The organism is Pseudoalteromonas sp. T1lg22 (genome assembly GCF_002964645.1).
GTDB lineage: Bacteria > Pseudomonadota > Gammaproteobacteria > Enterobacterales > Alteromonadaceae > Pseudoalteromonas.
The window spans coordinates 115343-173013 of sequence record NZ_PQBY01000006.1; the positions used below are offsets into that span (position 1 = coordinate 115343).

The window sequence follows — 57671 nt, forward strand, 5'->3', positions numbered from 1 at the left end:
CGTCCAGACGATCACCAAAATCGTCAATGGAGAGAGCCAGAGCTTCTGGGCGTGAGCCGGTTTTGTTCTGTTTGAATTGCAACATATCCAACTGGCCTTTTAGGCTGACTAGCGACTGCGAAAAGTCGAGCGTCCATTCAAGCTCAATCTCTGCTGATTTTTCGGGCGAGCAAATCACTTCGGGTTCGAGCGATGCCAGCTGCAGGCTGTAATGCTTAGGCTCAGTCTTGTTACGATCGACAAAGGACTCTTCCAGAACGTTCAGCTGTACAGGCTGCTTTACTTGGAATTCTGACCGAGCTGCGTCCGCTCCTTTTTTCCAGCCTTTCATATTGGGAGCAAAGAACGCCGTATCTCGCTGCATCAAGACCGGACGAGTTCTCAGCAACGGATCATTATCTGTGTACCAGATATGATAAAGACCTCGCTCTTTAGCTTCGAACAAGCCGCTATCAATAACTTGCTGACCTTTATCCGTGATTCCGGATTCATCCCACAGCGTTTCTCGCTTGAGATATGCCTTCAGTCGAGGCGGCATATCAGCAGAATTGTTTTGCATGCCCTTTAACAGGGACACCAGATCAGGTCGATCACGCAAGAATGTAACCTTGGCGATAATGGGAAAACGCTTTAGCTGAACATTTCGACTGACCGTTAAGGCTAGTGAGCCTTTTTTGTTTACATTCTCTTTGACAGGCGTGGAGTGGTTTTTAGCCTCACCTGCCGGTTCATTAGCGTCAGCGATTCCTTTCAAGTCTGAAAAGGAACTCATCTGGTGTTTTTTATGGTTACTCATGATCGAGACTTCCCTTTCTTACCTGCATTGTGGTGCGGTTGTTTTTGGCTATTTTCAGTCAAAACATGGCAGGATTCTGCGAGTTTCTTTAGCTCCAGCGTACCGGAGCCCTGAGAGAAATATTCATGATGCCCGACAATCACCAACTGGTAACGGGCACGGGTAATGGAAACGTTAAGACGGTTGGGCGAGTCCATAAACCCATCACGATGGGTATTCACCATCGACAAGAACACCACATCCGCTTCCTGACCCTGGAAGTAATCCACCGTCGCCAACTTGATCGATATGCCTTTGAAATTAAACCGTGCATAACGATAGGCATTACCCGGCAGCTTTTGAAGGGCTTCCCGCAGGGCTTTTTCCTGACCTTTGTAGAAGGTCAAAATCGCAACGTCGAAGGCTTCGCCTTTTTTGTTTTTGCTTTTGCCTTCTGCCCAATCACAAAACGCTTTCAGCTCAGTCATCAGAGCCTGTGTTTCCTGCTTGTTACTATTGCCCCGTAATGTGGTTCCCCGAATGTCCAACCAGATATTTCGGGAGTTATATCGCGGATAGTTCCAGGTTCGGTCGGAAGTCGTTTTGCCTCCATCGGCCAAAACACCTTTGGGGTAAAATTGCTGTCGAGGGAATGCCGATATATTCGGATGCATCCGATGTTGATAGGTCAGCGTCGTATAGCGTTTGGACTTCTCAGAAGCATCAAACCCCTGATTCAAGGTCGTTGGTTCGTCGCTCTTACGTTTGACCAGTCCATCCCCCGATAACGCCTCAAGAATCGATGGGAAGGCAATATTTTTGAGTACATGAATTCGGCCATCAGCTGATACTGACTTGGGGAGAAGCCGATCCAGAGTGTCCTCCAGATAGCCGGTTTTTCGCTTCTGGTTGGCAGATAATCGCAGCCAGTACTCACGCTCCAGACGCCAGCACACTTCTTCCGACCATTTAGTGCTGTCGATACGGTCGAGCAATTCTTTATGAACATGAACGGTATCCGTGTATTCAGAGGTCTTAACCTTGAATGGCTTCCAACCGGTATCTGTGGTTCTATGTTGCGCCGCCTGGGAAGTGCGAGGCCAATCGGGATGTAGCACCAGCATATCCTCAGGAACCCATCGAGCCAGCTCTCCCAGACATCCTTCTTCGACAAAACATAGATTGTGACGATACAGTTGAGCCGGCTTCTGCTGAATTTGTTTAACCCCAACCTGATGGCGATCAACATTACGTCCCTCATTTACCATCACGACCAACAGGTTATCGAAACCCTTGGCAAGTTTTGGCAGCGAAGTACGTGTTCGAATTTCTTCAACCAATGCGTTTGCAACATCACGGGTAACAGGCACCAACATTGGCTGTGAATAAGGAGATTGATGATTGCCTCGCAGCTCTTCCAGCAGGAAACAGGCCTGCTGGACTGCTGCAGAAAGGTTCTGACCCGGTGTTTTGCCTTTGGGCGGAACCAGCATCAGATTTTCGAGGTTGGCAACGATCTGTTCACGATCAGTAAACGGTGATAGCTGACGCACATCGCCTACCAATACCCAGCGTTTGGCGAAGCGGGCGGGCACCAGGAATTCCTGAAAGGTGGTTTTACTGCACTCGTCGATGATCATCACATCAAACGGCGGTTCGCCGGTATCCAGTGACACCTCGCGATCATTGAACAGTCTCAGGATACCTATGGTGGTGCCGCAAACAAGATTGGAAGAATCCACCATTAGCTGTTTGCTGAGATTCTCGCAGCCGTTCCCTTTTTTCAAATCATCAAACAGCTTATCAAACTGGAACCCTTCGACGCCGATGGCATTGTTTTCATCACCGATACGCAGCGGAAAGATCTGTGCCGACAGTGCTGGATTTTCCTTGATACGTTCCAGAACGTTGTTGATCGCGGCATGGGTCGAAGCTGACAACAGAACACGCTTGCCCTGCAACACCAGCTGCATGATCAGTTCAAGAATGGTGGTGGTTTTACCTGTGCCTGGCGGGCCATCCAGAATGGTGAAATCTTCGGTCGCCAAGGCTTTGGTAACAAAGTCACGTTGACGGTCACAGCCATCGAAGTTGGGATCTGTCAATACTGTCCATCCGGACTCCGGGATTTGAAACGGTTGCACATCAGGCCAACGAGTTTGCTCACGTTTTTGCAGCATATGAATCAGCGGCCAATGGCCTGCTGAAGGGCGATTCATCAGTTGGTTGATGGCGTCTTTCTGGCGCTTGAGCTGGCTGGTATCTACGCTGACGCGAATCTCAGATGTTTTTCCCTGTTGGGATGGATAGTCGCTGTTCCAGTTTTTCTTGCCTTTGATATTTCTAGCCAACAGGATCTGGCGCTCTTCCTGGCGTGCTTTAAGCACACGAAAACCATCATCAAATTTGCCTTGAGTCGAGTCCAGAATTTTGATGTTTTGGTTATCACCAAAAAAATAATCCAGATCGGATTTACCGGTGTCGTCGCCACCTTCTTTTTCGAACAGCTGAATCCATTTTTCTTCGACCCTGGCAGACTCCACCGCCCAAGACAGCAGAGGAAAAGCGGAGCATTTCAGAACATCTGAATCCTTTAGCTGTTCATTACCACGACTTTCCAATATCAGAACCGTGTCGCCTTTTTTGCCGGTACTTTCAACCTTCAAATCCCAGTGATCACTTTGTAGGGGGTGGCTCTGACACTGAAAGTGAGCACAACCCAGTTTCGCCAGTTCTTTATTGGTGACATCTTCCAACTTATGCCCATCCAGTTGTGGCCGCGATTCTGAAAACAGCAGCCAACTATTACCTTTGGATTTGGCTTGCCATTGCTTAAGCCAGGATTCTCCCAGCCCCTTGATCAGGGTGAAAGGCGTATCTTGTCCGCCAATCGACAATTTGCTGTTGGCTTTCACATGGCCTTGCAGAGTCAGACGAGCGCCATTCTGCTGCGTCACCTTGCATAGCTGACCATCGATATAAACCGACTCCAGCTGGTCAATCTGAACGGCCAAGGGGCGTAGTTCCAGCTTGTAATTGCTCCATGAGATCGGGTCATCATCTAATTCAAGGTCAGGCAAATACAGCTGGTAATCCGAGGCGTTATAACCACCGTCGGGTATCTCAGTCTCTCGCCGTCCTTTGCCTTTGCCCTGTTGAATTGGATCGTTCTCATCCGGGTCGAAATCAGCATCGGGCAACTCATCATCAACAGTGAGGATCTCAAACCAGCCTTCCTTCCCAGCCACTACTTCAATTTCACTCACCGGTAACAGCTGCCAGATCTTGTTGTCAGGCTTGAGTTGATAACGCTTGTTTGCGACCGGCTTCCATTCACAACTGACTTCCTTGTTCTCCAGCGCTTTGATGCTGTTGTTCAGGTAATGCATAAACGGCATCAGAACATTGTTGGTCTGATTGGCCAGTGTTGCAGCCTTGAATCCTTGCTGTTCAAGGGCAGTAAAAAACGGGTTTTCCATAACAAGCTGTCCTGATTATTTTCTGACGAACGGGTTTTCGCCTTCCTGTTTGAGACGGGGCTTTTTGCTGTTGGAAAGCTCCAGTGCTTCTGGCTCGGCAGAGCTGGCAGCCACTGCACGTCCCTTCGCCCATTCACGAGAGTCCTTAATCATTTCAGCCATGGTCAAAGACAGTGGAGAGGTGGCCTTAATGGCCTTGAGGATATCGTCCTTGTTTAACTGGTGGCCTTCGTCGAAGGCCAGAAACATGGCTTCCTTGACGGCTTCTTCCAGTTCAGCCCCGGTAAAGCCTTTGCTGACAATCGCCAACTCATCCAATTCGTTTTGAGTAAAATCATCTAGGCGATTTCGGCGCTTCAAGTGAATCGAGAGAATGTCTTTGCGGTCTTGCTGCACCGGTAGATCCATAAAGAAAATTTCATCGACCCGGCCTTTCCGCAGTAACTCAGGCGGCAATTGTGCAATATGGTTGGCAGTCGCCACCACGAACACCGGTTTTTCTTTTTCCTGCATCCAGGTCAGAAAAGTCCCCAGTACCCGCGAGGTGGTTCCACCATCGGTTGCACCAGAACTTTGCATGCCCGACAGGCCTTTTTCGATTTCATCGACCCAGAGAATACTGGGTGCCAGCGCTTCGGTAGTTTGTAGTGCAGAACGGATGTTAGCCTCAGACTGACCCACAATACCGCCGTAGATTTTGCCCATATCCAGACGCAACAGAGGCAGTTGCCAGGCATTCGCCACTGCTTTGGCGGCCAGGCTTTTACCTGTGCCCGGCAAACCGAGCAGCAACACACCTCTGGGAGTTTCCAGGCCAAAATCACGGGCGTCTTTGGTGAAAGACTGACGACGGCGATTCAGCCAGGATTTGAGGTTATCGAGGCCGCCGATATCGTCAAGCGTGGCTTTCGGATGAAAGTATTCCAGATGTCCGATCTTGCGAATCACCTGCTCTTTTTCTTTAACGATAAAAGGGATTTCAGATTCGGTAAGACGTCTGAACTGGCAAGCTGCCTTTGAGAAAGCCAGTTGGGCTTCGCTGGTTGAGAGACCTAGTGCAGACTCGATCAGAGCGGATGACTCTTGATAGTCCCTGTCGCTCAGTTCATATCGCTGCTTGGCCTGTCGCATCAGAGTTTTGAGGTCATCTGTATCCGGTAATGGCATTTCCATCACCTGTACCTCTTTCTCCAATTCTGGAGGCAGCAAAGGAGTAGGCTGGGATAACACAACAGTGACGTTATTGATTTCACGGCTGGCAACGGCGATCGCAAATGCACGCAAGCGGCTGATCAGGGTGTGCTCATTCAGGAAATGATGGAAGTCTTCCAGAAGCAAGATGAATCCAGATTGGTCTTGCGAAGATTCAATCAGCCACTCCAGGACTTCATGAGGCTGTTCACCTTCATCCTCGGATTCCCAGGAATTGTCATCGAAATCATATTTCCTCAAGCCCTGCGGCATATTCCATTTGTAGAGGTCTCTGTTCAGGTCTGTGGCAGTTTGAATGCAACAGGCGCGAATCCTCAGGGTTTCGTGACTGATGATTTGAATAACCGGTGCCGCTGTTTCCGTATTTAGCTTGAACAAATCCCTAAATACCACTGTCTAACCTCCTTGTTGAATTGCCAGTAACTATAACTCATGGCAGATGTAGTAAACATTAGAAATATCAAGACTCCGCCAACACCCAGGCGGAGCTTCTGGCCCTGACCCACTGTAAATAATCCGCACAGACTGATCCCGCTGCAATAATCGGCCCCTGTTCATCCAGCACTGGGATACCCTCCAGATGATCGAGAAACGGCGTCAGCATACTGGCTGCCATGCTGTAGTACTCACCGGCCAGCCACTGGCTCTGGCTCAGCTGCTGTTCAACAATCGCAATAAAGCCACGAGCCGAAAGTCGATAAAGGAGGGTACGCTCCGGGCGATGGCGCACATGCAGCGGTGCGCCGACACTCGGGCTGGCTTCCCTGCCAACCGGCAACGGCAACATGTTTACATCCTTACGAAGTTATTACAGGCTCAGGTTAGCACGTTAAGCAGGGCACCCTGTAATTCCATCTACCAAGCAGCATAATGCCAGACGTTTCCGGCCTAACAATTATTCCCACTCGATAGTCGCAGGTGGCTTACCTGAGATATCGTAAACTACGCGAGAAATACCGTCGATTTCGTTGATGATACGGTTTGAAACCTTACCTAGGAAGTCATACGGTAAGTGTGACCAACGCGCGGTCATAAAGTCGATGGTTTCAACGCAACGTAGGCTCACAACCCAGTCGTATTTACGGGCATCACCCATTACGCCTACCGACTTAACTGGTAGGAATACAGTAAATGCTTGCGACACTTTATGGTAAAGATCTGCTTTATGCAGCTCTTCGATGAAAATCGCATCGGCACGACGAAGCAGGTCGCAGTACTCTTTCTTGATTTCACCCAGTACACGTACACCTAGACCAGGACCAGGGAACGGATGACGGTAAAGCATGTCGTAAGGCAGACCTAGCTCTAGACCTATCTTGCGTACTTCGTCTTTGAATAGCTCACGTAGTGGCTCAACAAGGCCCAGTTCCATATCTTCAGGAAGACCGCCCACGTTGTGGTGTGACTTGATCACGTGCGCTTTACCTGTAGCTGAGGCCGCTGACTCGATTACGTCTGGGTAGATAGTCCCCTGAGCAAGCCATTTCGCGTTTACGCGCTTGCCAGCTTCTTCGTCGAATACTTCGATAAAGGTGTGACCGATGGCCTTACGCTTGGCTTCTGGCTCGTCAATGCCTTCAAGGGCTTTCAAGAAGCGCTCTTCTGCATCAATCTTAACTATGTTCAGACCGAAGTGGTCGCCGAACATGTCCATTACCTGTTGGCCTTCGTTTAAACGCAGTAGACCGTTGTCAACGAATACACAGGTCAGCTTGTCGCCAATGGCTTTATTGATAAGCATGGCTACAACCGATGAATCAACACCACCAGAAAGACCTAGAATAACTTCGTCGTCACCTACTTTTTCTTTGATACGGGCAATTGCATCTTCGATGATTTGCGCCGGAGTCCATAGTTTTTCACAACCACAGATATCAACGACAAAGCGCTCAAGTAAACGCTGACCTTGTAGTGTGTGCGTTACTTCCGGGTGGAACTGAACGCCGTAGAAGCGCTTTTCTTCCCATGACATGGCCGCATGCGGACAAGTATCTGTTTTAGCGGTAGTCGCGAACTGAGGTGGAATTGACTCAACCTTGTCACCGTGGCTCATCCACACATCCAGCAGACCCGCGCCGTTTTCACCCAGGTGATCTTCAATGGCGTCGAATAATGGACAGTTACCCACTTTTTCAACTTGCGCGTAACCGAACTCTTTCTTATCAGAGCCGTGTACCTTACCGCCCAGCTGCATGGCCATGGTTTGCATGCCGTAACATACACCAAGAACCGGCACACCCGCTTCAAATACGTACTCAGGCGCGCGAGGGCTGCCTTGCTCTACCGTTGACTCTGGGCCACCAGATAGAATGATACCTTGTGGGTTAAATTCACGGATTTGCTCTTCCGTTACATCCCAAGCCCACAGCTCACAATAAACACCAATTTCACGCACACGACGGGCGATTAATTGCGTGTACTGTGAACCAAAGTCTAGGATCAATATACGGGAGTCATGGATATCTTTGCTCATTGCGATCTCATCTAAATTAAATGAAATTGGATTAACGCTAATGCTTTTTCGTTAATCAGAAATTAGTAAGGGCTAGCAACTTGCTAGCCCTGTTTTCGTCTAAAGTGGCAATTAGCCTAGACGATAGTTTGGCGCTTCTTTGGTGATTTGCACATCATGTACGTGTGATTCACCCATACCTGCGGCAGTAACACGTACAAAGTGCGGCTTAGTATTTAGTTCTGCAATCGTTGCACAGCCAGTTAGACCCATGGCACTGCGAATACCGCCCACTTGCTGGTGAATAATATTAGCGATTGGGCCTTTATATGCTACACGACCTTCAATACCTTCTGGTACAAGCTTTTCTTCTGATTTAGCATCTTGGAAGTAACGGTCTGATGAACCTTCTTTTTGGTTCATTGCGCCTAAGCTACCCATACCACGGTATGACTTATAGTAACGGCCTTGATAAAGTTCAACTTCACCTGGTGCTTCTTCTGTACCGGCTAGCATTGAACCAACCATTACCAGTGACGCGCCAGCAACAAGTGCTTTAGCAATATCACCAGAGAAACGGATACCACCGTCGGCGATTACCGGAATATCACGGCCTTGTAAGCCTTCAACAGCATCTGAAATCGCGGTAATTTGTGGTACACCACAACCAGTTACGATACGAGTCGTACAGATAGAGCCTGGGCCAATACCTACTTTAACGGCATTTGCACCGGCATCAGCTAATGCAACCGCACCTTCAGCCGTTGCTACGTTACCGGCAACGATTTGTAAATCAGGGAAAGCTTCGCGTGTTGCTTTAACGCGGTCGATAACGCCTTGTGAATGGCCATGCGAGGTATCGATAAGTAAAATATCAACGCCCGCTTCAACCAATGCAGCGATACGCTCATCGGTACCTGCGCCAACACCAACAGCAGCACCCACACGTAAACGGCCTTGCTCGTCTTTACATGCGTTTGGCTTATCTTGTGCTTTTTGGTAATCCTTAACCGTGATCATGCCTTTGAGTTTAAAGTCATCATTAACAACTAAGATTTTTTCGATACGGTGCTCGTGCATAAGACCTAGAATGGTTTCGCGGTCCGCACCTTCTTTTACCGTTACTAGCTGGTCTTTTTTCGTCATTACTGTCGAAATTGGCTGGTCTAGTTTGGTTTCAAAACGCATATCACGGCTTGTTACGATACCAACTAGGTTGTTATCGGTATCAACAACAGGGAAACCTGAGAAACCTTTATCGTGTGCTAACTCTAAGGCACCTGCGATAGTCAGATCAGCAGTGACAGTAACAGGGTGAGAAACTATGCCCGCTTCGTAAGTTTTTACCTTACGAACATTCGCTGCTTGCTCAGCGATGGTCATATTTTTGTGGATAAAGCCAAGACCACCTTCTTGTGCTAACGCAATCGCTAAACGCGCTTCGGTAACTGTGTCCATAGACGCAGAAACGATTGGCAAATTCAGTTCGATTGTTTTGGTTAGACGAGTTTTAAGGTTTGCTGTATGTGGTAATACAGTTGAATGACCTGGTACTAATAGTACGTCATCAAAGGTTAAAGCTTCTTTAGCGATCCTAAGCATTGGCAACTTCTCACGAATTGGTGATTGGGTGGAGTTGCGGCGGCATTTTATCAGCGATGTACGCACGAGTAAAATAAAATTTGCGCTTTATTTATGATAAACTGCCTCAAGTTTCCCCCAGGCGCTTTATCACTATGTATTCACAATCAAATTCTGCCGCTAACCAGGGCGTTTATACTGTGTCTCGACTCAATCGCGAGATCCGTACCATTTTGGAACGTGGCTTTGCCTCGATTGTGCTTAGTGGTGAAATTTCCAACTTTGTCGCCCCCGCCTCAGGGCATTGGTACTTCTCGCTAAAAGACGATAAATCTCAGGTGCGCGCGGCCATGTGGCGCGGTAATAATCGCTACGCCAAATTCCGCCCCAAAGACGGCGACCAGGTGCAGGTACAAGCCAGAGTATCCCTGTACGAACCCCGTGGCGACTATCAGGTTATTGTCGAACAGATGGAAGCCGCCGGCGAAGGCGCCTTAAAACAAGAATTCGAGGCACTGAAAATGCGCCTTGCGGCACAAGGTCTGTTTAGCTCGGCACATAAAAAACCTTTACCCAGCACGATTAACAAGGTCGGGGTGATCACCTCCTCGACCGGTGCCGCCATCAAAGACATCTTAACCGTGTTACAACGTCGGGCACCGCAATTAGAGGTGGTGATTTATCCCTGTCAGGTGCAAGGCGACACCGCCCATCAGGGGATAATCGACAAGCTGCAACTGGCCAATGCCCGTAATGAAGTGGATGTACTGATCGTCGGTCGCGGCGGCGGCAGCCTGGAAGATCTCTGGTGCTTTAATAACGAGCAGCTCGCCCATGCCATCTTTAACAGCCAGTTACCGGTAATCAGCGCCGTCGGCCATGAAATCGACACCACCATCAGCGACTTTGTTGCCGATATTCGCGCCGCCACGCCTTCGGCAGCGGCGGAGCTGGTGAGCCCAGACAGCAATCAGCTCAAGCAAGCCATACAGCATCAAAAGCAGCACCTTTACAGCGCCTGGCGTCATCAGTTGCATGAGCGCTCACAGCTATTGCAACGACTGCAAAGCCGCTTGGCGCAGCAGCACCCAGCCAATCAATTAATGCAACAGCAGCAACGCTTGGATGAACTGCAAATGCGCCTGCACCATGCCATGGAAGGACGCTTAAGCCACCAGCAACGTAATTTAAATCAGCTTAATATGCGTATGCAACGCGCCAACCCGGGTACTCAGGTGGCGGCGGCGAAATACCAGTTGCAGCAGTTGTCTACGCGTTTGGTGGCGGTGCAAAAAGAGCAGCTCTATCAGGCTCAGTCTCAGCTTGCGCAATTGGCGGCCCGACTCGATAGCATCAGCCCGCTGGCGGTATTGGCCCGGGGCTATAGCATAACCAAAAGTGAACAAGGAATTGTGAAGTCGGTGCATCAGGTGCAACCACAGCAGCAATTAACGACCGTGGTTGCCGACGGGGAAATTATGACTCAGGTGGTTTGCGTTCAACCCAAAAGCTGAGGGAGCCATCTGAACTCACCGCACTGGTGCGCTGAAATTGGCGCCACCATGGCTGCTTATCTAGGCGTGATTGAATCTGTCGCCAATCGGTACGCGGATCATGCTCGGCGCCATCCAAAACGGAAAACTCAATACGACACACGGTACTTTTACACTGCACCTTGTCTAGGGCGATCTTATCGCCAAAACCTTCACTGTAAACAAAATCACTGGTTTGGGTTTCCGTCAGATAGGCCCAGCTTTCATCACGGACTTCCTGAGCAAACAACTCTTGTAGCTGAGATTCCATTTTCTCCGGCCCTTTTAAGGCGCGCTGTAACATTTTTATTTCCTGGCGCGCCTGAGCCAGTTGTTGTTCCAACTGCTCGCTCTCTTCCGGGATTTTGCTCGCATTTTCCGGCTCTGTGCTTGCAGCTTCGCCAGTAGGCGGCTCACCGAGAAACAGATCTTCCTGAACTGGTTCTTCAGCACTCATCTCGGCCTTGTTTATCATCTCACTTTGACCCTGTTGAATTACAGGCGCTGGAGCAGGAAGCAAGCCAGCCTGAGCTACTAGGCTATTGTGGGTTGTTGCGGTGAGCTGTTGTTCGGTGTCGGAAAACAGCATATAGCCGCATCCCAGACCCACAAAAAAGGCCGCTGAAACGGCCATAACCAATTGATTCTTTGCCATACTTTCCCTGCTGTTCAGTTTTAGAGCATGGCACTAGTATGGGATTTATTTTCCGGTTCGTCATCCAAAAAGTTTTGGTTCATGGACTCGGCCGGACAAGGACAATCCGGACGACCCACCACTTTAGCAGGTACGCCAACCGCTGTAGTGTGCGCAGGCACTGGGCTAAGCACCACAGAACCGGCACCGATACGGGCACCCTCGCCCACTTCGATATTACCCAGCACCTTGGCCCCGGCACCAATTAATACCCCGGCGCGGATTTTCGGGTGACGGTCGCCAGACTCATTGCCCGTACCACCTAAGGTCACAGACTGCAAAATAGACACATTGTCTTCAATCACAGCGGTTTCACCCACCACAATACCTGTGGCATGGTCAAACATGATGCCATGACCTACCTTACAGGCCGGGTGAATATCCACGCCAAACACTTCCGAGCTGCGGCTTTGAATAAAGCGCGCCAACTCTTTGCGGCCTTGGCGCCATAAGCAATGAGCTAAACGGTGCGCCTGAATGGCATGAAAGCCCTTTAGGTTTAAAATCACCATCAGGTAGGTGTCCACCGCCGGGTCGCGATCGCGCACCGCTTTAATGTCGTGGGCCACATGGGTCAACATGGCATCGCATTCAACAAAGGCCTGATCGAACAGCTCGCGGATGGTAAAGGCAGAGACCACGGCATCGGCCAGCTTGTTGGCAACAATAAAACTGAGCGCCGAGCCCAAACAATCATGATTAAGCACGCAAGAATAAACGTGGGATGCCAACAAGGGCTCTTTGGTAACGACTTGATTCGCTTCTTCTCTTAATTGCTGCCAGATCTCATGACGCATGGCGGTTTCCTAGTATTGACTAACTACTTAATTCTATAAGTGTAACGGATCTGGCGGCAAACGCGCTATCCCCGAAATCGGCGGGCTGGTTATTAGATATAACTAAATTATTCATTCAGTGCTTCCTCGCCGTAGATTACTTCCTCTTTGGGGGCATACAAAAAACGTTTTTCACTACGATACTCACTCGGTGAGACGGCAAACCAGCGCTTAAAGGCATGATGAAAGGCACTAAGCTCGCTGTAACCGCACAGGTAGGCTATTTCACTGAGGCTAAGGTTTGACTCCCGTAGCAGAGCACAGCTTTTTTCTTGGCGCAGGGCATCGAGCAAGGTGCGATAGCTGGTACCTTCTGCGCTCAGGCGCCGCTGCAGCGTTTTCTCACTCATGTTCAACATCTGCGCCATGCTTCTACAGCTCAACTCGCCACTGGCCAGTTGCTGCTCTAATAGGAGTATCAGCACCTGGCTGATGGCCTTGTGTTTTTCGGCCACTATGCCTTGTTGCAGCTGGACGTGTACTACTTGGGCATTGGCCTGAAAATGTATCTCATGGTGAGGCGCACCGTATTCGATGGCACAATTAAAATACTGCTTGAGCTCCTCACAGGGTTCGCGGCGCTGCACGCAGACGAGGTTCGGCCGCCACTGCTTACCGGCCACGGTACGGGCTATTTTGACACAAAACGCCATTGCTGCCTCATAACTCTGCGTGCCGATAGCACAGGTATTGGAGGCAAAGTGAAAGCGTAGCAGAGCCTGCCCCGTTTGCTGCTCGATAAGCTGGGCATTAGTGGTGTCGCCTATCAGCTTTTGATAACGCAGGATCAGTTTATAAGCGCTTAAAACACAGTCTTGTTTTAATAAGGCCAAACCGATCACAGGAATTGCCCGCACATTCATGCCTCCACCGACGGCGATGCCGAGATTCAGCTGCTCACCGCGCTGCTCAATGGCCATTTGCGCCGCATGCCACAAGATGCTGACATTACTTTGGGGATAGCGACTCTCCTTTACCGTAAGCGAGTCAAGGGCAATATTGGCCTCATTAAACAAGGGGGTTATGGGCAAGCCATGCCACTTGAAGGTTTCGGCCATGGCACTGACCCACCAGGATGAAATTGTTCGCATCGCCTGACCTAAAAAATCAAATATAAGACCCACAATAGCAAGCGCAGAGCGAAATTCCAGCATATTGTTAATGGGCGTGCTTAATTAGGTGCAACCCTCTTAGCGGTTAACTATAAAAATAATGACTAAGGCACGCCGGTTATTAACTCAACAGGAGGACACCCATGGGTCATGTCTCTGATAAAGAAGGCTTTAGCAGCTTTAAGGAGTTTTATCCTTATTATCTGCAAGAGCATAAAAACAAGGTATGCCGACGCCTGCATGTGCTTGGCAGCACCTTAGTACTGGCGGTCTTGGCGGCAGCCATCATTAGCGGCCAGTATGTGTGGCTGTGGTCCTTGCCGATTATCGGCTATGGCTTTGCCTGGGTTGGCCATTTCTTTTTTGAAAAAAATAAACCGGCCACCTTCACCTACCCGTTTTACAGCTTTCTCGGCGACTGGGTTATGTTTAAAGACATCATCACCCGCAAGGTTCCTTGGTAAAGGTCCCTGGTAATAAGGAATAACAATGAAAGAACAGGTTTCACCACAAGAATGGCAAGCGCGAGTTGAACTCGCCGCGGCCTATAGATTGATCGCCCACTTTGGCTGGGACGATTTAATTTTCACCCATATATCCATGCGCGTGCCCGGTACCGAGGATCAATTCTTAATTAATCCCTATGGCATGATGTTTCATGAGATCACCGCCTCATCGCTGATCCGCGTCGATCAGCAGTGCAACAAGTTGCATCACAGTGACTACCCAGTGAACCCCGCTGGCTTTACCATCCACAGCTGCATCCATGAAGCCCGCGATGACGCCCACTGTATTATTCACACCCATACCGCCAATGGCGTGGCAGTGTCGGCCAGCAAGCACGGACTCTTACCCATTTCGCAGCAGGCGGTGGTGGTGCACAGCGGCCTGAGCTATCACGACTATGAGGGTATCGCCCTAAACCCGGAGGAAAAAGAGCGCCTGGTTGCAGACTTGCAAGGCAATAACTTTCTGATCCTACGTAACCATGGTCTGCTAACGACGGGTAGCACTGTGGCGGACGCCTTCTTGTTTATGTATGCACTGGAGTCGGCTTGTGCCATACAGGCGCGCACCAACCAAGACCCTGAGCAGCTGATCCATGTACCTCAGCCGATTATCGATGGGATCCAGGGACAGACCCAGGCGGTCACTAAAGGCCTGGGCGGCGCCCTGGCCTGGCCGGCACTGCTGCGCCTGCTCGATGCCAATAACCCAGGCTATGATAGTTAGCCATTAGCTAGGCCTTAAATAATCGTTAATAAAAAAGCCCCATTGTTTGGGGCTTTTTTATGGGCTTGGGTGACTATTAAGCCTCGTCTCTTAACTCCCGACGGAGGATTTTGCCCACGGTGGATTTAGGCAGCTCTTCGAGAATATGTATATGCTTGGGTACCTTGTAGTTGGTAAGCTGCTCGCGACAAAACGCTTGCAACTCCTGCTCGTCGACATCTTGCTTTATGGTGATAAAGGCATGCACCGCTTCGCCGGTGCGCTCATCGGCCTTGCCGATCACCGCCGCCTCAAACACCGCCGGGTGACTTACCAGCACATCTTCGACCTCATTCGGGTAGACATTAAAGCCAGAGACAATGATCATGTCTTTGAGACGATCAACCACCTTTATGGCGCCGTTAGCCAGACGAATACCGACATCACCGGTTTTAAAGTAACCGTCGGCGGTTAGCGCCTTGGCTGTTTCTTCGGGGCGATTCCAGTAGCCCTTCATAACCTGAGGGCCACGCACCACAATTTGCCCGCTTTCGCCGTCGGCCACCGCCTTGTCATTCTCATCCCAAAGCTCCACCTCGGTATCACGCAGCGGCAAACCGACAGTGCCGATTTGCTCCTTGCCTGGTTGATTCAGGGTGACCACGGGAGAGGTTTCCGAAAGGCCATAACCCTCGGAGATGCTGCAACCTGTCACCTTGGCCCAGGCACTGGCGGCGGTTGTGGTCAAGGCGGCGCCACCTGATAAGGTTAAGCGCAAACTGGAAAAATCCAGTTGTGTGAATTCCTTGTCGCACATAAACCCACAAACAAGGTGTTTATGCCGGCAAAGCAGGTAAAGCGAAAAGGTTTAATAGCTTTAACAAAGGCATCCAAGTCGCGCGGATTGGGGATCAGCACGGAATGATTGCCCGAGGCGGTATTGATCAAAATGCTCAGGGTAAAAGCATAGATATGATACAGCGGCAATGGGCATACAAATATCTCGCTGGCATCATCATAGCGGTCAGAAAAGGCTTCCTTGGTTTGCAAGGAATTGGCAATCAGGTTTTTATGCGTTAACTGCGCTCCTTTCGACACCCCGGTGGTGCCACCTGTGTACTGCAGCACCGCCACATCATCCAGCTGCGCACTGGAGCGGGGGTAGTGCACGCCCTGCCCTTGAGCCAGCGCCTGATGCCAGGTTACACAGTGCTCGGCTACAGGGTCACTGCTCTCAAGCAATAAATCTGCGGCGCCGGTGCCAATCACCAGCTCAATCTGCGTCTCGGCCAAAATAGCGTCCAGTTTGGGATACAGATCGCTCAGGATCACCAGGGCCTTGGCTCCGGAGTCATTAAATTGATGCAGCATTTCCCTGGGTGTGTACAAGGGGTTGGTGTTGACCACCACTAAACCCAGTTTAAATGCGGCATAAACCACAATGGGGTATTGGTTCACATTAGGTAATTGAATGGCAATGCGATCCCCGGCTCGCAGTCCTTGACCATAAAAATAGCCAGCCAATTGCTCTGCCAGTGCATCCACCTGAGCAAAGGAGAGAGTTTTCCCCACGCTGGTAAAGGCGTCCTTATCGCCATAAGTCTGGCAAGCGGACGAAATAAATTGATCTAGGTTTTGATACTCATGTAGTTGTGCAAGCATAGGTTTCCTCGCTTTTTATTCTTTTTATTTGTCGGAAAAATCATAGCTTGCTTTTGGCTTGATGTATCTAGGTACTATGCCCTGCTCTTTAGCCGCCGCCAACATGGCCTGCTCTATCCAGCCCGCATCCATGATGTTGACGTAGTTACCGTCGGCATCAAAATTGATATTCGCGCCCTGCACCACCATAAAGGTGTCGGTTACCCCCTCATTACTCGCCGGAGTATGAAAGGTATGAATGGAACCACCGGGTTCAAACAGGTAGCTACCGGCCACTTGCTTATCGTCCGGGTATTCCAGGTAGTGCCAGCAGCCGCTCATGGTATAAAGATGAACGATGCCGGTGTGAAAGTGCTTGGGTAAGGTTACATTGGGTTCAAACTGTACCCGCAATACCCAAAGCCCGTTTTCTACATCCAACACCAAAGGATATAAATGCACCCCAGGGAGTGCATTCTTAACGATTTGCTGCTCTTCGGTGTGCACACATAACAGGTGCTCTAGATGATTAACCATATCTGGTAAGGCCATAGTGTGTTCCTCTTGCTTGTTGCTGTGCCTTAATGGCTTATTGTTATTGTGAGTTAGGGGCAGCGAACTGCCCAATTTTTAATTTTGGTGAAAAGGGGTCAATGCACCTTGGCGACCGGGTTCAAGGATCACCTTAATGTGGTCATTGGGCTTTAACAGGGTGTTAAAAGCCTCGGCAATGCCGTCCATGCCGACCGTTGCCGTACACATTTTTTCCCAGGCGATATCGCCACTGGCGAGCATTTGCAACGCGGTGGCAAATTCCTCAACCGAGTAGTAATAAGAGAATTTAATGTCCATTTCTTTGACCGTGGCATAACCAAAGTTCACTTGCGTCATAGCTGTGTGTACGCCGGTAATGACCAGGGTAGAATTGGCGGGCGCGCGCTCGATAAAACCGTTGATCAGCTGGTGAATGCCCACACACTCAAAAATCACCACACGACGACCCTGAGCCAGTTCACTGGTAAATTTCACTTCATCGTCCTGACTCGGGTCAATGGTGTGCAAAGCGCCGAATTGCTCGGCAACGGCACGTTTGCTGGCCTGAAGATCAGATGCAACTATCTCTTTCACACCCAGGTGTTTCAACGCCGCAATGGTGGCCAAACCTATGGTGCCGCAGCCTGCGACCAGGGCCACACAATCGCGGTCGATATCGGCGCGATTCACCGCATGCACGCCTACCGCTAAGGGCTCGGTAATAGTCACGGCCAAAGAGCTTAAATGAGCCGGCACTTCCAGAAGCAAATCGGCATCAAGGATAAAGTATTCTGAATAGGCGCCACTTAAGCCTGGGGTAACCCCAACGCCAGCACCGCCTTGCGTCAGCAAGATTGGCGCACAGGTTACCCGGGTACCGGGCGCCAAACGCGGTGATGTCTGTGGGCCATAACTCACCACCTCGGCGCAAAACTCATGTCCCAGCATAATGGGGGCAGAGCTGGGCATATCCTCAGGCAAGGCGCCCATTTTTTTATAAATGTCGAACACTTCTTCGCCATGGCGAGCAATGTGCAAATCGGAGCCACAAATGCCGCAGGCCAGGCTTTTTACCAATACTTGCCCAGCCGCAGGCACGGGTATATCCACGTCAATATTACTAATTTGGCCGTTTTGTACCGCCACTGCTGCCATTTTGCTCATAGAAGTGTCCTCTTAGACGTTAACTGGAAATAACAACCCATGCCTTTACATTGATAAGCTGGAGTTGACTTTAGATAGTAGTTACAAATCCAGGAGGATATCTTGACAAAATGCGACATGGTGATGACATAATACGACATAAAGTTGACCTCGAAGCCATGGTGATCTCATGACCTACTATGTCCGCATCGGCTCCTTATCAGGCTATACCGAGCTGGTAGAGAAGCTTGGCGCCAACCCTTGGGACCTTTTATCTCAGGTAAGCATCTTGCCTGGACAGTTTAAAGATCCGGACCTGATGATCCCCTACAAGCAGGTGGCTGAGTTGTTCGAAACCACCGCCGAGCAATTGCAGCTCCCCTATTTTGGTGCCCAGCTAGGGCAGCGACAGGGCTTATCAACTCTGGGGTTAATTGGCGCCTACATGGTGCAAAAGCCAACCCTGTTGCAAGCACTGGAATGTGCCGCCAAATACACCCAGCGTCATGCTCAGGGAGTCAACCTGACCCTGGGCGCACCAACATCGGATCTGTGCGAGCTGGCCATTAGCCTGCAAATCAACCAGCACCAAGAGTACACACAACTCCCCTTGGTGAGTATGAGCCTGGTACAAAGCGTATTAAAAGACATGCTGGGCAATGACTGGCGGCCCCATCATATTGGTTTTAAACAACAACTACCCTTAGCCGCCACTCTGGATTTAGAGCAAGTGTTCGGGTGTCCGGTGCAAGGAGGCTGTCGTAAAGACAGTATTGTTTTCAATGCCAGCGCCCTAAGCCAGCAGCCCCTGGCTCCGGCAAACCTGCTCGCTGAAATCGTTGAGAATCAATTCCAAGGGTTACAATTGGATCAGCAGGTGGACTATGTGGTGCTGACCCGACATGCCATTAACATGCTGCTGCCCACCGGCGACTGCTCTAAGGAGAGCATAGCTAAAAGCCTTGATCTGCATACGAAAAAACTAGAGCGTCTGCTAAGCGAACAACACACTTCTTACCGAGACTTGCTGGAGCAAGTACGCAAGGATATTGTCCAGCAGGTGCTAGTCACACAGCACCCTGATCTCACCAACCTGGCGCTAAACCTGGGGTATTCGGAGTTTTCGGCGTTCAGCCGCAGTTTTAAGAACTGGTTTGGCATCTCACCGACTCACTATTTGAAAACAAACAAGAATAATAAGAAATAAGCCTCAAACATTTGTACCTGGTTAGCCGCCCATGCCAAATTACAAGGGCTTTAGTCTTTTGTTTTTATTTAAAAAGAAAAATTTAAACCAGGCTTAAGCAGACAAAATTGCACACAAATAGTACAAATCTGTACACTATTTGAATTGCAACAAAACCCCACCCAACTGTAACTTTTCCGTAACAAACACAGGTTATCGGCAACACTTTTCACCTGAAACCAGCTGCTCGATTGACCATATGTATTACCAACACAGGATACAGTCATGACTCGACTATTTAACAAATCCCGCCTGGCAACCTTAATGATGCTAGCCATGGGAGGCACAGCCCAAGCAGCCACCGAGCTTGCCCCGGCAGAATTGCAATTCACCCTGCTCACCGGCGAAAAGGTCAGCGCCATTGTCAAAGCGGACGGTCAGCTAGGCGGTATTCGCCTGCACGATGAAAATGGTCAAGAGCAGTTAACCAGCGTGTTTCGCAGAGGCGATAGTCAGTACGTACTGACCGCAAAATCGCAAAACCTGGTTGATAATCACGGCGTTGATTTAGAGCTGTTTAACATCACTAAATTACATCAGTCTGGCTATGATGACGCCTCTACCGATAAACTCCCTGTTATTGTTGAATACACAGACGGCACCCTTGCAGGCAGCGCCACACCCACCACTTTTGAAGGTGTGTCACTGACCGGCGAACTGGAAATCATCGACAGCGCCGCCTTTGCCATCAGCAAAGACAAGGCCGCTCAGGTTTGGCAAAGTTTCTCTGGCGACAGCCGCATTAAAGGCGTTTGGCTTGACGCCATGGTGCAAGCCCATAAAACCTCACAAGGCAGCGCTACGCTAACGCCTACCGTGCCCCTTACCGGCGCCTACGGCCCGTTGGCGGCCCAATACAATGGTGCCGGCGTGAAAGTGGCGGTACTGGATACGGGTTTTGATACCAGCCATGCCGATCTTGTTGGCAAGGTAATTTCCCAGCGCGACTTTATTTATCCGTACACCAAGGTGGATGACCTTAACGGTCACGGCACCCATACCGCCAGCACCATTGCCGGCACGGGTGCCGAGTCAAATGGTCTGTGGGCCGGTGTGTCTCCCGGTGCGGACCTGATCGTCGGTAAGGTATTGAGCGACGCAGGTGGCGGCTCAACGTTTGGTATCCTTAATGGCATGATCTGGGCCGTAGAAGAAGGCGCCCAGGTTGTGAATATGTCTCTAGGCGGCAGCGGCACCAGCTGTGCGGGCCCACTTGTGGATATGGTTGAAGCCTTGAGCGACCAGGCCCTGTTCGTTATTTCCGCCGGTAACAGTTTCTCTCGTGAAACAGTGGGTGTACCAGGCTGTGCGCCAAGTGCACTGACCGTAGGCGCCCTGGATCGCGAAAACAACACAGCGTCATTCTCATCACGTGGTCCGTCACCGGATGGTCACTCGTCAAAACCTGATATTGCCTCACAAGGTGTAGATGTTGTTGCCGCTGCCTCGGGTGGTACAGGCGCCACAGCATACAAGGCGCTTTCGGGCACCTCGATGTCGGCTCCTCACGTTGCCGGTGGTGCGGCCATCGTAATGCAGGCGCGTCCTGACTTATCGCCACAAGAGGTAAAACAAATACTGACTTCTTCTGCTGTGGAGTCCGATGCTCATGTACTTGAGCAAGGCGCAGGTCCAATGGATATCAATCGTGCTGTTGCCCAGGCAGTGATCTCTGCACCAAACCAGGAATTGGCTATGTTCCGCCATGGCGATGGTTCCAGCTATACAGAGACTCAGGTAACACTAAAAAACCTGTCATCAGAAGACATCTCTTTAAAATTAAGCCTGGATTTGCTCGGTGAAGACGGCATCACCAAGTTGCCCGCTACCTTTGCCGGTCTGGGTGAAAAAGAAATCACCATCGCCGCCAACCAAACGGCCCAACTACCGGTGTGGGTTAACCCCGAAATCGCCCTGCGCGACGGTGCATACGGCGCTATTACGGGTAAGATCATTGGTAAAACGGTAGGCACAGACGATGAGCAGGTAATTGTACCTATCTCATTCTGGATCGACCAACCGCAAGTGAACCTTGATTTGAATGTGACCGATCGTCGTGGTATGCCGGCTTCCACACCCTCTAAGGTTTACCTAATCAACGAAGAAGACGATTGGGGCAGCTCTGTACGACTTACCAATGGCCACGCCAGTGTAAGCGTGCCAAGCGGTAACTACACTGTGGTTGCCCATATCATGACCTATGATAACGATAGCACCACCTCGGGTTTAGTTGAGTCGGCCACCATGATGGCGGATCTTGATGCCAAGCTGACCACAGATCGCCAGCTTCACTTCGATGCCCGTGATGCCCGCGAAGTGACCTTTAAGGCCAGTAAGCCTCTAGATACTCAAGGCTTCTCATTTGGCTTCACCTATGCCCTGGACGACAGTAAAAATGCCAAGCTGGCCGCCTACGACCTGGCACCAGATTATGTTGATAACATGTATGCCTGGTCACAAGGTTATGACAGCCGCTTCCGCTCATTTATCACCACTCGCGCCATTGCGCCGGAAGCAGAAGTACGCAGCCAAGGTGGCATGGTATTGAACTATGTAAACCAGGGCGAGGCGCTTTCGTTCCATGGTGAAGGCAGCGCAGAAATGGTTGCCGTGGGTGACGCTGGTTATTCGACAGATTGGCAACAATTTGATCTTGAAGGCAAGATTGCTCTGGTCGCTAACCCTTACTTCCTAACCTCTTACATGGTAAGTAACGCCATGAAGCACGGTGCCATCGGCGTAATCCATTATCGTCCGGGTAGTCAGGGCCGTTATAAGGGCAATATCGGCGGAACACCGCGCGTGCCAGTGATTAACATCAGCTCGGAGCAAGGTGAGCTATTGGCCGCAGAAGTGGAAGCGGGCAACAACCGCATCAGCTGGTCGGGTATTGCCGCCGAACGTACGCCCTATGCCTACTCGATTAACCACATTACCGATGGTGCCATCGACTCTGGTCAAATCGTGTTGCAAGAACATAAGATGAAGAAGGTCACCGCCCAATATCATTCACAAAATGATGAGCGTCCGGCCTGGACCGACGTCATGGCCATGACCAATAGCACCGGCGAATTCTACTCCACCGGTAGCCCACAAATGATCATGCTGCCGATTGAGCGTGAAGAATACTATAGCGCCACAACTAAAAACGCCTGGACCAACATTGTAATGCCAAGCAGCCGCTTAGGCCCCAATGGCGGTTTCTTTGATGGCCCTCGCGTGATGACCCCAGGTGAAGAACAGACTAGCTGGTTTAAAGGCCCACGTACCGGCACCCTGCTAACCAATGGCTCGGCACTGGTGGCCCGTCAGACCAACCTGCTTTACTTCAACTATTCCGTCTTTGGTGATGGTGCCGGTCACGATGGTACCGGTGGTTACTCAGGCAGCTCTGCGGTTGGCGTTAAGCTTGATGGCCAATCTGTTTACACCACCAACGGCATGCTTGAAGTACCACACAGCAATGCCGAAGTGGAACTGACTACCCAGTACTATGCGCGTGGCATTGGTGAGCGCTCACCCATTAAGGATAACCTAGGCTCATTCTTCCGCGGTGTGTACACCTTCAATACCCACAGCGAGACGCAAGGTCGTCAGGCTGTCCTGATGCCAACCTATGATATCCCGGTGGATATCAATAACAGCGCTACTGCTGGTCAGGCAATCAATATGCTATTGAATGCGCAGCTAGACTCGGCACAGCCCGTGTCGCTAAGCGAAGTAAGCGTGCAATACGCCTTTGGCGAGCACTGCCTACCTGAAGGTGTCTCGGCATTCAACTACTGCCCTGTCACTACGCGACTACCTGAAAGCGCATGGCAGCAGGCCGAGGTATCAATGCTTGATGGTCAGTGGAGTGCGACCCTGCCAAACAATGGTGCCGCCGGCGAATTTGTTCATCTACGTGTGCAAATGACCGATGCCTCTGGCAGCACGGCGTCACACACCATGATGCGTGTCTACATGCTTGATTAATCCCTTTGTTGGTTCACAACCACAAACCACCTTGTTCTAGTAGCAAGGTGGTTTTTTTGTGTGCAAGCGGCACATTCAGCCCCGTTTTGAGTGGTGACTTAACACTGAAAATACTTTATTGTGCGGCCAATAATAATAAGAATCTACAAGCAGTTACATGAGCAAAACAGCAGTTTCCTCGACCTTTTTTGCGGTCACCCTGTTATTCACCCTCCCAGCCTGCCAGGCAGAAACGGTGAAAATGTCGAAAAGCGGCATTTGCCATGCTCCGGACTCAGCCCACTACCAGCGCACCACAAGCTTCACTGCCTATACCGATTTACCCAGCTGCCTTGATGCCGGCGGCCGTTTGCCAAAAGGCTATGAGCAAGCGGGTACCATTAGCAATACCAAGGCCAGTGGCCTGTACAACCGCGATGACTGGGCCCATTGGCTGGATGAAGATAATGACTGCCAGGACACCCGCGCCGAGGTGCTGATTGCTCAATCCCAAGCGCAAGTAAGCTTTAATGATCAAAAGCAATGCCGAGTCACTGCCGGTGCCTGGGCAGATCCCTACTCGGGCAAACTATTTACCAATGACGATGACTTGGACATCGACCATATAGTGCCGCTAAAATTTGCCAGCGAGCACGGCGGTGCTCATTGGAGCCGCAATGAAAAGGCGCGCTTCGCCAACGACCTGGAGAACCTGCTAGCCGTAGACGACAGCCTCAATCGCTCCAAAGGCGCCAAGGGCCCAACCGAATGGATGCCACCCAAGCATGAGTACCGTTGTGAATACCTCGCCCGTTTTAATGCGGTAATGAACAAGTACCGCCTCAGCTACACCGCCCAAGAGCAGCGCGTCCTAAATAAAATGCGCAGCGTATGTAGCTAGCAGAAAGAGCCGCAGAAATGGGTTAATAACCATAGCCTTAATCTAGAACCCTTTAACACCTGTACACTCCACCACTACGGCCATGATGACGTCTCAAAGGATAAAGCAACGAGCATTGTTGAAAAAATTGAGATAATCAAAGTGCCAACTCTACATTTCTCCTATACTGAAAAGGTTAAATATCAACCAGCCACTTTCTGATTAATGTTTAAACTTTTGAATTTGCTTATGGCGCTAGCAGTAATGCGTTGATTTTACTTCCCCACCCTTTTTAATAAAGGAATCGGATTATGAAAAAGTTCACCACTAAGCTGCTAGTTACTGCCAGTGCAATATCGGCGTTAATGTTTGGCTCTAATGTTTCAGCCTGCAGCGGCGACGGAACTCAGATGCTTGGAAGCATGTGTGCATTCGCAGGAAATTTTGCACCGCGCGGATACATGTTGGCTCATGGCCAGCTATTAGCCATCTCACAATACACCGCGCTATTCTCAATTGTAGGAACAACCTATGGCGGAGACGGACGTTCAACCTTTGGCCTGCCCGACACCCGCGGTCGCGCCCTCATCGGCTGGGGAAATGGACCTGGTCTGAGCAATTATCAGATAGGCGCTCGTGGAGGGGCAGAATCGGTCACCCTGTTAGCAACGCAATTGCCTTCTCACTCTCATGCGGCGAATACTATGGTGTCTGGTGACATAGACATTGATGGGGTAATAAGCCTTCATGCGTTTAGTGGCAAAGCTGATGCGAAAAGCCCGGCGGGCAACACTCTTGGCGAAGGAAAATACGCGACCGACGCGCCGGATGTGATGATGAACACGGATTCCATTTCTTTTAGTTTGGTGGCGCAAAATAACCTGACTGCTTCGACTGAGGTCGAGAGCGCAGGCGGCGGTCAAGCTCATGAAAATCGCATGCCCTATATCGCCGTAACCTGGGTCATTGCGGTTCAGGGCATTTTTCCATCGAGAAATTAACTCAATGCACAACACATCAAATGGGAGCCGGTTGCGACTTGCTTTGCTCGTATGTAGTCTGGCTTACCCATCTCTCACCTGTGCTGAAAATCCAGATAAGTTACTAACAAAAGGTTATGAAGCTCTCGCGCGCAAGGACTATACACAGTCGTTTGAGATATTTTCTCAGCTGGTAGAGGAAAACTCACCACAGGCGTACTTCACATCAGCCTTATTCTATAAACACGGCTGGGGGGAAGTAGAGCAAGACTTGAGCAAAGCGTGCGAGCAATTTTTATTTGCCGCTAAAAATGACATACCCGTAGCGCAGCAGGAATACGGCTATTGTGTGATGCAAAACCAGGGGGCAGGAGCCAATGAAAAACCCGGCGATTGGTTTAAGCGCGCCTATGAGAGTGGTGTCTATGAAGCCGCCTGTGATCTGGGTCGTTTATACCTGGGTACAGCCTGGCAAGAACGAAACCTGCCTTTGGCAATACAATGGTGTCAGCAAGCAGCCGAGCGAAACGCGGTTAAGGCTCAGGTGACCTTGGCAGACATCTACCTATCGAACTCAGAGGTCTTCAATTTAGAACAAGCCGAATTTTGGTATACCCAAGCCCTCAATATCGGTTCCGGGGAGGCCGCTTATAAGCTTGCGACCCTTTATCTGCAAATTATCGCTCAGCAACAAGGCGACGAATCCGCCGCCAATAAAGCGCTTTATTTAATGGAAATTGCTTCATCTCGCCACATCGAAAGAGCCTATGCTCCAACCGCTAAAATGTACTGGAAGAAGTTGCAAACTAGCGACGAATCGAGCTCTGAACTTTTGGCTAAAAGCTACCTATGGGCCAAAGCGGCACATCAGATTAATCCAACCAAGGCGACAAAACGTTTGCTCAGGGAAGTCGAAAATGAGTTACCGCCGCAGTGGAAAGGGAAACTAGATACGCAAGTTGAAGAGTTTATTACAGAAAATAAGCTGTAGCTGCAGCCAGTACCCTAGACAAGCGTATTAGAACTTAAAAGGCTAGTCTGCTCCTATTAGGCCAGCTGTTCTACTATTTCCTTGAGCACAGGTACAACCGACAACACCAACAACCCCGACATTGTGTAATTGAAAACTGCTCTGCTTTTGGGGCTATTCAGTACATTTTTTAACAAGGAACCAAACATCATCCAAACACCCACACAAGGAAACGAAACAACAAAAAATGTTGTCGCTATAATTAGATTCTGACTATAAAAGCTCTCTCCAACCGTTGTAAAAGCCGCGATTGCGCCGGTAGCAACAACCCAGGCTTTTGCATTTACCCATTGAAACAAAGCACCTTTCATAAAGGTAAATGGCTTGCTTTGCGCACCTGAATTAACTTCACCAGCAGAGCGGGCAATGAGATAGGCAAGATACAATAGGTAAAGGACACCGATACATTTAATAAGGAAATGCAGATTAGGAAACATTTCAAACAACTGCGAAAAGCCCAAACCCACAAGTAACAGCATCAGGGTGAAGCCAACACAAATACCGGCCATTAAAGGCAAGCTCTTCCTCACACCAAAATTTAATCCTGATGTCATCACCATAATATTATTGGGTCCAGGCGTCACAGAAGACGAAACGGCGAACAAAACAACGGCAAAAAAGTAATCCACTTCATTATCCTCATTAAGTTCCTCATAAAACGCCGGCGAGGAAAGCTAAAATTAGTAGCGTGATCAATTGCTAGCCAGATGCCTGGGAAAACGTCTAAACGCAACAAGTATCCTGCCTAGATAGACACAATAGCTGGGCAAAAACATTCCGCTTTATCGCCTTAAACGACAGCAATATCAAGAGACTGCACTTGTGCACGAGCACCCAGTATTTATACAAAGAGATGACCCACAGGTCTCTAATACCTTGGTAGTCTAAATATCAATAACGACCCAGTTAAAGATATAAAAGGCGAACTGATAGCCTGCGATAAACTAGAAAACGAAAAAGGAATCTGTGGCAAAAAATCGTCACAGTTGCAGGAAAATGAGCTTGAAATTGGAGACCAGAAGGTAATTTACGAACCCCACAAAAGAAAAACCTAATTATAATCAGCAGGTTATAAAAGTGGCACCTGTGGACGGAGCATAAATGCAGGGAGCATTTATCAACGCCGCTAGGCAGCACTTTGGGTGAAGACCATGGAAGGGCTGAATACTCCAAACCCGTAACAGTGCCACGCCAAGCGTGGCGCTCAAGTCCGAGCAACGTAAATTACACGCATACAAATATATCGGGAATATTTTTGAACGACCGCAGGTCGGCCCTGAGGCTAGCCAGAAGGGTAAGTGCAGGGATTGCACGCATAAAAAATCGGTTAGGGTCTGTAAAAGTGGTACCAGTGGGCGGACTCCAAACCCGTAACAGTGCCACGCCAAGCGTGGCGCTCACTACTTGAAAAAAATTATGGAAAACGATAGCTATACTCTATGACTTTAACGTAAACGTACTTTTGCAGAGGTTGAATTTATATTCCGTGCTACAGAAGCAGTTACCAGCTCATATCCAGTAAAGCTTTTTGTTTCTCCTGATTGAACCACTAGCCCGTTCTCTTGCCCGTCATCTACAACAAAACCTTCAGAATCAAGGAATTCAATAGTTGCGTTAAATACTTGAACTGACTTAGAGTTATTTTTAATTTGCAATCTCCAGGCAAACTTCCACCAAGTGGAATTAGTTTCTGTAACTTTGGCGTCAATCGACATAATTTCAAAGTCGACTTTTTCTTCTAATGCGGGTGGTTGTTGTGTAGCGGTTTTTACTGAAGAAGCCGCTTTTTGAAAGCCTATGTATTGGGGTAGATCAAACATCAGGGCAACACGTTTTTGCTGTAGCATAGCTAACGTCTGTTGCTGCGTAGCATTTGTAGATAATAAGGTAGCGCGAATAAGCCCCCCACTATACCTGTCGGCTTCTTGGTGAGAGGTTTCGATATCAGACTCAAGAGAACGTATTTCACTCTCTACTGTGGTTATTTGGCTTTTCAAATCAGGCGCTACCCTATAGATTTCACCATCAATCTCATAATTCAAATTTATAGCGTGAAACCAGGATGCCTGTTTTTGCTTAAGCATAGCTAAAGTTTGCTTCTCTATCGCCTGTGCACTAAGTAGGACTGAAAGAACTAACCCTCCTTGATACTTACCAATTTCAACGTCGAGTGCGCTTACTCTATTTTCGACTTCAGCAATTGCAACCTTGATCCTGCTTCTCTCAGCATCATCCACTTGAACTACCTTTCGTGCTGAGCTTTCAACATGCTGAGATTGCTCATTAGTATCGCTTCGACTGCTCACATTTTGAGGTAAGCTGGGGGGTTGCTCTACGTTGGGAGTCGTTTTTTTCGAAACAAGGTCGCTGGTAGAAAGCAAGTATAAGGTGCTAATAGCTAAGGTAAGAAATACGCCATACCAAAACAACTTCGATTTAAAAAAGTGACCATTTGAAGGTGCCGGAGCGCTTCGGTGTTTTCCCCTAGCTAATTTAGCTTCTGTTTTATTGTAAGCATAACCGCAACTAGGGCACTCCCAATCAGGAACAATCTCATCTGTCTCTTTTCGTTCGTAACCACACCCGTGACATACCTTCCCCATGAGAAATCCTTTTCCTATAGCCATACTTCTTAGTAAAGCTATTTTATAGGTGTGAAAGCAAGAAAACACAAGTAAACCTACAAGACTCTGCCCTAAAGCCGCTTTCCATTATCCGAGGCTGAATTACAACAACTATTCCTACGCACAGCTATTGAAATTTGTATGCTTAAATCGGTATGAAAGCTAATTTCGAACGCCTTACATGGTATACAACAAGCTAGGCTGACATGCGAGGGATTTTATGTTTGTTTATTTGCAAAGCAAAATGAGGGACTTTGTTTTTTCCTTTCCCGCTTAGCCTTTAAAAGTTGATATTTTAAGATTAGTAAACAACAATAATTCAACTGTTCAAAAAACACACAAATACTCGTAATGAAAATATCTAGCATATTAGTTCTTACGTTGTTTATATCTCCCGCCTATGCAGCAGTCTATAAATGTAAAGAGGGTGACAAGGTTGTTTACACTGAAATCCCCTGCACCTTTGATTCCAAGCCCGAGAAAATAAAAGAATCCTACGTCCCCGATCCAAGAGGGTTAACTAAAGCGCAAATAGGAGCTTTACGTCACAATCAATCGGTACTAGATGAGCAAAAATGGGAAAGGAAAGTTTTTTTAGCCATCAGGCAAAATAACATAATAAAGGGAATGACTTATGGCGACGTGAGGCGTTCTTGGGGGGCGCCTGATGACATAAACTCTACTACTGGCTCATATGGCACACATCAGCAGTGGGTCTACAGGAGAGGAGTAGCGCAAAGCCAGTTCGTGTATTTTGAAAATGGAGTTGTTACAGGCTGGGGAGATTGATACCGCTAGTAACCGCTTATGTGTTAACAATCCCGTTAAAGATATTAAAGACGCCCTATGGAAGCGCATAACAAAGCAAGCAATGCTAGATGGACTAAGGTTTCATGACCTCAGACATAAATGGGCAACAAGACATATTGAAGCGGGAACCGATCTGTTAGCACTCAAAGAATTAGGAGGCTGGAAAACTTTAGAGATGGTACAGCGCTATGCTCACCCTTCTAGCGAATACCTTGCCGCACAAGCAAAAAATATTGATGGGCCAAGCCAAGCATCCCAACTAGGTAAACTAGCCCCTTACAACGAACTATCAATAAGAGAAGAGGAATTAACAGACTGTGAAAAACGAGAAAATGAAAAACGAATCTGTGGCAAAAAATCGTCACAGTTGCAGGAAAATGAGCTTGAAATTGGGGACATGAAGATAATTTACGAACCCCAGAAAAGAAAAAACCTGCTGATAATCAGCAGGTTAGAAAAGTGGTACCAGTGGGCGGACTTGAACCGCCACGCCCGAAGGCAACGGATTTTGAATCCGTCATGTCTACCAATTCCATCACACTGGCATCTTTTTTCTTTGACCTTCTCTGCGAGAAGATAAAGAAAAACCACTTCAGAGCAAAGGCTTTGTTTATCTGCCTCCATCTCTATGCCCAGCATTATACAAAGAATGATAAGCGCGGCAAGCGTTTTATGTTATTAATGTGTCAACTGCCGAATATTCAACCAAAGCGGACTTTTTGCGTATCTTTCATCTGAATTTAACGGCCTAGTCCTACCCGCCAAACCGGGAAAGCGTCGCCTTTGCGATCCCCCTTTGTTACACTGTCGCCGATTTTGTTTGCGAGAAATATCATAATGTCATTGAATTCTGCGCCTGCGGGCATTGGTCGCCGTCTTGCTTCACTTATCTATGACGGCTTAGTGGTTATTGCCTTTGCCATGCTGACTACCGTGGTCTTTTTGCTCTTGGTACAAGGCGGTGTGTCTCTGGGCTGGATTGCCATGGGCGAGGCCGAAGATGTGGCCGCGCTAATACAAGAAAACACCACTCTTTATGTTATTCGCGATATTCTCCTGGTGCTGGTGAGCATTAGCTTTTTTGGTTATTTCTGGAGCAAAAGCGGACAGACCATAGGCATGCGCGCCTGGCGCTTGCAGGTACGCCGTTTAGATGGTTCTTTACCCACCTTTTGGCAAGGCGCATGGCGCAGCTTAACCGCTCTGCTCGGCCTGGGTAACCTGCTGGTTTTAGTGGATTTTAAGAATAAACGCGCATTACAGGATTACCTCTCAGGTTGTGAGGTTGTAACCCTATCAAAAGAAGATAATAAAAAGGTCTATCGCGCCCTGGATTAAAACTTATTATTTCAGAGCGGCCATCAGCGCCGCTCAAATGTAGGTCGGCCTTCAGGCCGACAATAGAACACCAATCTTCCTTTGTCGGCGCAAAGCACCGACCTACAATAGAGCATCATTGGCACCTTGACGGCGCAACGCGCCGACCTGTAACGGCTCTTTCATTCAATCTAAACGCTTTCTGATCGCGGCGCTCGTTGTGTAGCATAGCAGCGCTATGTAATACCAATTCACTTAAATAGCTAATCATTCTAGTGGGCTAAATATCATGCTCACTGTGTTGGAATTTTTCTATGTAGAATAACTACATAAGAAAAATTCCGCCTTGTGATCATCTCATTTATCCAGCGCTATATCTGATCACATACTTAACAGAATTGGTATAAACAGCGAGCAACAAAGAGCAGGATGCGTTTAGGCAGAATCAGCCAAAATAATTAAGCGTGACGAGCGCGGCAAGTACAAGGCAAAAATGGTCAAAATGCCGCAGTTTACATAGAGTAAATGAGGACATTGAGACCATTTTTAACACCGTAATTGTGAGCGCAGTAGCTTTAATTGCGGCGTTTGAGTAGATAACTGGCAAAAATGATAAAGAGCAGGCTCGGCAGTACCGCACCGATAAAGGCTGGGATCTGATAAACAGATACTATCGGCCCAAAAATGCGGTCGGTGAGGTGGAATACGATACCCGTGATCACCCCCATAACGATGCGCGCGCCCATGGTCACGGTACGCAGCGGCCCAAAGATAAACGACAGTGCCACCAGTAACATCACCCCAAGCGCCACCGGTTGCATGATCTTGCGCCACAAGGCGAGTTCATAGGTGCTGGTATCCTGATCATTTTGCTTTAGATACTGCAAATAAGACCAAAGGCCGGTAAAAGACAGGGTTTCCGGCTTCACCGACACCACGCCCAGCTTCTCTGAAGTTAGCTGCGAGGCATAAAAGTATTCGTCCTGAGACTGCTCGCTAATTTGCTGCTCCGACATATGCAGGGTTCTTACATCACGCAGCATCCAACCGCCGTCACGGCTGAAACCATTGGCCGCAAAGGTTACCTGCTGCAATTGCAGTTCCTTATCAAAATGATACATGCGAATGCCGTTTAGCTGGCCTTGTTGATCAACGTCCTCAATATTTATAAAGACATCGCCATCTTTGGCCCAGACCCCTTGTTGGGCGCTGAAAACTTCCCCCCCGAATATGGCTTGTGAACGCAGCTGCTTAGCGGTTTGCTCCGCCTTGGGCACGCCCCACTCGGCCATGGCCATCATAAGTAGGGCCATCACTATGGCAGGTTTTCATTACCGAACCAATTACTTGCAGACGCGACATACCGGCGGCCTGCATCACCACCAACTCGCTGTTAGATGCAAGTGCACCTAAACCCGTCAAGCCGCCGATCAGTGCCGCCATGGGGAAGAAAACCACCACATCACCGGGGATGCTGTACAGGGTGTAGAGCATGGCGTCTATGATGTCATAACTGCCCCGCCCCACCGACTTCAATTGTTCGATAAACTTGATCAGGGTGCTAATACCCACCAAGACCAGCAAGGCAAACCCTGTGGTTTGTAATATGCTGCGCCCTAGATACCAGTCTAATGTTTTCATGCTGTGGCACCTCTGCGCTTAAAGCTGGCGCGCAGCCAGGCACCCAGGGGGCGTCCTTTAATAATCAAAAATGCACCTATAAATAAAGCACTTAAATGCACCCACCATAATCCTGCGGAGACCGGGATCTTGCCGTCTTCAAGGGCAAACTTGGCGGCATTAAGCAAGATAAAGTAACCCAGATATAAGGCGATGGCGGGCACCAACTTGGCAAACTTCCCCTGGCGTGGATTAACCACACTGAGCGGCACCGCAATTAAGGTCAGCAATGGAATAGATAAGGGAATGGCCAAGCGCCATTGGAATTGCGACACAGCCTCATTGCTATCTTGTTTTAATAATTCAGAGGTGGGCACGGCTTCCAGCTTACGTCGCTTATGCTCTATGGCCTGGTCGCGAATTTGCACCTGATAACTGTCAAATTCGGTGCGTTGTAAATCAAGCCCCTGATCTTTTAATTCCACCCGTTGGCCTTGGCTTAAGATAAGCTGCTGTTCGCCATTTTCATGCTCTTCTACCTGACCCATATCGGCGTAAACGATCAAGGATTTTTGCACATCTTCACCGCGCAGCAACTGGGCCACAAAAACACGATTAAGCACCCGACCACCGTTGTCGATGTTATGGATAAAAACCACGGCTTTTTCGTTACCGGTTTCCTGGAAGCGCCCGGCACGTAAAGCAGACAAACCGGCTTCAGCCTCGGCTCGCTCTTTCAACTGATACTCTTTTTCACTGGCCCAGGGCGCCAGATAAAGGGTCATGGCCCCGGCTAAGATGGCCAGCACGGTACTGGAGATTAAGGTCACCCGCACCACATACCATTCGCTGACGCCACAGGCCTTTAAAACCGTCATTTCGCTGTCGGCATACACTCGGCTATAAGCGAGAATAATACCTAGGAATATACTTAGAGGGAGAATCAAGGAAGCCAGTTGCGGCAACTTTAAGGCAACCACAGAAAGCACCAGTTTTGCTGGAATACTACCCTCAGAGGCATCGCCTAAAATGACAACGAATTTTTGACTCACAAATATCGTCATGAGGGTAACAAAAACAGCCACCTGCGACTTCAAAACTTCTGCGGTTAAGTATCTAAAAATCAGCAATGTGCGCCCCTAAAAACGTCGTGTTTCACTGGCATAGTGGGAAAATTTGAGTAAACTAGTTATTTTAGTCACTTTATTATATGTCAAGCGGATCAAATATCCTACCTAAGGCATGTAATTGTCTACACTTTAGTTTAGTGGATTGAGTAAAACGTAAATAGTTCACTGGCATATTATAAGTACTTACTCGGCCTGTTGCTGAACAACACGCCAGAAGTACCGATTATTCCTCTAATTAGGAGTCACAATGGAATTTAGCGTAAAGAGTGGAAGTCCAGAGAAACAGCGCAGTGCCTGTATCGTGGTGGGTGTTTATGAACCACGCCGATTATCACCCATAGGTGAGCAGCTGGACCAGATCAGCGAAGGCTATATTTCGAATCTTTTGCGTCGCGGCGACCTTGAAGGCAAGCCAGGCCAAACCCTGCTACTGCACCATGTACCTAACGTTTTAAGTGAGCGCGTACTTCTGGTTGGCTGTGGTAAAGAACGCGAACTTGATGACAAACAATACAAACAAATCATCTCCAAAACCATCAACACCCTAAACGAAACCGGGGCGATGGAAGCCGTTTGTTTCTTAACCGAGCAGCATGTTAAGGGCCGCGATACCTATTGGAAAGTGCGCCAGGCGGTAGAAACTACCCAGGATTGCCTGTACACCTTCAACGAATTAAAAAGCAAAAAGAGCGACCCGCGTCGACCGCTACGTAAAATCGTCTTCAACGTGCCAACTCGTCGCGAGTTGACCATAGGCGAAAGCGCCATCGAACATGGTCTGGCCATCGCTTCCGGTGCCAAACTATGTAAAGACGTGGCCAACATGCCGCCAAATATCTGTAATCCGCGTTATTTAGGTGAACAAGCCAAGTCGCTGGAAACCGAGTTCGACAAGGTTACGGTGAATCTGGTTGGCGAGAAAGAAATGGAAGAGCTGGGCATGCACTCATACCTGGCCGTAGGTCGCGGCAGCGCCAATGAATCTGTGATGTCGGTGATCCACTACAACGGTGGTGTTGAAGATGCAGCACCTATCGTACTTGTGGGTAAGGGCCTGACCTTCGACTCGGGCGGTATTTCTATCAAGCCGGGCGAAGGCATGGATGAAATGAAATACGATATGGGCGGCGCCGCCGGTGTTATCGGCACCATGCGCTCTATCGCCGAGATGAATCTACCCATTAATGTGATTGGCGTATTAGCCGGCTGTGAAAACATGCCGGGCAGCAATGCCTATCGCCCGGGTGACATTCTTACTACCATGTCGGGGCAAACCGTTGAGGTACTTAACACAGACGCCGAAGGCCGTTTGGTACTGTGTGACGCGCTGACCTATGTTGAAGCCTTCGACCCAGACACTGTTATCGATGTGGCCACCCTAACAGGCGCTTGTATTATCGCCTTAGGTGCCCATGCTACCGGTATGCTGTCAAACCACAACCCGCTGGCCCATGACCTGCTTAAAGCCGGTGAGCAAAGTGGCGACCGCGCTTGGCAGTTGCCATTGTGGGATGACTACCACGAGCAGCTGGACAGCCCATTTGCCGATTTCACCAACCTGGGTGGTCGTGCAGCCGGTACCATCACGGCGGCGTGTTTCTTGTCTAAATTCACCAAGAAATACAACTGGGCTCACCTGGATATCGCCGGTACGGCCTGGCGTAGTGGCGGCAAAAATAAGGGCGCAACCGGTCGTCCTGTGCCTATGCTGACCCAGTATTTGATTAATCGCGCTGGCGTTTCAGAAAACCCGCAAGATTAATCTTCCCGATTAATCAGCCTTAGTACTGTTAAGCCCCTTTTATAGGGGCTTATTCATTGATGCAAACTGCCGATTGTGGCAAAATTGGCGCATTAACGAGCCGCGTAGAGGACGCAATGCACGCGTTATTTTACCTGCTAGAAAATACCGATGAGCCGGACCATGACGTGCCGGCTCATTTTGATCTTGGTGCCCGCCTCGCAGCGGAGCAATACCGCCAGGGCAAAAGGGTATTTATTTTTGTTGATAACCGTGACGATGCGCACCTTATCGACCAACATTTATGGGCGTTTGACGCCGATAGTTTTGTGCCCCACAACCTTCAAGGCGAAGGCTCTCGTGGCGGCGCCGCCGTAGAAATTGGACAAACACCGCCGGTTGCCAAGCGCACTGTGCTAATTAATTTAGCCTCCACGGTGCCCGATTTTATACGCCGCTTCGACACCATTTTAGATTTTGTGCCCGCCGATGAGCGACGCAAACAAATGGCACGAGCAAAATACAAGCAGCTTCGCGATATTGGCGCGCAGCTAAGCACACAAAAAGTTTAGATAGAATTTAAAGGTCCTGGGCAATGGATAAAACCTACAATCCGCAAGATATTGAACAATCCCTCTATCAAGAGTGGGAAGAAAACGGCTACTTCAAACCAAGTGGCGAAGGCGATGCATACTCAATCATGATCCCACCACCGAACGTCACAGGTAGCCTGCATATGGGCCACGCGTTCCAAGACACCATCATGGATACCCTTATTCGCTTTAAGCGCATGCAGGGCAACAACACCCTATGGCAGGTAGGTACCGACCATGCCGGTATAGCCACGCAAATGGTTGTAGAGCGCAAGCTGGCCGCGGAAGAAGGTAAAACTCGCCATGACCTGGGCCGTGACGCCTTTATCGACAAGATCTGGGAATGGAAAGAGCAATCAGGTGGCACCATCACCAAGCAACTGCGTCGCCTTGGCGCCTCTGTTGATTGGGACCGTGAGCGTTTCACCATGGACGACGGTCTGTCGGAAGCGGTTAAAGAAGTTTTCGTTCGCCTGTACAAGGACGACCTGATCTACCGTGGTAAGCGCCTGGTTAACTGGGACCCGAAACTACACACCGCCATCTCTGACCTAGAAGTAGAGAACAAAGACAAGCAAGGCCATATGTGGAACCTGCGCTACCCGCTGGCGGATGGCGTTAAAACCCAAGATGGTAAAGACTATATCGTTGTTGCAACAACCCGTCCTGAAACCATGCTGGGCGACACAGGTGTTGCAGTAAACCCGGATGACGAGCGCTACCAGGACCTTATCGGTAAAGAAATTCTGCTTCCTATCGTCAACCGTCGCATTCCTATCGTTGCCGACGAGCACGCCGATATGGAAAAAGGCACGGGCTGTGTAAAAATCACCCCGGCACACGACTTCAACGATAACGAAGTGGGCAAGCGTCATCAGTTGCCTATGATCAACGTATTCGACAAGGATGCGGCGATTCTTAGCGAAGGTGAAACCTTCACCTTCGACGGCAAGCCTCTTGAGCTGGATGCACCTCTTCCAGAGCGTTTCCACGGCCTTGACCGTTTCGATGCCCGCACCAAGGTTGTTGAAGAGTTTGAGCAAGCCGGTCTGCTTGAAAAAATCGACGACCACAGCCTGACCGTACCTTACGGTGACCGCTCGGGCGTGATCATCGAGCCACTGCTTACAGACCAATGGTATGTGCGCGTTGCGCCTCTTGCTGAGCCTGCGATCAAAGCGGTTGAAGACGGCGATATCCAATTCGTTCCTAAGCAATACGAGAACATGTACTTCGCCTGGATGCGCGATATTCAAGACTGGTGTATCTCACGTCAGCTTTGGTGGGGTCACCGTATCCCGGCATGGTATGACAACGAAGGTAACGTCTATGTTGGCCGCGATGAAGCCGAAGTGCGCCGCGACAACAACTTGAGCAGTGACGTAACACTGACTCAAGACGATGACGTACTTGATACCTGGTTCTCATCGGCGCTATGGACCTTCTCGACACTGGGCTGGCCGAATAACCTTGAAGATCTAAAAGTATTCCATCCGTCTAATGTCCTGGTTACCGGCTTCGACATCATCTTCTTCTGGGTTGCGCGTATGATCATGATGACCATGCACTTCATCAAAGACGAAGACGGTAAAGCGCAAGTGCCATTTAAAACAGTTTACGTGACCGGTCTTATCCGTGATGAGAACGGCGACAAGATGTCAAAATCAAAAGGTAACGTGCTTGACCCGTTAGACATGATCGACGGTATCGATCTTGAAAGCCTGGTTACCAAGCGTACCGGCAACATGATGCAGCCGCAGCTGGCACAGAAGATTGAGGAAAACACCCGTAAGACATTCGCCGATGGCATTGAGCCGCACGGTACGGATGCGCTGCGCTTCACTCTGGCGGCCATGGCTTCAACCGGCCGTGATATCAACTGGGACATGAACCGTCTTGAGGGTTACCGTAACTTCTGTAACAAGCTTTGGAACGCCAGCCGTTACGTGCTGATGAATACCGAAGAGCAGGATTGTGGCTTTAACGATGCTGAGCGCGAATACTCGCTGGCGGATCGTTGGATCCAGGGTCAGTTCCAGCAAACGGTGAAAACCTTCACCGAGCATCTGGATAACTATCGTTTTGACCTGGCTGCCAATACCATCTATGAGTTCACTTGGAACCAGTTCTGTGACTGGTACTTAGAACTTACCAAGCCGGTATTATTCAAGGGTAACGAAGTACAGCAACGTGGTACGCGTCATACGCTGATCACCGTACTTGAAGGCCTGCTGCGCCTGATGCACCCATTGATGCCTTACATCACAGAAACCATCTGGAAGCGTGTAGCGCCAATCGCGGGTATGGAAGCCAATACCATCATGCTGCAAGCCTTCCCGCAGTTTGATGAAAGCAAGGTAGATGCAACGGCCATGGCCGACCTGGAGTGGCTGAAGCAATTCATCGTTGCCATTCGTAACATCCGCGGTGAAATGGACATCAGCCCAAGCAAGCCACTGAATGTATTATTGGCCAATGCCGGTAGCGAAGACACCCGTCGTCTGGAAGAAAACCGTACCTTCCTAAGCTCGCTGGCGAAGCTTGAAGAAGTAACCGTACTTGCAAGCGCCGATGAAGCTCCAGCCTGTGCCACGGCACTTGTTGGCCAACTTGAGATCATGATCCCTATGGCGGGTCTGATTGATGTTGACGCCGAGCTTGCCCGTATCGCCAAGCAACTTGAGAAGGCACAAAAAGGCCTGGAACAGGTTGAGAAGAAGCTAGCGAACGAGAAGTTCGTCAGCAACGCGCCTGAAGCGGTACTGGACAAAGAAAAGTCGAAACTGGCCGAGTACAGTGAAGCAAAAGCCAAACTGCTTGAGCAAAAAGCGAAAATCGAAAGCCTGTAATTGGCCTTTTGGTTAAGCCGAAAAACGCGAGCCCAGCTCGCGTTTTTTTATGGGCGAAGAAAAAGCTATTTCGCTTCTTGTTTTTTATTTTTACGGTTTGTCATTTTAGAGCTGAATTATTGGCTTATAGTTACTATCAAAGTGCATTGATTGATAAAGTAAAATAAATATGGCGGCAACAAAAGATACTGCGAACATCTTGAACATGACGACCGAGCCCCTGACTCAGACAATGAATGAGTATTTTGTTGTCGCACAGGACGCGCTCACCAGCACGGGTTTCCTGATCCAGTTATCTATAGTTCTAACCATCTATTTGTGCTCCTTTCTCATCGCCGCCAAGCTCCGTAGAAAGGTCACGCCCGTGAAAGAGCCCTCGGCAAGCCCAAGCCATGCATTGGAATTTGTAGTTAATAAACTACTGGCGGTGGTCTTTCCCATGCTCGCCATTTCATTTCTAACGCTGTCCTTACTCCTAGGGGAGCAATATGAGATTGATACCTGGTTAATCAATGCGGTGTTAATTATCGCCGTGCTGCTGTTTTTAAACACGGTTATTCGCGCCGTGGTAGACGGCGAACATATTGCCGCCTTTATGCGCTGGGTGGTGCTCCCCCTGGTGTTCCTGCATCTGGTAGGGATACTCCCGCATATTATCGCCGTGCTGGAAACAATCGCCATCACAGTAGGTAATGTTGAGGTGTCTTTTTATGGCATAGGCCGGGTATTGGTGTTTGGCGTGATCCTGTTTTGGCTCGGCAAGGCCTTTAGAATGACGGGCAAGAAGCTGATCCGTAATCAAAAAAAGTTGGATGTCACCACCAAGGAAGTCTTCACCAAGGTGTTTGAAGTCGCCCTCTTCTGTGTTGGTTTTCTGCTGCTGCTCAACATTATGGGTATCAACCTTACGGCACTTGCGGTATTCGGTGGCGCCTTGGGTGTGGGCCTGGGGTTAGGCCTGCAAACGATTGCCTCAAATTTCATTTCCGGCATTATTATCCTGGTGGATCGCTCATTAACCATAGGCGACTTTATAGAACTAGAAGACGGCAGCAAGGGTTTTGTCCGCGAGTTTCGCATGCGTTATACGGTGTTAGAAACCTATGACGGCAAAGACATACTCGTCCCCAATGAAAAGTTTATCAATTCCCTGATGACCAACTGGACCCACAAGGACCCCAAGCAGCGCTATCGCATCGACTTTAGCGTCGCTTATAAAACCGATATCCGGGCCATGTGCGAGATAATCAAAGAAGCCGTGGCCGAGCACCCTCAAGTGATCAGCGGCGAGGATATCCCCTTTGAAGAGCGTCCCGATTGTGAAATCGACTCATTCGGAGATTTTGGTGTGAATATGTTCGTCGAGTTCTGGATGTTCGGCATAGATGACGGCAAAAACCGTGTCGGTGGCGATCTGCTGCTGATCGTTTTTGAAACACTGCGAGAGCACAATATCGAGATCCCATTCCCACAAAGAGAAGTGCGCATACTCGACGACAACGCGCCGTCGATAAGAAATACAACGCCGAAATAAAGTACGTGCTGTGAGAACTTAATTTTACCTTATCACTCCTTGGGTGTTTCCAGGTAAAAACATAACGCGGCTTTCATATTGACCGTTTTCTTGCATCAATTGTTGAATAAATAAATTTCCGATCAAAGAGTTATCTGCGGAGAAGAAATCTTTGCTGAATCCATTCCAAGATTCATCTTCCGAGTAGGTGACACTAAAAGCACATATTGAATCACTGCATGCAATGTCACTGCTGTTGATACCTGGATAATTTGCTTGGTTGCTGTAGAGGCTCTCATTGAGCTTTTGTTCTGCGATGTAACTTTCTGGTTTGTTTTTATTTAGAGATAGTTTCTCCAAAAAAGTAGGGAAATCATTTGCTCTCAAAACCCAGGATATTTGTTGCGCCTTAGCATTACCTGTATTTTTATCGAAAATATGCTCTTGAATATCTAGACCTGGAATCAGAATGCATTGATTTTCAGGCGATAATTCATCACATAATTCTTTTTTTATATCCGCAGGCTTATGACTCTGTGCAGTTTCTTTATGATGAGTTTCGACAGTTGAGTCAGCTTGCGTATTATCCGTTAAGACGCTGGATTTTGATTGCTCATTTTTGATATCAATAGCTGTGCTGGGGCTTTCTAATAATGCAGGCTCTGATGACCTCTGGCCCAGAACATAAGCGCCAAATAAAGCTAACACCAAGGCTAAAATAACTACATTTTTTATCATTTTTATTTCCCTAATAAAGCTCAAAAATGAGCCTTCCCTTTTATCTTCTTGACTGGATTTTTTTATTCTTACATTTAATTATGCGGAAATTGAATTGTTCTAACACATCCCCACAACAATCTACATTAAATCGCAGTACATTTCCCCATGGCATTAACTTTTTGTATCGGCACAAAAAAACGCGAGCCTAAGCTCGCGTTCTTGTTATCCCATCTAAAGTCTTAGTGACCTAGGATTGAAACAATTTCTCGAGTATTTTTAATTAAGCGAATAATGCGGTTATCCACTTCAATTGAAATAACACCATCATGGCCATGGGTATCGATCACTCGACCACGGCGATAAATATCATAATCAAGAATGTCACCCTGGCGATATTTTTTGTGCCAACCCGGAGGCAATGAGCCGCCGTTATCGACTTTCTTTTGCAGACCAGGTGGTAGAGAGCCTTTGCCTTTACCCTTGTCATGATGTTCTTTGGCGTTCGCCATTCCCGTCACTAGGCTAAGGCCGATTACGGCAACACATAAGTAGGTCTTCATACCAATATCCCTTTTATTTTTTTTGTTAGCCTAACAATGTTTAATGAACAGACCATGAAGCGCCAAGCCAGAAGAACGGCTCCCATAAAAAAAGCCAAGCAAATGCTTGGCTTATTCTTATCAAGATAGCAACTGAGCTTAGAAGCTGTAGTTGTACTGAGCACCGAATAGGTAGGCATTACCTTCTGACTCAAAGCCCCATTGCTGACCAAACGCGTCGCTCTCAACGAAGTCTTGTTTCTTACCACGGATGATGCTGGCACCCAGGTCAACACTTGAGGCTTCGTCCAGCTGCCATTCGGCGCCGAATGAGAACCAGAAGCGGTCAGTATCCGGGATAGAAATTGACAGATGCTGTTGTGATACAGGTGACTCGTCAAAGGCTAAACCGGCACGCAATTTCCACTGCTCATTTAGCTGGTAATCGCCACCTACAGAAACACGAATTGAATCTGAGAAGTCTTCCTGCTTAGCAAACACAGGCTGATCAATGCCTGGTACAAAGGCTTCCAGCTTGTCGAAGCTGCTCCAGCCGGTCCATACTAGGCTGTAGTGCAGGCCGTATTCCTTGTTCAACTGATGTGAGCCAGAGAACTCGGCGATCGCAGGCAGAGTTAGCTCAAGAGAACCTGGCAGCTCGCGGCCCTCAAGACCACCAAAGGCGGCAGGAAGCGAATTGCGGTATTCACCGTCAAAGGTCAGGTCGGTTTCGCTACGGTAGTGGAAACCTAAACGATTATTTTCATCCAGGCTGTAAGCCACACCTAGGTTCCAACCAAAACCTGTGTCGTCACCCTCAAGGTGCGCCGCTTCAAGGCTGGCAGGGGCACCAAGTGGGTTAGCACCCAAGGTACGCTTAACCTTAGCATCGGCATAAATATGGTTCACACCCAAGGCCAGGGTCCAGGCCTCATCAAGCTGATAAGCAACCGACACATTGGTGTTAATGGTCACGATTTCGGTTTCACCGGCAATTTGACCGGCGGCATAATCTTCAGCAAACTCGGTAGACAGGCCGAAGTTTGAGAATACGCCAAAGCCCAGGCTAACCTGCTCGTTCAGCGGCATAGTAAAGTAGCCCGCCGGGATCACTGCGCTTGGAGCGATACTGCTGTCATCAAGTACATCGGCGTCAAGGCCATTGTTGGTGCTTTCACCTTCAAGGCTTACGTCCGGCTTTACATACATGGCGGCAATGCTTAGCTGCGCCTTATCGAACTGCGACATAAGCGCTGGGTTGCGAGCAACCACAGAAGCGTCATCTGCAACCGCCGCTTCACCGGCGTAGGCACGGCCCAGGCCTGAGACATTCTGCTCTGCCAACTGGAAGGCAGCGGCAAAAGATTCGGTTGATAATAGCGCCAATGATGCCGCTAAAAGGGTCTTTTTAAATTGCATACTTCATTCTCATTGTTATTTATTTAACCGGCACACAGTACATTATTCAATGATAAAAATCTGTTAATTATGGTTAACAACGCGTAATTTAGGTGCGTAATTGAGCATTTTTGCAACCAAATTAACACTGGTATGTCCTCACAAACACCGCTTGATAACAATTCTCATTTGTATTGACTAAATAAACCAAGGGGTTACACTGATGCCATGATCAATTTCCCGAGCTGACTATGCCTTACGTTATTGCCCTTATCGGCGCGGCCTTTTTATTATGCACCATCGGCGTCTATGCCTTTTTATGCGCCAGTTATTGTGCTTGCACGCTCCACGGACAAAGCGATAACCCCATAGGCAGGTATTGGCTGCTAGCCATGCTGAGTCAGCTAGCTAGTTTAGGGTGTTGTGTCCTGGCTCTACATAGCCACTTAGGATCTCTGTTGTGGTTTTCTCTGGTCGCCTGTTGCTTAGCTGGCGCCTGGCTTAGGGTTAAGCTGAAAACTCGACTGAGTGCGCGGATAAAAGCCCAAGTTAAGGCCATTTATACGCCAAGGACTTCTGAAGTTTATAGAAAAGAATTGGCATAAGGACATCGGCTGATGTTATAGGAGAGGCTATAGCCTTGTAGGTCGATGCTTTGCGTCGACAATGTGGCGCGGGTTTATCTTTTGTCGGCGTGTAGGTGAGGCTCTACGCCGACAAGGAGAGATGATGTGCCCTTTTGTCGGCTGTAGGTCGATGCTCTGCGTCGACAAATTTAACCAATTTTATTCCTTTGTCGGCCTAAAGACCGACCTACAATAAAAAAGTGGCTAAACCACCTTTACTCTTGGAAGTAGGTGCCCCAGCCATCGTATTCGACCTGGTTTTGCTCGGCGATGGCCGCCAGCTTATCCACGTCTTCCATGATAGCATCTGTGTTAAGTTCACACTCAACCACTACATCAAAGCCCCAAATGGTACCGCCTTCTTCAAGTTCCAGCTCAGCCGGCTCTTCTACATCATAACCCAGTTTAAAGGCGGCCAAGGCGGCATTCTCCAGCGCGGCAAAGTCTTCACACACAAAGTGGTGCTCAACTTCATACAGGAGTTCAGGGTTGGAGCCGTCTTCAAGTAGAGACTCAACAATTTCTTCGCTTATTTCGCGCCAGTTTTCCATTTAGTTTCTCTCATTTAATTGTGTCAGCGTTTCGTTCATCACCTCATGGAAGTGATCGGCATATTGGCGAACACTCATGGATGCGTCTAACAGCTGTGGTGCTAACATTTTGATGTAGATAGTACCATTATCCCAGCGGTTTAACTTAATACATTTATGGGTATCACTCATCACCACGGGGATCACAGGAATATTGGCATTGGCGGCGGTATGAAAAGCGCCAGTTTTAAAGGGCAGCAGGCCACGACCATAGCTGCGTGTGCCTTCGGGAAACATCCACAGAGACAAACCGCCCTTTTTAAGCTTTTCCGTAGTCTTAGTAATGGTCGCCATGGCTTTTTTACGATTACCACGGTCGATAAGGATATTGCCCGAGAGCCAGTACAGCTGACCAAAGAAGGGGATCCACTTGAGGCTCTTTTTACCCAGGCTTACCGTATTGCGCTGCAAAGCCCCCGGCAAGAAGAAAATATCATAGTTATTTTGATGGTTGGCGATATACACAGCCGGCTCGCCACTGATGATTGACTCGTCTTTTTCGATCACTAGTTTAACGCCAAATATACGTGACATAGATGCATACCAACTACCTATCACCCGCACGTTATCACCATGAAACGGACGCACCAGGCACAACAAAAAACCTGCAATAAAACTACAAGGAATAAATACCGCAATCACCAACAAGCGTAACAATGCCAGCACAATTAACTCCAACTTTCGAGATTGGCCGGCATTATACATAGGCTGATTTATTTTAGCGAACACTTGTACGCCGCTTTTTATTATCTCGCTGCAGCCAAAATACCTAGGGCCATTACCTTCGTAAACATAGCACAGGCTGGCCCTGGTCGCTGCGCAGAAATATCTCATTAGGCTGTGGTTTTTATTGATTAATAACCCACACTTAGAGCCTCTATTGGCTACACTTGAGTAATTACACTTTCTTGCTTCATCTATGACCGCTGTTGGATGTAGTCCAGATTTTGATTACTAAAAAGGAACCCCTAATGACTAAGTGTCCCGTAATGCACGGCGGTCTGACCCATAACGCCGAGGCCAACACAGCTTGGTGGCCAAAGACCCTCAATCTCGACATCCTCCATCAGCACGATGGTAAATCCACCCCCTATGACAAGGACTTCGACTACGGCGCAGAGTTTTTAAAGCTGGATCTCGAAGCGGTCAAGCAAGACCTTAAAGCCCTTATGGTCCATAGCCAGCCTTGGTGGCCAGCGGATTGGGGACATTATGGCGGCTTGATGATCCGTATGGCCTGGCATGCTGCTGGCACTTACCGCATTGCCGATGGCCGTGGCGGCGCCGGCACAGGCAATCAACGCTTTGCCCCACTTAATTCCTGGCCGGATAACGCCAACCTCGACAAGGCCCGGCGTCTGCTCTGGCCTATTAAGAAGAAATACGGCAACCGTTTATCCTGGGCCGACTTGATCATTCTTGCCGGCAATATGGCCTATGAGTCCATGGGCTTAAAAACCTTTGGTTTTGCCGGCGGTCGCGAAGATATTTGGCACCCGGAAAAAGACGTCTATTGGGGCGCAGAAAAGGAATGGTTGGCGCCAAGTGATGCACGCTACGAAGATGTTGCTCAGCCCGAGACCATGGAAAACCCCTTAGCGGCGGTACAAATGGGGCTTATCTATGTCAATCCCGAAGGGGTCAACGGCCAGCCGGATCCGCTGAAAACCGCGGCACAAGTGCGTGAAACCTTCGCCCGCATGGCCATGAATGATGAAGAGACCGCGGCCCTAACCGTGGGCGGCCACACCGTAGGTAAGGCGCATGGTAACGGCGATGCCAACCAATTAGGGCCTGAGCCCGAAGCCGCCGATATCAGCGAACAAGGACTAGGTTGGAATAACCATACTCAGCGCGGTATCGGTGCCGATACGGTCACCTCGGGCTTGGAAGGCGCCTGGACCAGCCACCCTACCCGTTGGGACAACGGCTATTGTTATTTGCTGTTGAACTATGAGTGGGAGTCGAAAAAAAGCCCGGCCGGCGCCTGGCAGTGGGAACCCATCAATATTAAAGAAGAAGACAAACCCGTCGATGCCGAAGACCCCAGCATTCGCCACAACCCGATTATGACAGACGCGGATATGGCGATGAAGATGGACCCCAGTTATCGTCAGATCATTGAGCGCTTCGCCAAGGACTTTGACTACTTCAGCCAGGTTTTCGCCCGCGCCTGGTTTAAGCTAACACACAGGGATCTCGGCCCCAAAGCCCGTTATTTAGGCGCCGATGTGCCCCATGAGGATCTGATCTGGCAAGATCCCATCCCCGCGGTGAATTACATTCTTAGCAATCATGAAATAGATGAGCTTAAGGTCAAGCTGCTCGATTGTGGTATCAGTCACAGCGACTTGATCACCACCGCCTGGGACAGCGCCCGCACCTATCGCGGCTCAGACCATCGCGGCGGCGCCAACGGTGCCCGCATTCGCTTAGCACCACAAAAGCATTGGCCGGGCAACGAGCCGGCACGCCTTGAGCGTGTTCTAGAAGCACTGGAAAAATTACAAAAAGAGCTGAGTAAACCCATCAGTCTGGCGGATTTAATCGTGCTTGGCGGCTGTGCAGCGGTGGAGCAAGCAGCCCATGCCGCTGGCGTTGCCACCAGCGTGCCCTTCTCGCCGGGTCGCGGCGATGCAAGTATTGAAATGACGGACGTAGAGTCCTTTGCGCCCTTAGAGCCCATAGCCGATGGCTTTCGCAACTGGTTAAAACAGGACTATGCGGTGTCCGCCGAGGAGCTGCTGCTCGACCGTGCCCAACTTATGGGCCTGACGGCACCACAAATGACGGCGCTGGTCGGCGGTATGCGCGTACTCGGCGCCAACTACGGCGGCAGCGAACATGGCGTCTTTACCAGCAGCGTGGGCGTTTTAAGCAATGACTTCTTTGTTCACCTCACCGATATGGCCTATCGTTGGCAGCCGCGCAGCGACGGCCTTTACGATCTGGTTGACCGCGAAACCGAGGTAGCCAAATGGACGGCGACCCGGGTCGATTTAATCTTTGGCTCCAACTCGGTACTGCGCGCCTACGCGGAGTTTTACGCTCAGGACGATAACAAACACCGCTTTGTGCACGATTTTATCAAGGCCTGGTGCCAGGTAATGGATGCCGACCGCTTTGATTTGTAAGGTGTTTGCTTAAACATAAAAAAGAGGGCTGCTGCCCTCTTTTTTATTCTTCCGTGGCTTCCACCACTTCCGGCTCTGCTGTATTGCCTGTGAGCTCTATTTCACAGCCATCCACTCTTTGTAAACCTCGGGGCAGTTTATTACCTCGGCGGCCTCGCTCACCATGGTAGTGCTCTAAATCGCTTGGTTTTAGCGTCAGCTTGCGCTTACCGGCGAGCAGGGTCACGCTGGCACCCTCGGGCACCACGGCCAGCAATTTCACAAATTCCTCACGGGCCTGTACCTTGGCGCTTGGGATGGAAATAATCTTATTGCCCTTACCCTTAGCCAGCTTAGGAAGATCCCTTAGTGGGAACAACAGCATGCGACCCTCGCTGGATATCGCCATACAATAGTCGCTGGCAATATCACCCACGGCAATGGGCTGCAGCAGTAAACCACCTTTAGGAATGCTTACCAGGGCCTTACCGTTTTTGTTTTTACTGACCAGATCGTTAAATTCGGCGACAAAACCATAACCGGCATCGCTGGCCATCAGCAGCATCTGCTCGTTATCGGCCATGACAGCATGCTCAAGAGTTGCCCCTGCGGCAATATTAAAGCGCCCGGTCATGGGCTCACCCTGACTGCGCGCGGACGGCAGACTGTGGGCGTCAGTGGCAAAGGCGCGGCCGCTGGAGTCGAGGAACACCGCGGGCTGGTTACTCCTGCCCTTGGCGCTGGCCTTAAATTTATCGCCGGAGCGATAACTCAAGCCTTCGGCATCTACATCATGGCCCTTGGCCACACGGGCCCAGCCTTTTTCAGAAAGCACCACGGTTACCGACTCGGAAGGAATAAGATCCTTCTCACTCAGCGCCTTGGCTTCTTCACGCTCAACCACGGGCGAGCGACGTTCGTCACCGTACAGCTCTGCCGCTTCCTGAATTTCTTTTTTCATCAGCGTCGACATGCGGGCTCCGAGCCCAAGGTCAGCTCTAATTTGTCACGCTCTTTGGCCAGCTCATCCTGCTCACCACGGATTTTCATTTCTTCTAGCTTGGCCAAATGACGAAGTTTTAAGTCTAAAATGGCTTCGGCTTGCGTTTCCGTTAACGCAAAACGCTCCATTAATACCGGCTTAGGCTCATCCTCGTTACGGATAATGGCGATCACTTCATCAATATTGAGGAAGGCAATCATCAAACCTTCAAGTATATGCAGGCGCGCCAAGACCTTATCGAGGCGATACTGAAGACGGCGACGCACGGTATCACGGCGGAACTCTAGCCACTCAGCCAAGATGCTGCGCAAGTCTTTAACCTGAGGACGACCATCCAGGCCTATCATATTGAGGTTAACGCGATAGTTTTTCTCAAGATCCGTGGTCGCGAACAGATGCGCCATCAGCGGCTCGACCTTGATGCGATTCGAACGCGGCACCACGACTATGCGGGTCGGGTTTTCATGATCCGACTCATCGCGTAAATCCGCCACCATGGGCAGCTTTTTCGCCGTCATCTGATTGGCGATTTGCTCTAATACCTTGGCACCCGAGCACTGATGCGGCAGCGCGGTGATCACTACCTCGCCTTGCTCCACATGGTACTTGGCACGCATTTTTAGCGAACCACGACCTGTGGTGTACATCTTCTCGATGTCCGCTTGCGGGGTAATAATTTCCGCTTCGGTGGGATAATCCGGCGCCTTCACCAGCTGTAACAGCTCGGCTAATTCGGCTTTTGGTTTATCAAGCAATAGACAACAGGCCTCAGCCAACTCACGCACATTATGAGGCGGAATATCCGTGGCCATACCAACGGCGATACCTGTCACCCCGTTTAATAGAATGTGCGGTAAACGAGCCGGTAACACCTGGGGCTCTTTCATGGTGCCGTCAAAGTTCGGCGTCCAGTCTACCGTGCCCTGGCCTAGCTCTTTAAGCAGCACCTCGGAGAATTTAGACAAACGCGCTTCGGTATAACGCATAGCCGCGAAGGACTTGGGATCGTCCGCTGCACCCCAGTTACCCTGACCATCTACCAGTGGGTAGCGGTAAGAAAACGGCTGTGCCATCAATACCATGGCTTCATAACAGGCGCTATCACCATGAGGGTGATACTTACCTAAAACGTCACCCACGGTACGGGCAGATTTCTTATATTTTGCCGCCGCAGACAAGCCCAGTTCGCTCATCGCATAAACGATACGGCGCTGTACCGGCTTCAGGCCATCGCCAATATGCGGCAAGGCACGGTCCATGATCACGTACATGGAATAGTTAAGGTAGGCGTCTTCGGTAAAACGCCCCATAGTAAGCTGCTCTATGCCTTGTTGTGACAAGGTCGTTGTTTGTGTCATTGCTCGTTATCCAAACTTACTTTTTATTATATTGCACACGGTAGATGGCATTGGCGTAATCGTCGGAGACCAGCAGGCTGCCATCGGGCATTTGTACCATGGCCACCGGGCGACCATAGGTTTGCTCATTTTCCATAAAGCCGGTGATAAACGGCGTATATCCGGTCACCTTATCACCCTCAATAGCGGCGACCATCACTCGGTAACCCGCTTTTTTACTGCGGTTCCACGAGCCGTGTTCGGCCACAAATAGCTGGTTTTTAAATTTGGCCGGGAACTGCTCACCGGTGTAGAAATGAATGCCCAACGGCGCCACATGGGCACCCAAGTTAAGGGCCGGCTGCACATAATCGCTCATGTTTTTGCCCTTGCCGAATTCAGGATCGGCAATGGTGCCACCGTGAAAATACGGGAAGCCAAAATGTTGTCCTGGCTCGGTGATCACATTGAGCTCACAGGGCGGGATATCATCGCCCATCATGTCGCGGCCATTGTCACTAAACCAGAGGTTACCGGTTGTCGGGTGGTAATCAAAACCCACCGAATTACGTACGCCCTTGGCGATGGTGGTCACTTCTTTGCTCTTTAAGTCCAGCGAATAAAGCAAACCAAATTCCGGGTCTTCGGCGCAGACATTACAAGGCACACCAACCGGAATGATTAAATCACCCTGGGGGGAAAAGCGAATAAATTTCCAGCCATGATGGCGCTTATCGGGAAGCTGGTCGAATACCACTTCCAATTCGGCCTTATCCAGCTTGTTGTCTATGTCTTTAAAGCGCACGATGCGCTCCACTTCGGCGACATATAAATCACCGTCTTTAAAAGCAATCCCTGAAGGTAAATTCAAGCCCTTGGCTATCAATACCTGGCGCTCCGCCCGACCATCTTTATCCGCATCGATTAACGCGTGTACCTTGCCGGCCTTGCGCGAGCCCGCATAGACGATGCCGCTATCTGATAACGCCAGCTGACGGGCATTATCTACGTTTAAGGCATATGGCTTGATACTAAAGCCTTCGGGGACCGATAGGCGCTCGGTAATATCCGTGGCCTGGGCACTGCTCACAAAGGCCAAACCCATTAGCGTGCTTAAAATTTTCTTACCCATGGAAACCTCTCTCTGTTTATTGGCGCCGCAGCACGGCGCCCAGATTGCTGTTATCTACAGTTCAACTTCTTACTGTTCGACTTTTTACAGTTCTACTTCGGCCTTGTCGCCATGGTTTTCCAACCACTGGCGGCGATCGCCTGAGCGCTTTTTCGCCAGCAGCATGTCCATTACTTCTTCGGTCTGCTCCGGCTCGTCCAAGGTTAACTGCACCAAGCGACGGGTATTGGGATCCATGGTTGTTTCACGCAGTTGCAACGGGTTCATTTCACCCAAACCTTTAAAGCGCTGCACGTTCACCTTGCCGCGCTTTTTCTCTGCTTCGATACGATCCAGGATCCCGGTTTTTTCATCTTCATCAAGGGCATAGAAGACCTCTTTACCCACATCGATACGATACAGCGGTGGCATGGCCACATACACATGGCCCTGGCGCACCAGAGATGGGAAATGCTTTACAAACAGCGCACACAGCAAGGTGGCGATATGCAGTCCGTCGGAGTCCGCATCGGCCAAAATACAGACCTTGCCATAGCGCAGCGAGCTTAAGTCTTCACTGTCTGGATCTATACCCAGAGCTACGGAAATATCGTGCACCTCTTGGGATGCCAGTATCTGTCCCGACTCCACTTCCCAGGTGTTCAGTATCTTACCGCGCAGCGGCATGATCGCCTGAAAGTCTCTATCACGAGCCTGTTTAGCGGAGCCGCCCGCCGAGTCACCTTCCACTAGGAAGATCTCGGTGCGCTCTATCTCGCTGCTGCTACAGTCGGTGAGCTTACCCGGTAATGCCGGTCCCTGGGTGACCTTTTTACGCACCACTTTTTTCGCCGCGCGCATACGGCGCTGGGCATTACTGATGCATAGCTCGGCCAAGAGCTCGGCCACGTCTGTATGTTCGTTCAACCACAGGCTAAAGGAGTCTTTTACCACGCCGGAAACAAAGGCCGCACATTGGCGCGACGATAGTTTTTCTTTGGTTTGCCCAGCAAATTGTGGGTCCTGCATCTTCACCGACAACACGTAGGAACACTTATCCCAGATATCTTCCGGAGTTAGGCGTACGCCTCGTGGTAAAAGGTTACGAAACTCACAAAACTCGCGCATGGCCTCAAGCAGACCCTGGCGCAAACCATTAACATGAGTACCGCCCTGAGCGGTGGGGATCAGGTTTACATAACTTTCGGTAATAGACTCACCACCTTCCGGCAGCCATAACAAGGCCCAGTCTACCCCTTCTGTATTACCGCTGAATTCACCGGTAAAGGGCTGTTGTGGCAGGGTTTCATAGCCCTTGGTGGCGTCCTTGATATAGTCCTGAAGGCCAGCCTCGTAGAACCATTCCTGAGTTTCCTTGGTTTGCTTATTAATAAAGCGAATGCGCAGACCCGGGCACAGTACCGCCTTGGCCTTAAGCACATGGTTTAATTTGGTCAGTGAGAAGTTGGCCGAGTCGAAATAAGAGGCGTCGGGCCAAAAGCGCACCGAAGTGCCGGTATTGCGCTTACCCACTGTGCCCGTCACTTGCAGATCTTGTACCTTATCACCATTGGCAAAGGCAATATCATACACCTGGCCATCGCGGCGCACCGTGACTTCAACTCGGGTCGATAAGGCGTTCACCACGGAAATACCCACACCGTGCAAACCACCGGAGAACTGGTAGTTTTTATTGGAGAATTTACCACCGGCGTGCAACTTGGTGAGGATCAGCTCAACCCCGGGGATCCCTTCTTCCGGGTGAATATCAACCGGCATACCCCGGCCATCATCGATAACCTCAAGAGAATTATCTTCATGGAGGATCACATCCACCTTACTGGCATGGCCAGCCAGGGCTTCATCGACACTGTTGTCGATCACTTCTTGGCCCAGGTGATTAGGACGGGTGGTATCTGTATACATGCCCGGACGGCGTTTTACCGGATCCAGACCATTTAATACTTCAATTGCTTCGGCGTTATAGTTCTGCTGGCTCATATTTTTATTCGTTAACAGCCTATGTGGTTAGGGTGATATTTAAGAATCGCGTAATGGCGCCAAAATAGCGCTCAAATCCTACAAAGCGGTGCTCGCCGCCGGGTTCAACAACCTGTTGGCAGGCTTGGTAGTAGTCTACAGCCTGCCTATAGGGTAACACTTCATCACCTTGTTGTTGTAACAAAAACAATAGCTCGGGGGAAGTTAATTGCTCTAAATAAAGTTCGTCCAGCGCGTGTAAGTGTGTTTTATCCAACTGGTAGTGATAATCCTGATAAGGATTGTATTGCGGCCCTAAATACTCACTAAACCGACGCGCCGGGTGCACCGCAGGATTGACCACCACCGCAGGCAAGCCATGAGTTTGCGATAAGTAGGTGGCAAAAAAGCCGCCCAAGGAGCTGCCAATTAAGGCGGTGTCTTGATCAAGATGCTCTTCAAGCTGAGCGATGGCAGTTTTTGGGTCGTGACTTAAACGTGGCACCAGATATTGTCCGGACCAGGTCGCCAGATATTCGCCTAATTGCACCGCCTTTTGCGACAGCTCCGAGCTATTGAAGCCATGGATATAGATTAATTTGCTAGCCATACTACCTGAGTCTTAAGTAATCCATCCTGCTCCACCCGCAGACGGCGATAGGCCGGCCCCATGCTTTGTTGCTGCCAGTCCTGGGTGTGCTTGGTAAATTGAATCGACGTGGCCGGTGTGCCGTATATGGTCACCCCTTCATAAACGCGCTCATACTCGTTATGGGCATGGCCGTGCAACAGGGCCTGAACCTGAGGATACTCGCTGAGTAACTCCAACAGCTGAGCACCATTTTCCAGGATATGTTTGTCGATATAACCGCGCACCGGCAAGGGATGATGGTGGCCGATTAAAATATGCGGGGCGTCGCTCTCGGCCAGCGTTTCTTTAATCTCTTGCAGGTGCGACTTGCTCACCCACCCCGCTGGTGTGGTGCCCTTGGTATTGATCAAAAGCAGTTGGGCGTAAGGGTGATTTATACGCTTACAGGCCTGGATTTGCCCTTGGCTTATGGTGTGCAAATGGGTTAATTCATCGTGATTGCCGGGCACCCAGAATACCGGGCAGGTCAGTGGGCTCTGTGCCACCAGCTCGGCAAACAATTGATACGACTCAGTTGTATGGTCTTGGGTTAAGTCGCCACCGAAGACCACAAAATCAAATTCCTCTTCGGCCATGGCCGCCAGGGTTTTCGTCAGATGCTCGGCGCAATTGACATTAAAGTATTCGCCGTTTTTATCGGCAAACACATGGCTGTCGGTAAAGTGACCGAAATGCAGCGGCTTGGCCGCGCTGATAAGATGTTCTTTAAACCAGATCACTGCCACAATCCCAATCCAATACCGCTTCGCCGTGCGAAATACAAAATGTCAGCCAGTCGTGTAAAAACGCATTGACCTGATACTTTTCATCTTTTTGATGCATGTTTGCATTGGGGTAGCCATAGGTCGGCTTAATGCGGCTGTGGTAATCCGGGTGCACCACTTCGGCCACCCGGGCATCGTGATAGATGCGCACATTCATCGGCGGCGTAAACATACCGGCGATAGCGCCACGCACCTGAGTAATACAAATATCCGTGGTGTACTTAGCCGTCTGCTCTATGTCCACTTGGTAGCGCTCATGACGAATATCCAACAAGCGCGACGCACCCCGGCTTTGCTGCTCGGGGAGAATACGCAGCACATTGGCATAATTGCGCTCACATAGAGTGAGATACTTGGGTAATGATTGTATATACCCGGCTTTTCTTTGTACCGTCACGGTTTATTCCACTGCTCTAATATACGTTGCTCATTCAGTGCCAGCCATTGCAGGCTGATCACGGTCGCGGCGTTATCTATTTCACCACTGCTTAAGCGGGCCAGGGCGTCATCCAGGTCCAACACATGCACCTTGATATCTTCGCCCTCATGATCCAAACCGAAAATTCCGCCGGCTTCACTAAGATCTGTTTGCGCCAAATATAAATACAGGCGCTCGCTGGTGCCTCCTGGGCTGGATAAATACGAGAGCATAAATTCCAGTTCGCCAAGCTCCAGTCCGGCTTCTTCCTGTGCTTCTTTGCGCACCACGGCTTGATAATCTTCGCTGCCATCGGCCATGCCGGCAATACATTCGAGTAACCAGGGGCTGTCTTTATTGTTCATGGCGGCGATACGGATCTGCTCAACCAATAGCACCTGACGACTGCGGGGATCATAGGGTAAGACCGCCACCGCATGACCCCGTTCAAATATTTCCCGCTCTATGGTATCGCTGCGACCGCCGGCAAAGAGGGCATGGTTAAATCGGTACTTATCCACTTTAAAGAAGCCATCGAAGACTCTTTCGGTGCTTTCAATCTGCACGTCCTGGTTTTTAAAACTACTGATTTTATTCATATAAAACAGACCGATTACGTTAAGTCACAAAAACAAGAATAAACGATACCGTTTACCCTTCCTCAAAATATAAATTCTGTTACACTTAAGCATATATTATTTACGCTTTTGCTTTTCAATATCGTGCCCAAACACGATAACATGCAGATAATTCGCAATATATTCCTAAGGACTGTACTGATAATGAAAAAGACACTGTTAACGACATTGCTAGCGCTTAGCTTTAGCTCTTACAGTCATGCTGAAGACCTGCTCCAGGTTTATCAAATTGCTCTTGAAAATGATCCCGTGGTTCTTAAAGCCAAGGCCAATGCCGAAGCGCAACAGCATAACACAGACCGTGCCTTAAGCGCCTTGTTGCCGCAAGTCGACTTCTCTATGGGCTACAGCAAGACCGACAGTGACGGTTACGATATCGACACAGATTCGGGCCAGTTAATGTCTCTTGATACCGAGCGCGATACTTTTTCTCGTCAGATCAGCCTTAACCAAGCCATTTTCAATTTGAATGCATGGCGTTCATTGGATATCGCCGACAAGCAAGCGCTGCAACAGCAAACCGTTTACGACCTGGCACAACAAGCCCTGATCGTGCGTGTATCGCAAGGCTACTTTAATGTGCTTAGCGCCATCGATACCCTTGAGTTTGTGCAAGCGGAAAAACGCGCCATTGAGCGTCAGTTAGAGCAAACCAAGCAACGTTTTGCCGTGGGTCTTACGGCTATTACCGATGTCCACGAAGCACAGGCACAGTTTGATAACTCGGTAGCCCGTGAAATCGTCGCCACCAATGATGTGGAAACAGCCCGTGAGCAACTGCGTGAAATCACAGGTAAATACCATGCCAAACTGGATACGCTAGACACAGAGACCTTCTCGACCGTAAAGCCAACCAAGCAAAACATCGATTTCGTTGAGCTGGCCAAGCAAAACAACTTAGAGTTACAAGTGTCTAAGGCCACAGTTGATATCGCCAAGCAGCAGATCGATCTGGCGCAAGCCGGTCACTACCCGACATTGTTTTTGAACGCGTCTTACGGCGATTCATTAACAGATACCGAGATCAACACCATGGGCACCACCTTTAACCGTGATCATGTGCCTCGTGAAGATCAAACCACCGTTGGCCTAAGCTTTAACCTACCACTGTACTCAGGTGGTGCCACAGTTGCATCAACCAAGCAAGCGCGTTCTCTGTACGTCGCCGCCAGCGAAGACCTAGAAGCGACACTACGTGCCGTAACCCGCTCGACCATCACTTCATACAACCAGGTGGTATCGGATATCGCCACCTACAAGGCTCTTGAGCAAGCGGTGATCTCGGCGGAAAGTGCATTGCAGGCAACCGAAGCTGGTTTTGAAGTAGGTACTCGTACCATAGTTGACGTATTGGTCAGCACGCAGAACCTGTACAACGCTAAGCGTAACCTAGCTAACGTGCGTTATCGCTATGTGGTATCAACCCTGGCGCTGAAACAAGCGGCAGGCACCTTGACGGCGCAAGACTTAGAAGCCATCAATCAGGGCTTAAAAGCACAAAACTAAGCCAATAAACAAAGCCAGCCTCAGCGCTGGCTTTGTTTTGTCAATTTAACGTATACTGGGCGCCATTCGTCATGATAAATATCAACGCTTGTGGTTAACAAAACATCCTTCCAACTGGCTTTTTTTGCCCCAAAATACTGGCCTAGCTGGCTATCCATTTTCTTGCTTTATACCCTCAGTTGGTTACCCCAATCCTGGCAACTGGCGCTAGGAAGGGCACTTGGCCGCCTGGTTTACCGCTTAATGAAAAAGCGCCGTAAAATCGCCGAAGTGAATATCGCCCTGTGCTATCCAGAGCTTAGCAGCCAAGAGCAAGCCGCTATGGTGCTTAAAAACATGGAAAACACCGGCATGGCCATTTTTGAAAGCGCCATGGCCTGGTGGTGGCCCGATTGGCGCATTAAGCGTATTGTTGGCTCAATCACGGGTTTGGAACACATTGATAAGGCCAATGCAGAAGGCTGTGGTGTACTACTAATGGCACCGCATTATCTACACCTTGAAATGTCATCTCGGATCATGGGCACACAGCGCCAAGCCGTTGGCTTTTACCGACCCCATAACAACGCCTTGATGGATTATTTCACCACCAAAGGTCGACTACGATCAAACAAATATCTAGTTGGTAAGCGTGATATCAAAGGCCTTTTGAAAGCGCTAAAAGACAAAAATTTCTGTTATTACCTGCCGGACCAAGACTATGGCAGAAAACGCAGCGTTTTTGCCCCATTCTTCGCTGTTGAACAGGCCGCGAGTACGACAGGGACGCTTATCTTTGCATCTGCG

42 protein-coding genes, 1 tRNA gene and 4 pseudogenes (2 of these 47 running past the window's edge) are annotated in these 57671 nt (G+C 49.5%); 18 read left to right on the forward strand and 29 right to left on the reverse strand.

Features of this window, described 5'->3' with window-relative positions; all coding sequences use genetic code 11:
* The 6 genes from C2M24_RS02765 to guaB all read right to left on the reverse strand — a co-directional run.
* A protein-coding gene (locus C2M24_RS02765) for a hypothetical protein (RefSeq protein ID WP_105213238.1) crosses the window boundary here: on the reverse strand, positions 1-796 show its beginning. The gene continues 911 nt to the left of window position 1, outside the view; only the first 796 of its 1707 coding nucleotides appear in the window; it begins with the start codon at positions 794-796; the stop codon falls past the left edge of the window.
* Positions 793-4254 (reverse strand): AAA domain-containing protein, encoded by a 3462-nt coding sequence (locus tag C2M24_RS02770; protein WP_105213239.1) that lies wholly within the window; start codon positions 4252-4254, stop codon positions 793-795. The genes C2M24_RS02765 and C2M24_RS02770 overlap by 4 nt, the downstream gene beginning before the upstream one ends.
* 15 nt (positions 4255-4269) lie before the next feature.
* Complete coding sequence (locus C2M24_RS02775) at positions 4270-5859, reverse strand: AAA family ATPase (protein WP_105213240.1); 1590 nt, start codon at positions 5857-5859, stop codon at positions 4270-4272.
* Positions 5860-5926: 67 nt separating this feature from the next.
* Positions 5927-6253, reverse strand: coding sequence for a hypothetical protein (locus C2M24_RS02780; protein WP_105213241.1), 327 nt, complete (start codon positions 6251-6253; stop codon positions 5927-5929).
* Between the two features lie 108 nt (positions 6254-6361).
* Positions 6362-7939, reverse strand: coding sequence for a glutamine-hydrolyzing GMP synthase (gene guaA, locus C2M24_RS02785; protein WP_105213242.1), 1578 nt, complete (start codon positions 7937-7939; stop codon positions 6362-6364).
* Between the two features lie 111 nt (positions 7940-8050).
* Positions 8051-9520: an IMP dehydrogenase gene (gene guaB / locus C2M24_RS02790; RefSeq protein ID WP_105199653.1), complete on the reverse strand. Its 1470-nt coding sequence runs from the start codon at positions 9518-9520 to the stop codon at positions 8051-8053.
* A 134-nt stretch (positions 9521-9654) separates the two neighbouring features.
* Here guaB and xseA point away from each other — a divergent pair, with 134 nt between their 5' ends.
* Entirely contained in the window at positions 9655-11013 is a 1359-nt protein-coding gene (gene xseA / locus C2M24_RS02795) for an exodeoxyribonuclease VII large subunit (RefSeq protein WP_105213243.1), read from the forward strand.
* Here the strand turns inward: xseA and C2M24_RS02800 are convergent.
* The 3 genes from C2M24_RS02800 to C2M24_RS02810 form a co-directional block, all read right to left on the reverse strand.
* On the reverse strand, positions 10976-11686 hold the full coding sequence (locus C2M24_RS02800; RefSeq protein ID WP_105213244.1) for a hypothetical protein: 711 nt from the start codon (positions 11684-11686) through the stop codon (positions 10976-10978). The genes xseA and C2M24_RS02800 overlap by 38 nt on opposite strands.
* A gap of 20 nt (positions 11687-11706) precedes the next feature.
* Complete coding sequence (gene cysE / locus C2M24_RS02805; protein ID WP_105199651.1) at positions 11707-12522, reverse strand: serine O-acetyltransferase; 816 nt, start codon at positions 12520-12522, stop codon at positions 11707-11709.
* Positions 12523-12629: 107 nt separating this feature from the next.
* A complete protein-coding gene (locus C2M24_RS02810) occupies positions 12630-13652 on the reverse strand; it encodes an AraC family transcriptional regulator (RefSeq protein ID WP_158683681.1) in 1023 nt (340 codons plus the stop codon).
* A gap of 164 nt (positions 13653-13816) precedes the next feature.
* On the opposite strand from C2M24_RS02810, the gene C2M24_RS02815 reads away from it, so the two are divergent.
* Both C2M24_RS02815 and C2M24_RS02820 read left to right on the forward strand, forming a co-directional pair.
* Positions 13817-14137, forward strand: coding sequence for a DUF962 domain-containing protein (locus C2M24_RS02815; RefSeq protein WP_105199649.1), 321 nt, complete (start codon positions 13817-13819; stop codon positions 14135-14137).
* A gap of 25 nt (positions 14138-14162) precedes the next feature.
* Entirely contained in the window at positions 14163-14906 is a 744-nt protein-coding gene (locus C2M24_RS02820; RefSeq protein WP_105199648.1) for a class II aldolase/adducin family protein, read from the forward strand.
* Positions 14907-14982: 76 nt separating this feature from the next.
* On the opposite strand, the pseudogene C2M24_RS16325 reads toward C2M24_RS02820, so the two are convergent.
* The 3 genes and pseudogenes from C2M24_RS16325 to C2M24_RS02835 all read right to left on the reverse strand — a co-directional run bounded on the left by C2M24_RS16325 (position 14983) and on the right by C2M24_RS02835 (position 18224).
* Positions 14983-16547 (reverse strand): annotated as a pseudogene (locus C2M24_RS16325) (AMP-binding protein).
* 24 nt (positions 16548-16571) lie between these two features.
* Entirely contained in the window at positions 16572-17078 is a 507-nt protein-coding gene (locus tag C2M24_RS02830; RefSeq protein WP_105199646.1) for a 2,4'-dihydroxyacetophenone dioxygenase family protein, read from the reverse strand.
* A 78-nt stretch (positions 17079-17156) separates the two neighbouring features.
* Entirely contained in the window at positions 17157-18224 is a 1068-nt protein-coding gene (locus tag C2M24_RS02835; RefSeq protein WP_105213246.1) for a zinc-binding dehydrogenase, read from the reverse strand.
* A 169-nt stretch (positions 18225-18393) separates the two neighbouring features.
* Here C2M24_RS02835 and C2M24_RS02840 point away from each other — a divergent pair, with 169 nt between their 5' ends.
* From C2M24_RS02840 to C2M24_RS02860, 5 genes are all read left to right on the forward strand, one after another.
* Positions 18394-19410: an AraC family transcriptional regulator gene (locus tag C2M24_RS02840; protein WP_105213247.1), complete on the forward strand. Its 1017-nt coding sequence runs from the start codon at positions 18394-18396 to the stop codon at positions 19408-19410.
* A 264-nt stretch (positions 19411-19674) separates the two neighbouring features.
* Positions 19675-23424, forward strand: a complete 3750-nt coding sequence (locus C2M24_RS02845) for a S8 family serine peptidase (RefSeq protein ID WP_105213248.1) — start codon at positions 19675-19677, stop codon at positions 23422-23424.
* Between the two features lie 157 nt (positions 23425-23581).
* Positions 23582-24304 (forward strand): HNH endonuclease family protein, encoded by a 723-nt coding sequence (locus tag C2M24_RS02850; protein ID WP_105213249.1) that lies wholly within the window; start codon positions 23582-23584, stop codon positions 24302-24304.
* 290 nt (positions 24305-24594) lie between these two features.
* Positions 24595-25284 carry a phage tail protein gene (locus C2M24_RS02855; RefSeq protein WP_105213250.1) on the forward strand — a complete coding sequence of 230 codons (690 nt, stop codon included), beginning with the start codon at positions 24595-24597 and terminating at the stop codon, positions 25282-25284.
* A 4-nt stretch (positions 25285-25288) separates the two neighbouring features.
* Positions 25289-26254: a tetratricopeptide repeat protein gene (locus C2M24_RS02860; protein ID WP_105213251.1), complete on the forward strand. Its 966-nt coding sequence runs from the start codon at positions 25289-25291 to the stop codon at positions 26252-26254.
* Positions 26255-26310: 56 nt separating this feature from the next.
* Here the strand turns inward: C2M24_RS02860 and C2M24_RS02865 are convergent, their stop codons facing one another.
* Together C2M24_RS02865 and C2M24_RS02870 are read right to left on the reverse strand one after the other, a co-directional pair.
* Positions 26311-26922 (reverse strand): LysE family translocator, encoded by a 612-nt coding sequence (locus tag C2M24_RS02865; protein ID WP_105213252.1) that lies wholly within the window; start codon positions 26920-26922, stop codon positions 26311-26313.
* Between the two features lie 816 nt (positions 26923-27738).
* On the reverse strand, positions 27739-28896 hold the full coding sequence (locus C2M24_RS02870) for a hypothetical protein (RefSeq protein ID WP_105213253.1): 1158 nt from the start codon (positions 28894-28896) through the stop codon (positions 27739-27741).
* A 372-nt stretch (positions 28897-29268) separates the two neighbouring features.
* Between C2M24_RS02870 and C2M24_RS02875 the strand changes: the two genes are divergently transcribed.
* Positions 29269-29706, forward strand: coding sequence for a hypothetical protein (locus C2M24_RS02875; protein ID WP_105213254.1), 438 nt, complete (start codon positions 29269-29271; stop codon positions 29704-29706).
* Positions 29678-29917, forward strand: a pseudogene (locus tag C2M24_RS16215) (tyrosine-type recombinase/integrase); the annotation flags it as partial. The gene C2M24_RS02875 and the pseudogene C2M24_RS16215, both read left to right, overlap by 29 nt.
* Positions 29918-30187: 270 nt before the next feature.
* Here the strand turns inward: C2M24_RS16215 and C2M24_RS02885 are convergent.
* Positions 30188-30272: transfer RNA gene (locus tag C2M24_RS02885), tRNA-Leu, on the reverse strand.
* Positions 30273-30564: 292 nt separating this feature from the next.
* Here C2M24_RS02885 and C2M24_RS02890 point away from each other — a divergent pair.
* Entirely contained in the window at positions 30565-31065 is a 501-nt protein-coding gene (locus tag C2M24_RS02890) for an RDD family protein (RefSeq protein ID WP_105213255.1), read from the forward strand.
* Between the two features lie 554 nt (positions 31066-31619).
* On the opposite strand, the pseudogene lptG reads toward C2M24_RS02890, so the two are convergent.
* Together lptG and lptF are read right to left on the reverse strand one after the other, a co-directional pair.
* Positions 31620-32685 (reverse strand): annotated as a pseudogene (gene lptG, locus C2M24_RS02895) (LPS export ABC transporter permease LptG).
* Positions 32682-33794, reverse strand: a complete 1113-nt coding sequence (gene lptF / locus C2M24_RS02900) for an LPS export ABC transporter permease LptF (protein ID WP_105213256.1) — start codon at positions 33792-33794, stop codon at positions 32682-32684. Before lptF ends, lptG begins: the two are co-directional and overlap by 4 nt.
* 247 nt (positions 33795-34041) lie before the next feature.
* On the opposite strand from lptF, the gene pepA reads away from it, so the two are divergent.
* The 4 genes from pepA to C2M24_RS02920 all read left to right on the forward strand — a co-directional run bounded on the left by pepA (position 34042) and on the right by C2M24_RS02920 (position 40511).
* Entirely contained in the window at positions 34042-35556 is a 1515-nt protein-coding gene (gene pepA, locus C2M24_RS02905) for a leucyl aminopeptidase (protein ID WP_105199635.1), read from the forward strand.
* A 116-nt stretch (positions 35557-35672) separates the two neighbouring features.
* On the forward strand, positions 35673-36107 hold the full coding sequence (locus C2M24_RS02910; protein WP_105199768.1) for a DNA polymerase III subunit chi: 435 nt from the start codon (positions 35673-35675) through the stop codon (positions 36105-36107).
* Between the two features lie 23 nt (positions 36108-36130).
* Positions 36131-38977, forward strand: coding sequence for a valine--tRNA ligase (locus C2M24_RS02915; RefSeq protein WP_105213257.1), 2847 nt, complete (start codon positions 36131-36133; stop codon positions 38975-38977).
* A gap of 205 nt (positions 38978-39182) precedes the next feature.
* Positions 39183-40511 (forward strand): mechanosensitive ion channel family protein, encoded by a 1329-nt coding sequence (locus C2M24_RS02920; RefSeq protein ID WP_105199767.1) that lies wholly within the window; start codon positions 39183-39185, stop codon positions 40509-40511.
* A 24-nt stretch (positions 40512-40535) separates the two neighbouring features.
* Here C2M24_RS02920 and C2M24_RS02925 read toward each other — a convergent pair whose 3' ends face one another.
* From C2M24_RS02925 to C2M24_RS02950, 5 genes are all read right to left on the reverse strand, one after another.
* Positions 40536-41228, reverse strand: coding sequence for a hypothetical protein (locus C2M24_RS02925; RefSeq protein ID WP_105213258.1), 693 nt, complete (start codon positions 41226-41228; stop codon positions 40536-40538).
* A 221-nt stretch (positions 41229-41449) separates the two neighbouring features.
* Positions 41450-41770, reverse strand: coding sequence for a hypothetical protein (locus C2M24_RS02930; protein ID WP_105199632.1), 321 nt, complete (start codon positions 41768-41770; stop codon positions 41450-41452).
* Positions 41771-41908: 138 nt separating this feature from the next.
* A complete protein-coding gene (locus C2M24_RS02935; protein ID WP_105213259.1) occupies positions 41909-43168 on the reverse strand; it encodes an outer membrane protein transport protein in 1260 nt (419 codons plus the stop codon).
* 820 nt (positions 43169-43988) lie between these two features.
* Complete coding sequence (rraB, locus tag C2M24_RS02945; protein WP_105213260.1) at positions 43989-44324, reverse strand: ribonuclease E inhibitor RraB; 336 nt, start codon at positions 44322-44324, stop codon at positions 43989-43991.
* Entirely contained in the window at positions 44325-45029 is a 705-nt protein-coding gene (locus tag C2M24_RS02950) for a 1-acylglycerol-3-phosphate O-acyltransferase (RefSeq protein WP_105199766.1), read from the reverse strand.
* Between the two features lie 305 nt (positions 45030-45334).
* On the opposite strand from C2M24_RS02950, the gene katG reads away from it, so the two are divergent.
* A complete protein-coding gene (gene katG / locus C2M24_RS02955) occupies positions 45335-47497 on the forward strand; it encodes a catalase/peroxidase HPI (RefSeq protein WP_105213261.1) in 2163 nt (720 codons plus the stop codon).
* 43 nt (positions 47498-47540) lie between these two features.
* Here katG and parC read toward each other — a convergent pair.
* The 7 genes and pseudogenes from parC to nudF form a co-directional block, all read right to left on the reverse strand.
* Positions 47541-49837: pseudogene (gene parC / locus C2M24_RS02960) on the reverse strand (DNA topoisomerase IV subunit A).
* Between the two features lie 16 nt (positions 49838-49853).
* A complete protein-coding gene (locus C2M24_RS02965; protein WP_105213262.1) occupies positions 49854-50948 on the reverse strand; it encodes a PQQ-dependent sugar dehydrogenase in 1095 nt (364 codons plus the stop codon).
* Positions 50949-51032: 84 nt separating this feature from the next.
* Positions 51033-52928, reverse strand: a complete 1896-nt coding sequence (gene parE, locus C2M24_RS02970) for a DNA topoisomerase IV subunit B (RefSeq protein ID WP_105199626.1) — start codon at positions 52926-52928, stop codon at positions 51033-51035.
* Between the two features lie 19 nt (positions 52929-52947).
* Complete coding sequence (locus tag C2M24_RS02975; RefSeq protein WP_105213263.1) at positions 52948-53517, reverse strand: YqiA/YcfP family alpha/beta fold hydrolase; 570 nt, start codon at positions 53515-53517, stop codon at positions 52948-52950.
* Positions 53502-54278 carry a metallophosphoesterase gene (locus C2M24_RS02980; RefSeq protein ID WP_105213264.1) on the reverse strand — a complete coding sequence of 259 codons (777 nt, stop codon included), beginning with the start codon at positions 54276-54278 and terminating at the stop codon, positions 53502-53504. The genes C2M24_RS02975 and C2M24_RS02980 overlap by 16 nt, the downstream gene beginning before the upstream one ends.
* Positions 54265-54720: a DUF1249 domain-containing protein gene (locus C2M24_RS02985; RefSeq protein WP_105199623.1), complete on the reverse strand. Its 456-nt coding sequence runs from the start codon at positions 54718-54720 to the stop codon at positions 54265-54267. Before C2M24_RS02985 ends, C2M24_RS02980 begins: the two co-directional genes overlap by 14 nt.
* Positions 54717-55340: an ADP-ribose diphosphatase gene (nudF, locus tag C2M24_RS02990; RefSeq protein ID WP_105213265.1), complete on the reverse strand. Its 624-nt coding sequence runs from the start codon at positions 55338-55340 to the stop codon at positions 54717-54719. The genes C2M24_RS02985 and nudF overlap by 4 nt, the downstream gene beginning before the upstream one ends.
* Before the next feature lie 183 nt (positions 55341-55523).
* On the opposite strand from nudF, the gene tolC reads away from it, so the two are divergent.
* Both tolC and lpxL read left to right on the forward strand, forming a co-directional pair.
* Positions 55524-56885, forward strand: coding sequence for an outer membrane channel protein TolC (tolC, locus tag C2M24_RS02995; RefSeq protein ID WP_105199621.1), 1362 nt, complete (start codon positions 55524-55526; stop codon positions 56883-56885).
* Between the two features lie 90 nt (positions 56886-56975).
* Positions 56976-57671 carry the 5' portion of an LpxL/LpxP family Kdo(2)-lipid IV(A) lauroyl/palmitoleoyl acyltransferase gene (gene lpxL, locus C2M24_RS03000; protein WP_105213266.1) on the forward strand. Its footprint extends 231 nt past the window's final position, so 696 of the gene's 927 nt are visible here — the first part of the coding sequence; it begins with the start codon at positions 56976-56978; its stop codon lies off the right edge, out of view.

What these genes read in the sequence shown, in the direction of transcription:
- C2M24_RS02915 (WP_105213257.1), top strand. Translation starts at nt 36,131, where the DNA reads ATGGATAAAACCTACAATCCGCAAGATATTGAACAATCCCTCTATCAA.
- katG (WP_105213261.1), top strand. Translation starts at nt 45,335, where the DNA reads ATGACTAAGTGTCCCGTAATGCACGGCGGTCTGACCCATAACGCCGAG.
- C2M24_RS02975 (WP_105213263.1), bottom strand. Translation starts at nt 53,517, where the DNA reads ATGGCTAGCAAATTAATCTATATCCATGGCTTCAATAGCTCGGAGCTG.
- C2M24_RS02830 (WP_105199646.1), bottom strand. Translation starts at nt 17,078, where the DNA reads ATGGCCTTACCAGATATGGTTAATCATCTAGAGCACCTGTTATGTGTG.
- C2M24_RS02840 (WP_105213247.1), top strand. Translation starts at nt 18,394, where the DNA reads ATGACCTACTATGTCCGCATCGGCTCCTTATCAGGCTATACCGAGCTG.
- C2M24_RS02920 (WP_105199767.1), top strand. Translation starts at nt 39,183, where the DNA reads ATGACGACCGAGCCCCTGACTCAGACAATGAATGAGTATTTTGTTGTC.
- C2M24_RS02890 (WP_105213255.1), top strand. Translation starts at nt 30,565, where the DNA reads ATGTCATTGAATTCTGCGCCTGCGGGCATTGGTCGCCGTCTTGCTTCA.
- C2M24_RS02810 (WP_158683681.1), bottom strand. Translation starts at nt 13,652, where the DNA reads ATGCGAACAATTTCATCCTGGTGGGTCAGTGCCATGGCCGAAACCTTC.
- pepA (WP_105199635.1), top strand. Translation starts at nt 34,042, where the DNA reads ATGGAATTTAGCGTAAAGAGTGGAAGTCCAGAGAAACAGCGCAGTGCC.
- xseA (WP_105213243.1), top strand. Translation starts at nt 9,655, where the DNA reads ATGTATTCACAATCAAATTCTGCCGCTAACCAGGGCGTTTATACTGTG.
- C2M24_RS02930 (WP_105199632.1), bottom strand. Translation starts at nt 41,770, where the DNA reads ATGAAGACCTACTTATGTGTTGCCGTAATCGGCCTTAGCCTAGTGACG.
- parE (WP_105199626.1), bottom strand. Translation starts at nt 52,928, where the DNA reads ATGAGCCAGCAGAACTATAACGCCGAAGCAATTGAAGTATTAAATGGT.
- C2M24_RS02850 (WP_105213249.1), top strand. Translation starts at nt 23,582, where the DNA reads ATGAGCAAAACAGCAGTTTCCTCGACCTTTTTTGCGGTCACCCTGTTA.
- C2M24_RS02860 (WP_105213251.1), top strand. Translation starts at nt 25,289, where the DNA reads ATGCACAACACATCAAATGGGAGCCGGTTGCGACTTGCTTTGCTCGTA.
- C2M24_RS02875 (WP_105213254.1), top strand. Translation starts at nt 29,269, where the DNA reads ATGAAAATATCTAGCATATTAGTTCTTACGTTGTTTATATCTCCCGCC.
- C2M24_RS02780 (WP_105213241.1), bottom strand. Translation starts at nt 6,253, where the DNA reads ATGTTGCCGTTGCCGGTTGGCAGGGAAGCCAGCCCGAGTGTCGGCGCA.
- C2M24_RS02770 (WP_105213239.1), bottom strand. Translation starts at nt 4,254, where the DNA reads ATGGAAAACCCGTTTTTTACTGCCCTTGAACAGCAAGGATTCAAGGCT.
- guaB (WP_105199653.1), bottom strand. Translation starts at nt 9,520, where the DNA reads ATGCTTAGGATCGCTAAAGAAGCTTTAACCTTTGATGACGTACTATTA.
- C2M24_RS02935 (WP_105213259.1), bottom strand. Translation starts at nt 43,168, where the DNA reads ATGCAATTTAAAAAGACCCTTTTAGCGGCATCATTGGCGCTATTATCA.
- nudF (WP_105213265.1), bottom strand. Translation starts at nt 55,340, where the DNA reads ATGAATAAAATCAGTAGTTTTAAAAACCAGGACGTGCAGATTGAAAGC.
- cysE (WP_105199651.1), bottom strand. Translation starts at nt 12,522, where the DNA reads ATGCGTCATGAGATCTGGCAGCAATTAAGAGAAGAAGCGAATCAAGTC.
- C2M24_RS02870 (WP_105213253.1), bottom strand. Translation starts at nt 28,896, where the DNA reads ATGGGGAAGGTATGTCACGGGTGTGGTTACGAACGAAAAGAGACAGAT.
- rraB (WP_105213260.1), bottom strand. Translation starts at nt 44,324, where the DNA reads ATGGAAAACTGGCGCGAAATAAGCGAAGAAATTGTTGAGTCTCTACTT.
- guaA (WP_105213242.1), bottom strand. Translation starts at nt 7,939, where the DNA reads ATGAGCAAAGATATCCATGACTCCCGTATATTGATCCTAGACTTTGGT.
- C2M24_RS02835 (WP_105213246.1), bottom strand. Translation starts at nt 18,224, where the DNA reads ATGAGCAAAATGGCAGCAGTGGCGGTACAAAACGGCCAAATTAGTAAT.
- C2M24_RS02820 (WP_105199648.1), top strand. Translation starts at nt 14,163, where the DNA reads ATGAAAGAACAGGTTTCACCACAAGAATGGCAAGCGCGAGTTGAACTC.
- C2M24_RS02815 (WP_105199649.1), top strand. Translation starts at nt 13,817, where the DNA reads ATGGGTCATGTCTCTGATAAAGAAGGCTTTAGCAGCTTTAAGGAGTTT.
- tolC (WP_105199621.1), top strand. Translation starts at nt 55,524, where the DNA reads ATGAAAAAGACACTGTTAACGACATTGCTAGCGCTTAGCTTTAGCTCT.
- C2M24_RS02925 (WP_105213258.1), bottom strand. Translation starts at nt 41,228, where the DNA reads ATGATAAAAAATGTAGTTATTTTAGCCTTGGTGTTAGCTTTATTTGGC.
- C2M24_RS02910 (WP_105199768.1), top strand. Translation starts at nt 35,673, where the DNA reads ATGCACGCGTTATTTTACCTGCTAGAAAATACCGATGAGCCGGACCAT.
- C2M24_RS02855 (WP_105213250.1), top strand. Translation starts at nt 24,595, where the DNA reads ATGAAAAAGTTCACCACTAAGCTGCTAGTTACTGCCAGTGCAATATCG.
- C2M24_RS02845 (WP_105213248.1), top strand. Translation starts at nt 19,675, where the DNA reads ATGACTCGACTATTTAACAAATCCCGCCTGGCAACCTTAATGATGCTA.
- C2M24_RS02965 (WP_105213262.1), bottom strand. Translation starts at nt 50,948, where the DNA reads ATGGGTAAGAAAATTTTAAGCACGCTAATGGGTTTGGCCTTTGTGAGC.
- C2M24_RS02800 (WP_105213244.1), bottom strand. Translation starts at nt 11,686, where the DNA reads ATGGCAAAGAATCAATTGGTTATGGCCGTTTCAGCGGCCTTTTTTGTG.